A 54,463-nucleotide genomic window follows, 5' to 3' on the forward strand; every position below is an offset into this window, starting at 1 on the left:
CGGCGTGCTGCGGACGTGCGGAGAGCCCCATCCGACCATCCCCTCGGGGACTACGGGTACTGCACGCTGCCCCTCCACCACGCCCACCACGTCCATCAGACCGTCAGGGGCGCCCAATGGACCCGCAGCCGGTCCTGACTCCGGGTCCGGCCCGCTACGCGGTCGGCAGGTCGGTGAGGTCGAGGCGCCGGTCCGTGCGCAGCTGGATCTCGCCGTAGGACGCCTTATCTGGACACTTTGCTGAACCGTTATGGCTCTGCCCTGGGCGTCTGGTCACGCATTGACACCGTCGAAGGGTTCGTCGCTCCATCGGAACCACGCGTCGCCGTCCTTGATGTGAAGCAGGAACTCGGCAACCGGGGTGCCGTCAGCTTTGACGAGGGCGAGCGTGTCGGTGATCTGCTGGTAGATCGATTCCCACGTCTCGATGTCGAGCTCGCCCTCGCGGTCCATGAGGGTGAGCTCTTCCTCGAAGAGGTGCCGGACGTGTTGGAACCCGTCTCGGGCGACGAAGCGCCCAGTGAGCCAGGGGAAGTCAGCATCGGTGACATGGATCTCCCCGATGGGGATCTCGCCGCGAACCAGTTGCCACACTTGTCCAGGCCACATGCCCGTCTCAGTCATGACCAGGGTTCTACTCCTGGTCACCGACAGTCGCTGGGGTCGGGGCTGTCTTCGGCTGGCTCGCCGAGCTCGTTGAGGAGGTCCCAGATGCGACGGGAGATCGCGGTGTGTCGCTCGATCTCGCGAGGCCGGCCACGTTCGACGGCGTCCTCGATCAGCTCCTGCTCGCGGACCAACCGTGCCCGCAGCCGCGGCGCGTACTCACTGGTGGTGAAGAACTTCGAGCAGCGCAGGTAGAGGTCGCATTCGCAGGGGCCTTCTGCGGGTGTGCGCAGGCAGTGGCCGAGTTCAAGCTCGGTCTTGAAGAAGTTGGTCTTCAGCCAGTCGAGAGTGTCCTGGTCGAGTTGATTGGCCAGCATCGCCTCGGCGGCGGGTCCGCCGAGCTGACCGCCGGCGGCGATGACCTTCTCGTACTGCTCTTTGAGGACCGGGTCGCTGATGTGGGAGTACGTTGCCGACATCTGGGCGCTGCGACGTCCAAGGATCGCCATTGATGTCCGCTTCTCGGATGTCAGTGAACACCCTGTCGGGAAACCATCTAATCCCGACAGGCCGGACCCCGCGGGGGCGAGGCGGGCGATGACGCTGCAGGCGATGTTGTGGTCGGAATCGGCGGCCACCTCATATCCGGCGGCGGTGAGGACCTGGGTGAGGGCGTGCAGTTCGGCATCCAGGTCGACGCCGAGCATGTGGCGACCAGCGAGACGTAGAAGTCGCCGTCCGCGCAGCCGCCCACCGACCCCTCCGTCCGTAGTTGTCAACCCTCACGCGATTTGGTCCAGATCAAACGGGCTTAACTTAAGAAAATTAAGATCAAACTTGAAATAATTAAGGTTCGTCGGGTATATCTTCTGGTATGGATTGGCAGGAACTTACAAACCTGACCCAGGGCCAGCCCTTCGTCGTCGAGCGGGTGCGCCTGGCAGGCAGCAGCGTCGCGATCGAGGGCGACTTCGAGCTACCGCAACTGGCTCAGCTCAACGTTGAGGATCAGGTCTTCATTACGGCGTTCGTACGGTGCCACGGCTCCATCAAGGAGATGGAACGCATCTTCGGGGTGAGCTATCCGACGATCAAGGCGCGGCTGAACCGGATCACACAGATGCTTGACTTCGTCGAGACCGATCCGGCGCCGTCGCGGGCCGACATCATCGAGCGGTTGCGCCGCGGCGAGATCACCGCACAGCAGGCACTGTCCGAGTTGGAAGGGCCCGCGTGATGCCGCAGTTGGTGACCGTACGGGTCAAACGCCCAGACCATCGTGCCATCCGGATCTGGGTGCCGGTCCTGCCCGTGGTGCTCGTCCTTTCACCGGTCATGGTCCTAGCCGTTCTGGGTGCGGCCGTGGCCTGCCTCGTGTTCAGCATCAGCTTGGTGCGCGCGCTCGGCACCGGCTGGCGCATCGTCTCGGCGTTGCCCGGCACCCGGGTCGACGTCGAATACAGCCGTACGACGGTGCTCGTATCCATCCAGTAGGAGAGGTTTCGATGAACGAACAGCGCAAGGACGTCCTCGACATGCTGGCCGAGGGCAAGATCACTGCAGAGGAGGCGGAGCGGCTCCTCGTCGCGCTCGAACGAGACCAGTCGCCGGCGGCTTCGCGCCTCGAGCCCCGGCCGAAAGGCAGGGCGAAGTACCTGCGGCTGGTGATGGAGTTCCTCGAGGACGGTGAGTCAGGGCGGCTCAACGTGCGGGTGCCGCTGCAACTGCTGCGAGCCGGTGTACAGCTCGCCGCCCTGATCCCGCCGCGGGCGCTGGATCGGGCCAACGCCGAGCTGGTCAAGGCGGGCGTTCCGATCGACCTGACCCAGCTCAAGCCCGCACAGCTCGAGGCGCTCGTGGAGCACCTCGACGAGACGATCGTGGAAATGGAGGCGCCCGATGGCCACCTGCGTGTCTTCTGCGAGTAAGGGGAAACCATGACCAGCCAGCAATCCATCTGGACCGGCATGGTGCCGGTCGATGACACCGCGCTGTACGTGCGCGACACCGACGGGGCCCGGCCATCCGGTGGTCTACCTCAACGGCGCCTATGCCGACCAGTCGCACTGGCGGCGCGTCATCGCTGACCTCGGCAGCGACTACCGGCACATCACCTACCACGAGCGCGCCCGCGGCAAGTCGAAGCGCTCGGCGGACTATTCATTCGAGGGCGCCGTCCGGGACCTGGCCACCGGCACCAGCCACCGTTCCCGATTCACTTCTGAGAAAGGGAGACCATGACCATCAAGCGATCCCCCTGGACCGGCATGGTCCCAATAGACGATACGGCCTTAGCCGTCACCGACACCGACGGCGACGGTGTCCCCGTGATCTACCTCAACGGCCACGCCGCCGTTCAGCGGCAATGGCGGCGGGTCCTCGCCGAGTTGGGGACGGAGTGGCGGCATATCACCTACGACATGCGGGGGCGTGGCAAGTCGAAGCGTTCGGCGGATTATTCGTTCGAGACGAACATCCGAGATGTCGATGCTGTCCTCGCAGCCCGGGGTGTGGCCCGGGCGGTGGTGGTGGGCTGGTCCTATGGAGCGTTTGTCGCGGCGCACTGGGCCAGCCGGAATCCAGCTCGTACCGTGGGCGCGGTCTTGGTTGAGGGCGCGCAGCCCTACGACTGGTTCGACGAGTCCATGGAACCGGGGATGCGCAAGATATGGAAGCGGATCTGGTGGCCCATGCAGCTGCTGCGCCCGTTCGGTATGGCTCCACGGATGACCGGCGACCAGCTGGCCGACAGCAACATCGAGGTCGGCAAGATCGCCCGCGAGCGTGACCTGGGCCCCGTGTTGGACAACATCACCGTCCCGGCGCGCTACGTGGTCGCTTCTGGGGAGTCCTTCGGAAGCCAGGGCGGGCACGAACGGATACGCGCCAGCCTCCCTGCGGTGACTGCCCGCAATCCGAATATCCAAATCAGCGCGAAAGTCGCTAGCAACCACGGTTCGATCCTGCGTAAGGACTATCGCGCCATCGCCGAGGCCGTACGCGAGGTCGCCGCCCTCGACCACGAGGGGAACTGAAGACGCCGCCGTCACGGTGAATCCCGCACGGGAGCCAGGGGTCTACACGCCCTCTCCCTCCACCGTCTCCCCGCCGTCGGGCAGGTCGGGGATCTCGCCGAGCTGGCGCAGGCCTTCGGCCGGTGCGGAGGAGGAGATGGCTTAGCGGCCCAGGACGTTGAGGTGGGCGTGGCCGAGTGGGCTGAGCCGGGCGGCATCCTCATCCTTGACCGGCACGCCCTGCGCCCGCAACTGGTCGACGGCGGCCGACAGATACTTCGAATTCCACAGCGCGACCGCATTGACGACCAGCCCCAACGCGGCTGGCTGATCCTCCTGGCCCTCCCGATAAGCCTTCCGGATCTGCCCGCTTGCGCCGTGGCAGATCTTGCGGGCGAGTCGATGCCGGGACTCCGGACGGTGAGCTGCTTGTTGAGCCTGCGGCGGTAGGTGTCGTCGATCGGGTCCAGGATGGACAGCAGGTGCAGGGTCTTGTCGATGCGGCCGTACTCGGCGAACGCCTGCCCCAGCGGGGTTGGGCGCCCGCCTCGGGCGAACATGCGCAGCAGGTCGTAGGCGCGGACCTGGTTGGTCACCAGCGATCCGGCGACCCGGGTCATGCTCGACCACTGCGTGGTGATCTTCTGCCGGTTGATCTTGTTGCGGGCGATCGCCTCCAGCGGCCCGTATACCGGCGTCGTGCCGTCGGGCAGGTCGGCGCGCCAGAAGCGCTCGTAGCCCAGGTCGGCGAAGCGGGGCGCGAACCGGTAGCCGCGCATGGAGAAGATCCCGAACACCATGTCGCTATCGCTGGCCAGTCCGGCGTTGAATCCGTCCGGTCCGCCGCTCGCCTCCAGCAGGGCCGGGGCCAGGTGCTGACGGATCTCGCCGTCCGGCAGCGGACCCCGTAGTGACGCGTCCAGCAGCCAGTCCAGCTGATGTTCTGCGGGGTGGAGGAAGGGTTCGCGGCGGATTCGTCGATCGCTGCTGTGCCTTTCCTGCAAAACGGGTGTCGAGTCGGGGTGGTCAGCGTTTGAAGCTGGCGACGATCCGGGCGATCGCCGATTGGCGCGGTGCCAGCCAGTCGGCGATGTCGGTGACCACGGTCGCGTCCACGTGCTGGGGCTTGTCGTAGTCGGCGGGCGTGGACGGGCCTGAACCGGGGAAGAACAGGTGGTCGTCGGCGTCGTAGACGCGGATGGTGACGTCCGGACGGTGGGCGAGGCCTGCTTGCCAGCCCGCGAGGTCGTCGGCGACGGTCACCTGGTAGTCGCGGCCGCCCTGCAGGATGAGCATCGGCTTGTCCAGCGCGGCCGCGGTCGCGACCGGGTCGTAGCCGCGCAGGTCGAGCCAGTACGCCCCGGAGTAGCCGAACGGCAGCTCCGCGGCGGGTGTCTCGGCCGACAGTTGAGGGCTGTCGACGAGTGCGGCCTGCCGCGTGATCGTCTCGACTGCGGCCTGCGCACCGGGATCGAGCGAGGCGAGATGGCGGACGACGCGGACGGCGGCCTGGTGCATGGGTTGGGTGTCACCGGCCAAGATCACCAGCCCGGCCACCGACGGCTCGGCGGCGGCGACCCGCGGGGCCACCTTGCCGCCCATGCTGTGGCCTGCGACATACACACGCGCGGCGTCGACGGCAGGGTGGCGCTGGAGCAGGTGGATGGCCGCGACGGCGTGCGGGACGTACTCGTCGCTCATGGTGAAGTCCGGGATTGACGCCACCTGGCCGGCGTGGGCGTGAGTCACCTTGTCGAAGCGCAGCACTGCCACGCCGCGGCTGGCCAGCCCCCAGGCCAGATCTTTGAGGGGCTTGTTGGGGCCACTGGTGGCGTCCCGGTCGAACGGTCCGCCGCCGCTGAGCAGCACCGCTGCGGGACACGGGCCGTGCCCGCGCGGCAGGCTCAACGTGCCGGGTACGGCCAGCGCGCCGGAGCCCACGGTGACCTCGTGCTCGTCGAACCTCTTGCGGCGGGCGTACGACGGCGGCGTCCACGGCTCGGTGAGCGGGGGTGCTAGCTGCAGGTCCTGCAGCAGGCCGGTCTCGTCGACCGCCATCACCACCGTCAGTCCGCCGCGTTCGTGCGTCACGGGGATGCTCACCTTGACCAGCTCGGCCTTCCCCGTTGCGGTCACCCAGCTCTCGGGGGCCGGCTCGCTGATCGGTGCCCCAACCGCGGAGATCGCCCCGATCCTGGAGAGCTGACTCTCCCAGCCAACTTGCAGCGTCTCAGCGGAGGCCACCGCTCGCAGCGGCGGGGCGAACAATGTCTCAATGTCCGCAAAGCGTCCACTCCGTGCCATCTCGACGACCGCCGTGGCGATCGCCGCCGGATCCGTTCCCATGGCCATCCCGACACCATCCTTTCTACTGTTTTGCGAACGGTAGCACAGCATGAGACTGTTGCATCGTGGACACTTTGGAGCTACTGGCGCATCCGGTGCGGCTGCGGATCGTGCATGCGATGCGCGGAGAGCGGGAACTCACCACCGGCCAGCTATGCGCACGGATCCCCGACACCTCGAAGGCCATGGTCTATCGGCACGTCGACCTGCTCGCGGCCGGCGGAATCCTGGAAGTGGCGGGCGAGAGGCGGGTGCGGGGCGCGGTGGAGCGCCGCTACCGGCTACGCCAAGACCGAGCCGTCCTCGACGCCGATGCACTCGCGGCCATGACACCCGACGACCACCGGCGCGCCTTCGCCACTTCGATGGCCGTCCTGGTCACTGAATTCAACGCCTACCTCGACCGCGAGGATGTCGACCCGGTGGCGGACCTCATCGGCTACCGGCAGCACGCCGTCTGGCTCACCCGCGGCGAGCTGGAAGAGATGATCAGCGAATTCCGTCGCGTGATCCTGCCCCTGTTGACCAACCAGCCAACGCCGGACCGCACACAGCACCTGCTCAGCCCGATCTTTTTCCCGGTCGAACAGCCACCCACCGACTCCGAGCCGGGCCCAAATCATCCTGACCCATGGACGTGATAACAGCTTATTACCATGTACGTGGACGATCATGGTGGCCCGGCCGCCGACGCCTTCCTGGCCACCCCGCGCACGGCCAACCCCAACACTCACCGCGCCTACGCCTCGGCCATCGACCGCGTCATCGCCCTACTCGGCCGTGACCGGCCGCTCGCCGAGGTGGCCGACGCCGAGATCGGCACCGCGCTCGCCGAGCTGTGGAGGGCGAGCGCGCCGGCGACCTGGAACCGCAGCCGCGCCGCCGTCACCTCCTGGCTTGCCTGGCGCCTCGCCAAGAAGCACTGGGTCGCGCCCTCGGTCCCGGCTGACGCCGAACGCCGCAAGGAGATCGCCGACGAGACCCGCGCGGTCGCCAAGGCCACGATCCACCGTGCGACGGATCGGAAACGTACGCCAGCACCTCTCCATCAACGAAGATCACGCGCTAGCAGTGAGCTGGGCAAACAGGATTAGCGTACGTTTTCGTTCCTCCACACTCCGAGGGCCGCATCCATGATCAGGTTCGGCTGCTGGAGTTGAAGAGACCTTCTGAGGGTTGCCGAGGAGAACGGCTGGCTGCCGTTCCCTCCGCGTGAGCCTTGCGGGGCGCTTGGGCCTGTGAGCCACGGCCGCGGCCGCGGGTGTACGCGGTCAAGTGTGGGTGAGACGGGTCCGCTGCACGTCGCGTCGCAGAACGCTCAGTGCTTCGGCGTCCCTCTTTCCATGAGCCCTGACTTCCCCTCGGCGCTGACGTCGGCTGATCTTGCGGCCCAGAGGGCCACGGCGATGTAGACCAGTTGCTCGGGCACCCGGAGCCACAGCGGGGTGGCTTGTTCGCCGGCGAAGGGGATGTCGGCGACGGCGGCGTAGATATTGGCCGGAAGCACGAGCACGAAGAAGATCGCGAGCGCGATCCCCGCTAGGCGGCGTGTCGGCGTCATGACCAGGCCGAGGGCGCCGAGCAGTTCCAGTAGGCCGGTCGCATAGACCACCAGGCTGGGGAACGGGACGAAGGGCGGCATGATCGCGACGAGGTCTGCGTGGTTCGGCATCGCTGAGACGCTGGCCGGGACGAAGTGCGCGCTTGCCGTGATCACGAGCATGATCGCCATGGCGTGTGCTGCGCTGGTCGACAGGGTGGAGAATCGTCGCACGCCGGCCGCCCCGAGTAGCCGGAAGATCACTACACCGGTCGGAATGATGATGAACGGGAACACTGGCCCTCCCTGGGGTGGTCGCACAATCCATGTGTCAGCGGGTGCCGACTCGGCCTGCGGATGCGGCGGGCGGCGGGGGGTAGTCGTCGAGGGTCATGGAGTTGTAGAGGCGCGCGCTCTTGGTGGTCAGGCGCAGGAGGGCGCGGCTGGGGCCCGCGGGCAGGGCGGAGAGCAGGCGGGCGCCCTGGGCCAGTCCCGAGACGCCGAGCCGGGATGTGGGGATGAGGGTCTTGGCCGCGCTCAGCGCGACGGCGCGGCTGCCGCGTACGTGCTCGGTCATGGCGTGTTCGTAGGCGGGGAAGGCGCGCTCGTGCTCGCCGCCTGCCCGCGCCAGTTCTCCGGCGAGGACGTAGGCGCCGACGACGGCCAGGCTGGTGCTGCCGCCGACGGCCGGGCCGGGGGAGTAGCCCGCGTCGCCGACGAGCGTCACCCTCCCTCGTGACCAGGTGTCCATGCGGAGCTGGCTGATCGAGTCGAAGTAGAACGCCGGGGTGCGGTCGAGCTCGCTCAGCCAGCGGTCCACGTCGGGGTGCATGCCGTCGAACGCACCACGCAGCAGCGCCTTTTGCCGGCGCACGTCGCGGTTGTGGTAGTCGATCTCGCGCTCGCTCCGGAACAGGAACAACGCCCGCGCGTCGCCGAGGTGCCGCGCGCCGTACATGCCGGCAGTGCGGCCCACGCCGACGTGCATGAAGAGCTCGCCGTCGAGGCCGGCACCGTTGGGCAGGGTCAGCACCCCGAAGTAGGCCCCGATGAAGGCGCTGAAGCGGGACTCCTCACCGAAGACGAGGCGGCGCACGTTGGAGTGCAGCCCGTCCGCGCCGACGACGAGGTCGAAACGGCGCGGCGCGGCGTTCTCGAACCGTACCTCGCCGTTGGGCGAGATCTCGGTGATCGAGTCGCCGAAGACGTACTCGACGTCGTGGCACGTGGCGTCGTAGTAGATCTCGCTCAGGTCGTCGCGCATGATCTCCAGGTGCCGGTCGGAGGTGGCGCTGAAGATCTTGGTGAGGTCCGCCCGGACCGGGCGGCGCGCGCCCTCCTGGTGAATGGTCATCCGGTCCGTGCCGGTGGCCCGCTCCTGGATGCGCGCGAGCACGCCCATCTTCTCCGAGATGTTCATCGCGGGCCGGAACAGGTCGACCGCGTGGCCACCGGTCTTGCGCAGAGTCGGCGCGCGCTCGACGACGGTGACGGACCAGCCGTGCCTGGTGAGCCAGTACGCCAGGACCGGACCGGCGATGCTGGCGCCGGAGATGAGAATCCGCATGCCACCCCTCCTTGCCGTTCAGTCCACGCGTACGGTCTGGATCGCGGTGAAGGCCAGCAGAGGGGTGGCCCGCGGCACGTCCTGGAGCATGGGCGTATGTCCGAGACCGGTCACCGCCACCCGGCCCGGATCGCCTCCGCCTCGGTCAGCACGTTGTGGCCGAGGACGCGGGCGGTCCCGCCGTCCGGCCGGGGTCAGCGTGGTCAGGATGCGCATCGTGGTGGTCGTGCCCGCCCCGTCGGGGCCGACGAACCCGAAAACCTGACCGCGCCGGACTGTGCGGTCGATCCCGCCCAGCACCCGGTTGTCTCCACAGGCCTTGATCGGGCCGCGCGCCTCGATCGCCGGATGACCTCCACCTAAGCTCTTCTTTGACATGCCGTAAGACTTAGCTATCTCTTACGTCTTGTCAAGGTTATGGCTGAATGTCTACCATTCTTGGAATGGCCAACCCGCACGACACCGCCACGCCGCCACGCCGCCGCCGGTCCGACGCCCGGCGCAGCATCGACGCCATCCTCAACGCGGCCCGCATCGTGCTCGGCGAGCGGCCCGATGCGACCATGGAGGACATCGCCGCCACGGCCGGCGTCACGCGCCAGACCGTCTACGCGCACTTCCCTTCACGCGACGCCCTCATCGCCGCCCTCGTCGAGGCCGCGGCCGCCGAATACGCCGCCCTGCTCGACGACGCAGACCTCGACACCGCCCCGCCCGCCGACGCGCTGGCCCAGTTCCTCAGCGCCGGCTGGCGATTCCTCGGCCGCTATCCCCTCCTGCTGAACGCCAGCGCCGCCCAGATCCCGCGGCCCCACAACGACCCCCACGACACCGCGCCTCCGCGGCTCGAACGACTCATCCAGCGAGGCCAGCACACGGGCGACTTCGACCCCTCACTCCCCGCAGCCTGGCTCGCCGCCGCCATACTCGGGCTCCAGCACACCGCCGCAGCACAAGTCGCAACCGGGCACCTCACCACCCACGAGGCAGAGGCGCTGTGCTTGGAAAGCACGCTGCGCCTCTGCGGCGGGCAGGCACGTCGCCGAGGACTGCCCTGAAGATCTTGGCCGGTGGGTCGGCTGCGATGACCGACGGGGCCCACGCGGTGATGGTGGCGGAGAGTCGAGGTGTTGCTGATGTGGTGAGGCCGGGGTCCGCCATCCGGAGCCGTGGCGCTCCATCGTGCGCTTGTTCGGCCGGGTCCCGCTCACCCGGCAGCATCATCGGCTGGGTGGCGACACGCGCCTCCACCACGGTGAAGACGACGAGGGCCCCTGCGGCTGTTCAGAATGCACGGAGTGGCCGCCGGCAACGGCATGCTGCCACTGTTCGGCGCGATTCCCATCGTGATGTGGTACTTCACGTCGCTCTTTCTGCAGAACGCCCTCGGCCACAGCGCCCTGCAGGCCGGGCTCGGGCAGACGCCCGCGGCAGTGACATTCCTGGTGATCGCACGGTGGGCCGCCCCACTGCTGCCACGACGGCCTGGCACCGGAAAGCGAACTCGATCCGGACCTGCTCCTGGCGGGACACGCGCAGGAGATCGGCACGGACGAGCACATCATGTACAAACCCCGCTGGAGCGCCTTCTTCCGCACCCGGTTGCTGGAACATCTCGCCGAACGCGCGGTGAGCACGGTGGTCGTCGCCGGCTGCAACTAGCCGAACTGCCCACGTTCGACGCTCGTCGACGCGACCGAGCGCGACCTGCGCACTGTCGCCGTGCGCGACGCGCTCTCCGGCTGGACCACCGACGCGGACCGCGAGATGACCGGTATGGGCATCGCCTGCCTGGACACGCGAGAGGTCATCGCCGGCCACCCTGTCGCGCGTGTGTTCCTCGGTCTGACCATCAAGATCGCGCCTTGTCCCGCAGGGGTATCACTCCGGGTCCTTACGCATCCGAACGGAAAGTCATGGTAGGCCGATCGGCTCAGCTCTGCTAACGGGATCTTTCGTTCCGATGCTTGTCATGCCCCGATCCCTGACGACCGGCGTCCCGGAAATTCTTCAAAGAAGTCCGGGAGGAGGTGTCGGATCGGGGCGGTGGTGTTCGTAGCAGGGGTGAGGCCCCCGCAAGGAGGCGGCGCCGAGATAAAGGAACCGCGATCATGAAGCTGACGACGGTGACTCACGTCACCATCGATGGAGTGATGCAGGGAAACGGCGGTGCGTCGGATGAGGACCGCAGGAACGGATTCGAGCGCGGCGGATGGGCCCCAGGGGCGGGTGATGACGAAACCAGGACGTTCATCACGCCGCGCTGGGAGGACACGACCGTTCTCCGCGGTGACCTCGCGGCGGCCATCAGTGAGCTGAAGGCCAAGCCCGGGGCTGAGCTGCAGGTGCACGGCAGTGGCATCCTGACCCGGTGGCTGCTGGAGAACGACCTGGTCGACGAGATGATGCTGATCGTGATCCCGGTGATCCTCGGCCAGGGCGCGAGACTGTTCCCGGAGACCGGTCCGGATCTTGCGCTCGACCTGGTCGAGTCGCGGGTCGACTCGAAGGGCGTGACGATCCAGGTCTACCGGCCGGCCGGGCGCGCGGTATGCAAGGGCCTGAAGTCCCTGACCACCGAACCACGCTGTCATGACACCACAGGAGATGATCTTCAGATGCGCTACCTGGTTTCCGTGATCGATGACAAGAGCAATCCCGGCAGCACGGACAGGCGGCCTGCCATCAGCGCGTTCAACGAACGACTGATCACCGAGGGCTACTGGGTTTTCGCGGGCGGACTCGCGGACACCGACGCGGCCACGGTCATCGACAACCGGGGCGAGCAGGCGGTGTTCAGCGACGGGCCTTTCGTGGAGTCGAAGGAGTACCTCGCCGGCGTCTGGGTGTGGGAGGCCCCCGATCTGGATGTGGCGCTCAAGCTCGCCGCCGAGGCGTCGAAGGTCTGCGATCGGAAGATCGAGGTGCGGCCGTTCCTGTGAGCGACGTCGAGGAGGCGATCACTCGGGCCCACCACGACGAGTGGGCGCGGGTGGTGGCCGCTCTGACCAGGCGTTTCGGTGACCTCGACATCGCCGAGGAGGCGGCTGCCGAGGCGTTCGCCACCGCCGTGGAGCGATGGCCGGCCGACGGCGTACCGCCCAATCCCGGTGCGTGGCTGACCACCACCGCCAATCGCAAGGCCATCGACCGGATCCGGCGCGAGAACAAACGCGACGACAAGCACAAGGAGGCTCAGATGCTGCACGACAACACCCCACGCGAGCCGCTGGGCACCATCGATGACGACCGGCTCCGGCTGATCTTCACCTGCTGTCATCCGGCGCTGGCGATGGAGAACCGCGTGGCGCTGACGCTGCGCATGGTCGCCGGTCTGACCGTGCCCGAGATCGCCCGTGCCTTCCTGGTGCAGGGGACCACCATGGAGCAGCGCATCACCCGCGCGAAGGCCAAGATCAAGGCGGCTCGCATCCCCTATCGGATGCCGTCCGCCGACGATCTGCCGGCACGCGTCTCCGGCGTCCTGGCCGTCCTGTTCCTCATCTTCAACGAGGGCTACCTGGCCAGCGGCCCCGACACCGATCCCGTACGACACGACCTGACCACCGAGGCGATCCGGCTCACCCGCCTGATCCGTGCCCTCATGCCGGCCGACGGTGAGGTGGCCGGGGTGCTGGGGCTGATGCTGCTCATCGAGGCCCGCCGCACCGCGCGGGTCTCGGCCGGCGGCGAACTGATCCCCCTGGCCGAGCAGGACCGCGGCGCCTGGGACGCGGAACTGATCGCCGAGGGGCATCGGCTGGTGCGTGAACGCCTGGCCGCTGCCGCGGCCGGGGTGGCTCCGGGTCGCTATCAGATTCTCGCGGCGATCAACGCGGTGCACACCTCCGCCCGTGACATCCGCGACACCGACTGGTCGCAGGTCCTCGCCCTCTACGACCAGCTCGTCCGCCTCGACCCCTCGCCGATCATCGCCCTCAACCGGGCCATCGCCGTGGCCGAGCTCGACGGGCCGGAGGTGGCACTGGCCATCGTTGACCGCCTCGCCGAGGCGTTGGCCGGCTATCACGCCTACCATGCCACCCGCGCCGACCTGCTGCGCCGGCTGGGCCAAAGTCAGCAGTCACGCGCGGCCTACGACCGGGCCATCGAGCTGGCCGGCAACACCGGCGAGACCGCCTACCTCACCCGCCGCCGCGACCAACTGCAGTAGCGCCCGCGCTTGAAGGGCGCACTTGATACAGCGATGAAAGGCGACGCGGAACGCTGCACTATTGACATGTTCAGACGCCAACCCTTCTCGCCGAGCAACGGCGCAGGATTCGGGGGAGCCGGGTTGCGGCGGCTGTAGAGACGCGGCCTGTTGTCGACCGGCCGCGACTCGCGCGGTGCTGCTCGGCGGGCTGTTGGCCGGAGCCGTCGGTGCCGGCTTTCTCCTCTGCTACGAAGCCATCGTTACCGCGACCTACGGACCGTTCCATGTCGGAGATTCCGGAAAGTCGCACGCCAACGCCAATGCAGATGCCGTCCCGGCCGGACAATTCCGGTTCGGCGTCGTCCTGTGTACCGCTCTCGGATCCGTCCTTGCGGTGGGTGTCGTGCGGCGAGCCGCCCGGCCGCAACAGACCTTCGTCGGGGTCGCACTCGCGCTGACCACGGTCTGGTTCGCGCTCCCGCTTGCTCCGAGCCACACGACTACATCGGCCAGCTCCTGCTCGCAGGTGGTCATGTACTGGCAGCGGCGATCGTCATACCGAGCCTGACGTGGGCGATCCGGAGAGCGCCGCGACATCTCCAGCTGTCGCACGCGGCTGAGAAGCGTGTGTAGGTGCCTCCACATCACTGTGGTCGGTTCGTTAACGACACACGCGCCGGAAGATCTCGGCGAAATTGTTGTGGGCGGTGTCGGATCGGGTCGGGGGTGTTCGTAGTGGGGGTGAGAGGCCGCCCAGGAGGGGCGCCCGACGGAACCGAGAAGGACGTTCCTCATGACTACCTTGACGGAGCCGGGCACAGCCACCACACGCCGCTCCAGCCGCCGGATGTGGGCGATCCTGGGGCTGGTGCTGCTTGCCGACGCTATCGACGTGATCGATGGGACAGTCACGAACATCGCGGCCCCTACCATCGCCCGCGAGCTCAACGGCGGTGAGAGTCTGATCAAGTGGTTGGGACCGGCGTACATGCTTGCCATGGGTGTCCTGCTCCTGATCGGCGGACGGCTGGGTGACAAGTTCGGCCAACGCAGGCTTTTCCTGATCGGCATGGGTGGGTTCACCCTGGCCTCGGCAGTCATCGGGTTCTCACCTGACCCGGCGCTGCTCATCGTCGCCCGGGTTGCTCAGGGAGCGTTCGGGGCTCTACTCATCCCGCAAGGCATGGCGATCATGACGAAAGCGTTCAGCCGCGACATGCTCGCCAAGGCGTTCGGGCTGTTCGGCCCGGTTCTCGGTATCTCCAGTGTCGGCGGCCCGGTCTTGGCCGGATTCATCATCAACGCCGACCTGTTCGGCCTGTCCTGGCGCCCGATCTTCCTCGCAAACGTCATCCTTGGCGTTATCGGGATAGTCATAGCCGTCAAGATCCTGCCGCGTGACGACGATGGCGACCGGTCCACCGTCGTCGACGGTTGGGGCTCCGGCCTGCTTGCGGTAGCCATGCTCGGGCTGCTGTACGGCCTGATCGAGGGCTCGACCAACGGCTGGAGCGCCGTCCCTGTCGTCTCGATCGCCGTCGGCGTCCTGTTCTTCGCTGCCTTCGCCTACCGTCAGCGCACCGCAACCCACCCGCTCATCGTGCCCTCGCTCTTGAAGAACCGAGGTTTCACCTCCGGAATGATCGTGGGCCTGGCCGTCTTCCCCGCCGGCACCGGCCTGTTCTTCGTGCTGTCGCTGTTCCTGCAGGAGGGGCTGCAGGCCAGCCCGCGGGACGCCTCGCTCGGCCTGGTGCCGCTCACCCTGGGGCTCATCGCCGCCGCGTTCGCCGCCATGGGTGGCCTGGTTGCCAAGCTCGGTCGCAGGCTCGTCTTCATCGGCCTGGCCGTCTCCCTCGTCGGTTGTGGTTGGGTCCTGGCCCTCGTCGATCACTCCGGGACGAACATCAGCCTCTGGGCACTGGCCCCGGCGTTGACCGTCATCGGCATCGGTACCGGCCTCTGCTTCGCCACGATCCCCACCGTTGCTCTCGGCGACGCGAGCCCTGAGGAAGCCGGCAGCGCCAGCGGCTCGCTCAGCTCGATCCAGCAACTCGCTTCAGCGATCGGCTCGGCCGCGGTCACGTCGATCTTCTTCCAAGCCGCTACCTCCGGACTGGCCCATGCGATGAAAGTCACTCTTATCGTCGTTCTGGCCGTCACCGCCCTCAGCCTCCCGATCGTCGCCCTGATGCCCCGCAAGGCACCATCAGAACCCCACCAGTGAGCAACTGGCCAAACGTGGCGAGGATGGCCACCACCGTCAACCGCAAAGCGATCGACCGGATCCCCATCGAAACCCCGCGCGCAGCGGCAGGTGTTCGGGGAGCAGCGCGATGACCTGTGGCTGTGGGTCGAGACCGGCGAGCGCTGGCAGGCCCAGGTACCTGAACGCGGCCACGGCCGCGAGGTCGACCAGTACGTGGCCGCGGTGGAGGTGTTCTCGGCGAGCAACACGGTCATCCTGGCGCTGGCCGATGAGCTGGCCGCGGGATCGATCGAGAAGACGCTGGCCAAGTCGGACCTGGGGTCCTTACTGGTGGAGTCGCCTCTTCAACTATCGCCAGTTCTCGATGTCGAGGGGCGCGGTAGTGACTTTCCGTGATTCCTGCGGTTATCTTGGGAGACTCTTCGTAGTCAGGCATGTCAGGTGCTCTGCGCCCTTCCTGGCCCCGGGCGCGGGCGCGATCCGGTTCGGACAGATCGGACCTGGACCGGCAACCCCGAGGAATGCACCCGCATGACAACCAGTGCTCAGCAGCTAATCGAAACGGCACGTCTCGCACCGCTGGCCGGCCCGTTCGACTGGGAACAGGTCGAGCACCGGCTCGGGGCGCCCGTGCCGCAGGACTACCGCAAGCTTCTCGACGCAGGGGGTGGCGGACTCTGGCTGGACTACTTGAGGCTCTACGTTCCGGCGCCCGGCCCCAGTCTCAAGCACGTCGATCTCGAGCGGTCGGGGCTGGAGTTCGAACAGCTCCAGGACCTGTTCGAGGACGAGGTCGTGGGACCGCCCGACGATCTCGACCCTGATTCCAGGCTGCTGCCCTGGGCCTCGACCGGCACGGGGGTCACGCTCTATTGGCAGGTCTCACCCGAGGCGGCGGCCGATTCGTACCCGATCCGGGTCTCGGACCGGAACGGCGACGTGTGGGAGAGGTACGACCTGCTCACCACCGACCTTCTCCTGGGAATCGTCCAGGGCGAGGTGCACAGTGAGCTGCTCAACGAGTCGTGGATGGAACGCGACGTGCTCTTCAAGCCCTACGCCGACGAGTAGTGCGGTTCGGGCCCTGCTCTGAACACTGCGGCAGCTTGCAACCCCACGCCTTTCGACCATCCACCTGCGCGCCGAACGCGAGCAGCCTGCTTGCCTGACGTGCCTGAATGTCCTTCAAGCGGCTGACCAGCCAGAACGCTTGACCACCCCAGATAACCATCGCAGCAGGTCACTCTCGAACAGCAGGTGCGCGTGGAAGGGTGGAGTGGGAGATCTACTGCGTGACCTTGCTGCGCGGGCTCGACCCGGCCGACGTGCTGCGCCGGTTCGGCGCCCGCACGAGCACGGAGATGAGCTTCGCCGAGCTGGATCTGGCGGTCTCCGATTTCACGATGGTGACCGGTGGCGGTGAGGGAGGTGGCCACGTCGGAGTGGTCGCGACCGGCGATGGGTGCGCGGCGGTGGAGCCGTGCGGCTGGTCGGGGTCCGACGATCTGACGTTGGCGCGGCTGTCGGCCGGCACTGACGTGGTGTCCGTCTTACGGCATGACTACGCCTGCGACTACTTCCACTACGCCGCCGACGGCATCGTGGTCACGGCTTTCGACCCGACTTCTCCCGAGCATCGCTCCGGTGCCGACACGGACCGGCTCGCCGGCCTCATGCGCGAGTTCGGCCTGCCTCTGGAGGAGGGTTCGGACGAGGAGTGGGACCAGCGGTACGACGACCTGTCCGAGCACGGCCTCGCGCGGATGTTCGCGATGGCGGCCCGCCTCACCGGCGTGACGTTCGCCGCCGACCTGCTGAGCGGGCCACTGCTGGTGGGCGCGATCGCCGACCTGCCGCGGGAAGACCTTCAGCGCGAGACACCTTGATACGGCGACCGGCGCGCCTTCCGGGGTCAATTACTTACTGGTGAGCTCTCCTCTTCAACTGTCGTGAGTTGTAGGTGGGACGAGACCGAGAAGAGGAACCGCGCAGGATCGAACGGTAAACCAGGGGGCTCTGATGCCTCATGGTGCCCCCTCGGCGGGCGAACGTCAGGCCGTTGAGTTCTCCACGGTGACTGCGCCGCTGCTTGGCTTGGGCCAGCTCGATGATCTGCGTCATGGATAGGCTTTTGCGGAAATTGTGGCCCATGCGTTCCTCGTGGGACGAGACGACTGGCTGACTGACCTCGCGACGTCACCCGTGGTCGTCTTCAACGGGTCGAGGAGTGACGCCCTCTGAGCTCAGGATGGTGGCGAGGTGGTGGATGCCTTCCTCGATGTGATGGGGCGTGAGCCTGCTGTAGCCCATCACGAGGGCCGGGTGTTGGCCTGGCGCAGGACTGGACCGGTAGCGGTCCAGGGGCTGTATGAGGATGCCGTGCCGGGCGGCGGTGGCGGCGAGGTGGGTTGCGTCCATGCCGTCGGGCAGCCTGACCAGGACATGTAGACCCGCGGAGATGCCTGTCGCACGGTAGGCGGGCAGCTGTTGGCGCAGGGCCGCGATGAGCGCGTCGCGTCGCTGGCGGTAGCTGCGACGGGTGCGCCGCAGGTGTCGGTCGAGGTCGCCGCGCTGGATGAACTCGGCGACGGTGGCCTGGATGATCGAGGGGGTGAACCGGTCACTGCGCGCGCGGGCGGCGACCACCTCGTCGCGTAGTGCCGGGGGGACGACCAGCCAGCCGAGCCGCAGCCCGGGGGCCAGGCTCTTGGACAGGCTACCGGCGTGGACGACGTGATCGGGCGCGACCCCTTGGAGGGCGCCGACGGGTTGGCGGTCGTAGCGGTATTCGGCGTCGTAGTCGTCTTCGATGATGTACGCGCCGCTGGTGCGGGCCCAGTCGAGCAGGTCGATCCGTCGGCTGGCCGAGAGCACCACACCGGTGGGGTACTGGTGGGCGGGTGTGACGAGCACTGCGCCCGCCCTGGACGCGGTCAATCGGTCCACGCGCAGCCCCTCGTCGTCGACCTCGATGGGGTGGCAGCTGGAGCCGGACCATTCGATCTGCTCTCGCCAGTTGGGGTGGCCGGGGTTCTCAACGGCGATGCCCCGCTCGGCGAGCACCCGGGCCAGCAGGCTCAACCCGTGCGAGAAGCCGTTGCACACCACGATGTCGTCCGGTTCGCAGGACACGCCGCGGACCCTGCCCAGGTAGTCGGCCAGCGTCTCGCGTAGCGGCGGGAGACCGGCCGGGTCGCTGTAGCCGAGTGACTGGTCGGGTAGGGCCCGCATCGTCGTACGGGTCGCGCGGGCCCAGGCCGCGTGCGGGAACAGGCCGACGTCCGGGGCTCCGGGCCGGAAGTCATAACGGACGGCGGCGGGCGGCGGGCGGTGGCGCTGTGGCCCGTCGGGCGTGGTGATCGCGTTGACGACGGTGCCCCAGCCCTGTCGGGAGGTCAGGTAGCCCTCGGCCGTGAGCTGGTGATAGGCGGCGATGACGACACCGCGGGTGATCTGGAGGTCCGCGGCGAGCGCCCGGGACGACGGCAGCCGAACGCCGGGGCGCAACCGGCCCGCCCTGATGGCATCCCGCAGGCTCCGCTCCAGCTGGGCGCGCAGGCCACGGGGACGGGAGCGGTCGATCTCCACGAACAACTCAGGCGAACTGGTACTCATAACTCGTCCAGTATTGGATCTCTTATCAGCGCCACTCTATTCCTACCGTTGGAGTCACGGCACGGCAGTGATGCCGCACCGGCCGAAGTCGCGAAGGGACAGCCATGACGCTCGTGAATCAGCCACTGCCCACCGCGCCCCGACTGGACGAATTGGTGGCCGGAATCCGCATTGCGCTGAACCGCCGCGGCGACTGGCAGCGCACAGCCCAACGCGCCGCGAGCGCGCTGCGGCGCTACCTGCCCTCGCCCGAGGTGCTGACCGGGGTCCATCCTGGCGAGCAGGAGGACCTACGCAGCCAGCTGCTGCACGTCGAGCCGGACGGGGCCTTCTCGATCCAGGCCATCGTGTGGCCGGCGGGCCGCATCACGCGGATCCACGACCACGTGTCCTGGTGCGTATTCGGCATCATCCAGGGCGTGCTGGACGAAGAACTGTTCACGCTCGACAGCAGCGGTGAGTTGCTCGTTCCGGTGGGGCGCGCCACGAACGCGACCGGCGCGGTCAACGGCTTCGCCCCGCCCGGCGACATCCACCGGGTCGCGAACCCCGGCGATCACACCGCCGTCACGATCCACGTGTACGGCACCGACCTGTCCCGCATCGGCTCCAGCGCGCTGCGCTACTACGACCTTCCCGTCGGGCCATGAACGAACTCCACGCCCAGCAGCAGGGCGGCTGCACCACGGCGGCCAGCCAGAGGACTACCACTCGCAAGCAGATCACAGGAGGCGACGAATGAACGACACCGAGCCGCAGACCGCAGGCGGGAAGGTGCTTTTCCACTTCGCGATGTCACTGGACGGGTTCGTGGCGGGACCCGGCCATGCGATGGACTGGATGACCGGAACGCGAGGACGCCACGCCCGCCGACGACGTCACGTTCCTGAACTGCGACCCAGCCGACGCCGTGCGGATCGGACTGAAGGCGGCCGACGGCAAGAACCTCGAAGTGCTCTCGCCGACCATCGGGCGCCAGCTTCTCGACCTGGGGCTGATCGACGAGATCGACCTCCACATCATGCCGGTCATTCTCGGCCAGGGCATCCGGCTCTACGACAACCCCGGCAGCGAGCCGATCAACCTGCACCACATCGGCCAAAACGACCCCACCGCGACCATCAACGTGCGGTACCGACCCACCACAACGGCGAAGATCCCCACCCGGACCGGAGCCGGGCAACTGAGCGATAGCAGTTGACGTCGGGCCGTCTCGCACCGCAACGAAAACCAGCCCGCCGAGCACGCCGGCTGGCCAGGTCAAGGTCGTGGACGTTGAGGCGAGGACCATCTCGGCGAGTGAGCCTCACCCAAGCAGAGCGTCCTCCCCGATCGGCGTGCACCTCCCTCAAACGGTGGGTGACCCTTACTCGAGCGGCAGGGCGTGCCGTCCGGCAACCTGACGGATCTCCTCCAGCGGGTACGGCGTCTTCCTGCTCTCACTCTGCAGATCGTGGTAGAAGTCGTTCAGCACGGTGGCCAGCGGGCTGTGCCGCGACAGCAGGGCCGCGACCCCGCCGGGCACGACGGCTGGCCGCTCTCCCGTCGCCCATCCCCGCACCAGTTCGCGACGCCCCTGCCAGTCAGCGCCGTGGAAGGCGCCGGCCAGCCAGTTCACCAGGAACGTCAGCGTGTAGGTGCGGTCAAAGGTGAGGTGCCGGCGATAAAAGACCTGTTCCTCCTCTGACAGGTCGAACCGGGTCGACACGGCCTGCCCGAAATCGGTCAGGTAGAAGCGGCGCCCGTCGGTGAGGACATTCTCGAAATGCGCGTCGAAGTGCAGGAGGCCGCCCGCGTTCATGAAGGACACGACCTCACGCAGCCCCTTGTCCGCCAGGGCGCAGGCGCGGTCGGCGTCGCCCGCGCGCACCCGCTCGCCCAGCCACTGGTGCAGGTTGTATGGAAAGTACTCCAGGAAGAGCGTCAGGCTGGCCGGAGCCCCTGCCAGCGCCTCGAGGCGGCGGCGCACGCCGGGCGCGCCCTCCCAGAAAGTGACCGCCCGATCGATGTCGGCCAGCTCTCCGTACAGGGGGGCGGGCTCGGCGTTGGGCAGCACCCGCCAGTGATACAGCAGCGGGAAGCCGGGGAACCGGCCGGTCAGCACCCACTCGGTGGTCATCGTGTGCGCGGCCAGCTCGCGCCAGGCGCCGAAGCCGGGCGAGCCGATGCCGTACTGGCAGAAAGGCGGCAGCCCGAACAGGTTGGCCGTCGAGTGCGGGTGGCGCAGTTCGGGCTCGGTGAGGGGCACGCGTTTGACGAAGACCGAGGTGCCGCTGACCTCGAGCCGCGCGGACGTCCCGCCGATGCCGGTGCCGAGGTGCACGGCCTCGCGCTCCAGTAACTCGGCCAGTTGCCGGTCGTCGTAGCGGGCCATGGCCGTGGAAACGTCACGGTGGGTGGTCAGCCGCATGTCCATCATCGTGATCACTTTACTGACCGATAACGTCCACCCTTGCCTGGCGGCCACCCTGCCGCACTGCTTGCCGATGTGCTGCGGAAAGCGGTGGCGATGGTGATCACGCGGCGACTACAGTGCCTCGGTGCGAGCGGTGATGTTGGGCGGCGCTCCTGGCGTCGGCAAGACGACTGTGGCCAGGAGACTCCTGGACCTGGTACAGGCCGGGCAGCAACTGGTCCAGTGGCTCGACGTCGACAGCCTGTGGCAGCACCAGCCCTGGCGCGTCGATGAGCGGATGACGACCATGGTGCGGGCGAATCTGCGTGCCGTGGCCGAGCATGCTACAACGGCCGAAGTTGACATTCTCTTGATCACCTGAGTGTTCCAGTCCACAGAGATGCACCGACTGGTCGCCGGACTGCTTCCATCCGGTACGCCGGCCATTTCCGTTCAATTGCACGCCAGCCGTGAGACGTGGCACCAACGCTTCGAGTCGGACCCTGAGCGTCCGGGGTGGCTCGGCGCGTGGCCGAAGTGACCGGAGTCCTCCAACCCGGACCTTCTTAACTCAAGGTCGCGGCCGGATCGGCATGACGAGAGGATTCGACACTCCCGCGTGGACGAACACTCTCGACAGATCACGCGGACCCTACACCTCGGCCGCCGGCTCGGCGGTGGTGAAGGACCGCTTCAGCAGCCCGATGGCCACCAGCGCCTCCTCGTTGCCATAGACGGCGGCGGTGTCCAGGTGGGGGTAGCCGGCGGCCAGAGCATCGGTGACGACCTGCTCGGTCTGGTCGGCGGGGACCTGAAAAACGCCGAAGCCGAGGATCGGCATCTGCATGCCGTTGTTCAGAGTGACCGCCGACGGGAAATTCCGGTGCGGAGGGTCGGTGGGGTGGTGTGTGATCGGGGGATGGCGATCGAGATGGGCAGGCCGGGAGTCGACGGGCTCCGTGACGTGGTGCGGGTGTTGGGGGAGTGGCAGTACGACGGAGGGCCCGTGCAGTTGCATCCGGGGGATGTGGGGTGGTTCTGGCGATTCGGCGCGGAGCGGACGGCAGAGGCTTTGCGGATCTGGAGCCGGGCTGGGGAGGTTCTGGCGGTCGGGCTGCTGGATGGTGCGGAGTTGCTGCGACTGGCGTTCGCGCCGGAGGTGTTGCGGGACGAGGAGTTGGCGCAGCAGGTGGTCGAGGATGTCTCGGCGCTTGAGCGTGGTGTGCTGCCCGAGGGCGAGGTGTACGTCGAGGCGACGATGGGTGCGCTGGTCCAGGACCTGTTGTTCATGGACGGCTGGGAGAATGGCGAGCCGTGGACACCGCTTCGGCGCGACCTCGGCACGCCTGTGCCGGATCCCGGTGTACGCGTCGAGGCGATCGGGCCGGAACAGGCGCAGGAGTGGGCCGCGATCCTGCGGGCGTCGTTCGACGGGTCCACGTTCACCGACGAGCGCTGGCACGCGATGGCGGCAGGTGCGCCGTACGTCGACGCGCGGTGCCTGCTCGCTCGCAACGAGCAGGGCGAGGCGGTGGCGGTCGTGACGGTGTGGTCGGCGGGTGAAGGCAAGCCCGGGCTGATCGAGCCGATGGGCGTGCACCAGGCACACCGCCGTCACGGTTACGGCAAAGCGATCACCGTCGCCGCAGCGCGCGCACTCCAGGAATTGGGTTCGTCCAGCGTGGACGTGTGCACGCCGAGCTCCAACGTCAGCGCCGTCGCCACCTACCAGTCGGCCGGCCTCGAGCAGTTGCCCAAGAGACGGGACCTGTACCGCATCGCTTCTTGAGCTTTCCTGGAGGACCCCGCCCAGTCCGGCGCCCGCACGCCACGGTGTACGACGCCATCCGGCTTCTGGCCCCAGCCGACAAGCTCAGGTCCTGCAGCCAGAGAAGCCGAAGAGGCGTAGAGGAACTCACGGGATCTCTCCTTAAGCCGGGCAGGCGGGGGCCGTCTCGGCCGGTGTGCTGTCGCGGAGCGCGCGAATGTGGGTGAGGAGGTCCTTGGTCTGGCGGGCCTCCTCCAGCCAGGTGTAAACCGGGGCGAACGCGGCGCGCAGCTTCCGCACCCGCTCGGGGCCGGCAGTCACCAGTTCGATTGCACCGCGCCGGCACAGGGCGCCGATCGCCTCCTGCTCGAAGGACCTGATGAACTCGATGCTCTCCGGCACCGCCGCCAGCGCGGCCCGGCGCAGCAGGTCGCGCTGGTCCGGGGTGAGGGCGTGGCGGCTTGCGACGATCGTGAGCGGTCGCGGCCACAGGCTCACGTCCGCTGTCAGCGACCGCAGCGTCCCGTCATACCCGTTGCCCCGCACGGCGGCGATCTGCAGCTCCACCCCGTCGAAGCCGTCCACCGGCGCGCCCTCGAACGCGTAGGGCACCGCCGTGGCCCCCAAAGCCGCCAGGCTGCGCGCCGCCACTTCCCCGGCGGAGATTGCGATCCCCGCGCCCTTGTAATCGGCCGGGCCGAGGAAGCGCCGTTCCACGCCGGCGGGCCTGCGCAAAGGGCCAGGCAGGATGCCGATCCCCTCCAGCCCCAGCGCCGCGGGTCCCTGGAGCATCTGCGAGGTCAGCCCGGCCTCGCCCAGGACGGCCTGCTCCATCGTGAGATCGGCGATCTCCAACGGCGCCAGCAGCGCATCGAACGAACGCACCCCCAGCCCGTGCCAGACCCGGGCTCCGACGACGCCCAGCGTGTACGTGCCGGCGCGCACCTCCCGTACCAGGCCGGCCTCGGCCTCCGGATCGTTCGCCTGCCAGCGGCGCGTGGCCTCGATCCGCACCGCACCGCCCGACAGCCGCTCCACCTGGGCGACGAAGTCCTCCACCTCCGCGGCGTCCCGGATGCCCACCATGGTGAGCACCATCGGCTCGGCCGTACCCGCGCCTCCCGCATTGTCACCCGTGCCTGCCGGTCCGCACCCCGTCAGCACGAGCAGCACACAGGCCAGCGCACCGACCGTCTTCCTCCACAGCATGAGACATCTCCTTCCCGGCCTTCGAGTGCTTGTCCAGGCCTGGCGTCGGCGGTCGTCGACGCCGCGGTGGATGCATGGGTGGCAGCCGTCAATATCATGATCAGCAGGGGTGCTGCCAGTGACGTCGTGGCCGGTGTACCGATCGTGGCCGGGCAACCGGGTGCAGGACATCCGAGCTAGCACTGGATCTGTCCATCGGGAGTGACACCGTGGAGGCCAAGCGGGTCGCGCTGCCGGTGTGCTGGTGCACACCGCCCAGGCGCGGGCGCGTGATGATCTGGCCGGTGGTCATGGTTGCAGGAGCGCGGCCCGTTCCGGAGACCGCGCCGCCGACGGCAGGCGGTCAGGCGACGGGGATCCAGGTGAACCGGCCGTCAGGACCAGGTTCGGCCCGCCCGAAGACCACGTCGGCGAAGTGGCCGCCGTAGCCGATCGTGTCGGGGCGGCTCAGTTCTTCGACCAGGCGGCGGCGATGCTCGGCGGATTTTGCGGGGTCGTGGTCGATCCCACAGGACCATTCGGGGTGGGTGACCTGGACCGGCGCGTGCAGGGCGTCGCCGAACGCGATGAGCCGCCGGTCGCCGCCGGTGATGGTGTAGGTGGTGTGGCCGATGGTGTGTCCGGGCGCGAAGGAGGTCCGGACGCCGGGGAAGATCTCTTCGCCGTCCCCGATCGTGCGGACCTGGGGTTCCATGACGGCGAGCCGCTGCTCGGCGGCGAGGTCGCGCCGCTCCCACTCGGGCGCCGCGACCAGATGAGCGGCGTGTGCGAAGGGTGGTGCGTCGTCGCCGGGGGCGGTGCTCCAGGTCCAACCTAGGTGGTCGCTGTGCAGGTGGGTGATGGCGATGGCCTCGATCTGCTCCGGCGTACGGCCCAGCCGCCGCAGGCTGTCCAGCAGTTCACCGCCGTACAACCGCCCCAGCAGCGGGTTGGCCGGGTCGTCGGGGTGGGACTCGGGTCCGAACCCGGTGTCGATGAGCAGCGCCCGGTCGCCTCGCTCGACCAGCAGCCCGCCGATCCCGGCGACCAGAAAGCCGTCGTCGTCGAGGTGGTCGCGGTGGGTGGCCCAGTCGGCGGCGGTGGCGGCGGGCAACCAGCCGCGCGGCTTGAGCCGGACCACCCCGTCGGGGACGTACGTGATCGTTAGGTCGCCCAACTGGAGCGAGCGGACGCGGGGCGCGCGGCTCAGTCGCGCGCGGTCGAAAACGGTCGTCGTGGCCATGTTCCTGCCTCGTGCTCAGAGAGACACCACCGGACGGCGGCACAGGAGCTTGGCCTGACCGCCTCGCAGGGCGTCGCGTTGCGCGAGCTGACCGGTCCCATGACGTTGCGTGAGCTCGCCGAACGGATGAGCTGCGAGCCCTCCAACGCCACCTTCGTCGCCGACCGCCTCGAGGAACAGGGCTACCTCGAACGCCATCCACACCCCGGCAACCGCCGCGCCAAGCAACTCGTCCTGACGTCCGCGGGCGCCGAACTCCGCGAGCGCCTCCTGGATCTGCTCTCTAAGGACTCCCCGCTGGCCCCGCTGTCCCCCGAAGAGCAAGACGCCCTGCAACACCTCCTCGCCCGCGCCGTCGTCCACTGATCCCTCGGGACCATCTTCAGGGACTCCTTATCCGAAGCCTCCCCGGCCGTCCCGGGATCGGCCGCATCACGTGGTCGCCGATCTCCACGGGATGCCGGTAAGAATCGAGCCAGGCGACCGTGCGTGACCGGGAGTTCCCGGGCGGCCATGTAGCAAGCGATGCGACCTGTGCAAACGCTCGATTCAGCGTTATCGTGCCGCAGAGCGCCGGACTCATCCCCGAGCGCCCGGACCGAAAACTGCCCTCGGCGGGTTGCGCGGTTGCGCACCGTGACCTGCGGCGACCCCACTCGTTTGGGCGGGTGCGAAATCGATGAGCAGATCCTCGAGCGGCCCTTGAATTGGTCCTCAATTGGCCTACAGGATCGGACCTTATCGAGTGTACCGATTCCTGTCAGGCTGAGTGGCATGACAACGACAGCGACCCGCTTCGACGGCCGGCTCCTCGCTCCTGGCGACGCCGGCTACGACACCGCCCGTACCATCTGGAACGCCATGGTCGACCGGCGTCCACGCATGATCGTCCGCGCGGCGGGCGTCGCCGACGTGGTCGCCGCCGTGCGGATGGCCAGGGAACTGGACCTGGAGATCGGCGTGCGCTGCGGCGGCCACAACGTCGCCGGCTTCGCCGTGCCTGACGGTGGTCTCATGATCGACCTGACGCTCATGGGGGGCGTGCGGATCGACCCGGCCCGTCGCCGGGCCCGGGTGCAGGGCGGCGCGCTGCTCGGCGCGCTGGACCGGGCGTCCCAGGCGTACGGCCTGGCGACCACCGCGGGCAACGTCTCGCACACCGGCGTCGGCGGGCTCACGCTCGGCGGCGGCATGGGCTGGCTGGCCCGCCAGTACGGCCTGGCCTGTGACAACGTCGTCTCCTACACGATGGTCACCGCCGAGGGGGACGTGGTGACCGCGAGCCGCACCGAGAACCCCGACCTGTTCTGGGGCCTGCGCGGCGGTGGCGGCAACTTCGGCATCGTCACCGAGTTCGAGTTCCAGTTGCATCGCATCGGCACGCGGACGCTGGTCGCCGAGTTCGACTTCCGCGCTGAGGACGCCGTCCCGGTCATCGAGGGCTGGCGCGACCTGAACGCCGTCGCGCCCCGGCAGGCGACGTTCACCGCCAGCGTCGGCAGCGGTCCCGCCGGCCCGATCGCCACGCTGGGGTTCGTGTGGGTCGGCGACCCGGACGAGGGCCGCCGGCTGCTGCCCGCGATGCGGTCGCTCGGGCGTCCCGTCGCGTCGCGCGTCACCACACCGTCGTACCTCGAACTTCAGCAACGCGACGACTCCACCGGCGGTCACGCCTACCGCCGCTATTCCAAGGGGCACTACCTGCGGAGCTTTCCCACCGCGGCGATCGAGGCGTTCCTGCTGCGCGGCGGCGCCGACCTGAGCGCGAGCCCGGACCTGCCGGGCGTCGGCCTGCAGGCGCACGGCGGCGCGATCGCCGATGTCCCGGATGCAGACGCGGCATTCAGTCACCGCGGCACGATGTTCGAGTTCGGTGCCGGCTCCCGCTGGAGCGACCCGGCCGAGGACGACGTCAGGATGGGTGCCGCCCGCGCCGCCGGTGCGTCGCTCGAGCCGTACGCGAGTGGGGTGTATGTCAACTCGTTGACGGCCGACGAGCTGGCCGATGGGCAGCGCGGCGTACGGCGGGCGTATTCGGCCGCGAAGCTGGCCCGGCTGACCGCGGTGAAGACCGCGTACGACCCGGCCAACGTGTTCCACCTGAACCAGAACATCCGTCCGGCACTGTGACGGGCCGCGTCAGGATCCTCGTACCTCCCGGATGGCCGTCGCCAGCAGCGCGACCCCCTCGGCGATGGCCCTCTCGCTGAGGATGGCGTAGCCGAAGATCAGGCCACCGGGCCCGGCGCCGGCGATCCGGAACGGCCCGACGCCCTGGATGCCGAGCCCGTGCCGGGCGGCTGCCGCCACCACCGCCGCCTCGTCGAGGTCGGGCGGGAGCCAGGCGACCACATGCTGCCCGGCGGCGATTCCGGCCGGTTCCAGCTCGGGCAGATGGGTGCGCAGGGCGTCCAGCAGCGCGTCGCGGCGGCGCCGGTACACCGGACGCATCCGGCGCAGGTGACGGTCGAACTCGCCGCGTGCGAGGAAGTCGGCGAACGTCAGCTGGTCGATGACCGACGAACCGCGGTCGGCGAGCAGCTTGGCCGTGGAGACGTCGGTCACCAGGTGGGCAGGCAGCACCAGCCAGCCGAGCCGCAACCCCGGCGCGAGCGTCTTGCTGGCCGTACCGCAGTAGACGACGTGATCGGGCGCGAGGCCCTGCATAGCGCCCACCGGCGAGCGGTCGTAGCGGTATTCCGCGTCGTAGTCGTCCTCGATCACGATCGCGCCGCGGCGTTTCGCCCAGCGGATCACCTCGGCCCTGGCCGCCGCCGACAGCACCCCGCCGGTTGGCCACTGGTGCGACGGCGTGAGCACGACCGCGTCGGCGTCGGCCCGATGGAGCGCGTCGACCTGAATGCCGTCCGGACCCACCGGGATGCCGACCACGTCCAGTCCCGCGGCCCCGGCCAGCACCCGGGCGTCGTCGTCGGACGACGGGTCTTCCAGGGCGATCCGCCTGGCGCCGCGCCGCGCGAGCACCTGGATCAGCAGCGCGATGCCCTGCCCGTAGCCGTTGCAGATCACCATGTTGCCGGGGACGGCCAGCGTGCCGCGCACCCGGTTGAGGTAGTCGCACAGGGCCCCGTGCAGTTCCGGCACGCCACGCCCGTCGAGGTAGGCGAACCGGTCGTTGGGCGTGGTGGTGAGCACGGTACGAACCGAGCGCAGCCAGGCTGTCCGCGGGAACTGCGACACGTCGGTGCGCCCGTACCCGAAGTCGACCCTGAAGCCGACGCTGCGCGCGGCCGGCTGCGCCGTCGAAGCCGCGGAGCCCGCGCCGGCGTCGGCCGGCGGCATCGACGCGGCGACCTGGGTGTAACCGCCCGATCGGCTGGCGAGGTAGCCCTCGGCGACGAGCTGCTGGTAGGCCTCCACGATCACCCCGCGGGAAACCCCGAGCCCGGTCGCGAGGGTGCGGGTGGGTGGCAGCGACGCGCCCGCTCGCAGCCGGCCGGCCCGGATGCCTGCGCGGATGGACGCCTCGATCTGCCGGTGCAGTGGCACCCCCGCATCGCGGTCCAGCTCGATGAGCAGGTCCTCGGCCGGCCCGGAATTGGTCCTCAATCGCCCCACAGGATCGGACCTTACCCGCGTGTACCAATTCCTGCCAGGCTGAGTGGTCGTTGGCGAACTATCCAGATGAGCTGCTGACCGGGGGCACGGGGACTGGGGCTATCTCTCATCTCTCTTCGACAAGTCACAAACCGCGAGCAGATTCGCAGGAGGCGACGAATGATCGACATTGAGCCGCAGACCTCAGGCGGGAAGGTGCTCTGGCACTTCACGATGTCCCTGGACGGCTTCGTGGCAGTGCCGAACCACACCACGGACGGGATGACCCGGATGTCATCTCGTCCAGGCCTGATCGACGCATACATCGAGACCACCGGCGCCGTGCTGGGGGGTCGAGACGGCCGGGACATCGACAATGACGCCCGACCGTACGGGGGCGACTGGAAAGGACCGATCCTCGTACTCACCCACCACCCCGAGGATGCCACGCCCGCCGACGACGTCACGTTCCTGAACTGCGAGGCGTGCCCGTGCTGAGGCAGGTAGCGGAGGGTGTGCTGGTCCACGAGAGCGAGTTCGTGCAGAGCAACGCCGTTGTGGTGCAGGGCCGGGCCGGTGTGCTGCTCATCGACCCCGGGGTGACCGGCTCCGAGATCGACTGCCTCGCGAACGACCTTCGCGAGTTGGGTCAGTCCGTTGTGGCAGGGTTCTCGACGCATCCGGATTGGGATCACGTGCTCTGGCACGCCCGGCTCGGCGAGGTGCCCCGTTACGGCACGGCGCGCTGCGCGGCTTATATGCGAGATCTGCTGTCGGACGCAGGTGCGAAGGCCCGCATCGCCGACCACCTGCTCGAGACGGAAATCGCCGGTCAGGTACCGCTGGACCTACTCGGCCTCATCACCGGCCTGCCCGCCGAAACTGCGCAGATTCCTTGGGACGGCCCTCAAGTCCGGATCATCGAGCATCAAGCGCATGCCCCGGGCCACGCGGCGCTGTTGATCGAAGAACTCGGGGTTCTCGTCGCCGGCGACATGCTCTCTGATGTCCTGATTCCGATGCTCGACGACGTGAACAGCACCAATGACCCGATCGAGGACTACCTCGCAGCGCTGCGGCTGCTCGAGGAGGTGGCGGACGATGTCGATGTCGTCGTCCCTGGCCACGGGTCCGTCGGCGGAGCTGATCAGGTACGCGCACGGATCAATCGAGATCGGGCGTACGTGCACGCCTTGCGTGACGGCCGGGATTCCGGCGACCCGCGGATCGGCCCATCGGCCAAGCCCGGCTGGGAATGGGTGAGCGACGTGCACACAGGGCAACTCCAGAGCCTCGCCCAAAGAAGCGAGCGCGACGGGACGTCCCGCGGCGGACCTTGAGCGTCGGCCACGTCCGATCCTCCCCGAAGGCCGAAGCGGGGGACCAGTCGAGTGATCTTTCCTCGGGACGGGACGCACGGCGGGCCCTGCGGATGCTCCCGTCGCGCGGGAGCGGTGAGGTGATGCGGTCAGGCGGCGGCTCGTTCACCGACGGGGCGGCGGCGGAGGGCCGGGCGTTGGAGAGACGGGGGACGGTAGGCGGACTGGTCGGGCGCGCCGACATCGGTGCCGGGCGGAACGATCTCGTCGATCTGGTCGAGGATCTCGTCGGAAAGCGTGACGTCGACGCCGGCGAGCAGGTCGTCGAGCTGCTCCATCGTGCGCGGCCCGATGATCGCGCTGGTCACGCCGGGATGAGCGATCGCGAACGCCATCGCGAGGTGCGTCATCGGCAAGCCCGCCTTTTCGGCGAGCGGAATGATCTGTTCGACGGCATCGAGCCGACGCTCGTCACTGAAGCTCGTCAAGAGCGTGGCGCGGCGGAGGTCCGTCTGCTGACCCTTGCGGATGCGTCCGGTGAGCATTCCCTTCGCGAGCGGGCTCCACACCAGCGTGCCCATCCCGTAGCGTTGGGCGACGGGCAGCACTTCGGTTTCGATGCCGCGGCTGAGGATCGAGTAGGTCGGTTGCTCGGTGCGGAACCGTTCCAGGCCGCGCCGCTCGGCCACCCACTGGGCTTCGACGATGTCGGAGGCGGGCATCGTGGACGACCCGATCACCCGGACCTTACCGCTGTGGATCAGGTCCGAGAGCGCGGACAGCGTCTCCTCGATATCGGTGTCGGGGTCGGGCCGGTGGATCTGGTAGAGGTCGATGTGGTCGGTCTGCAGGCGACGCAGCGAGTTCTCGATCGCGGTCATGATCCAGCGTCTTGAGTTGCCTCGCTGATTGGGGTCGTCTCCCATCGGGAGATGCAGCTTGGTGGCGAGGACGACGTTGTCGCGACGTCCCTTGAGCGCCTTTCCCACGATCTCTTCGGACTCGCCGCGCGAGTACGCGTCGGCGGTGTCGACGAAGTTGATCCCCGCGTCCAGCGCTTTGTGGATGATGCGGATCGCGTCGTCGTGGTCGGAGTTGCCGGGAGCGGCCCCGAACATCATCGCGCCGAGCGCGTAGGGGCTGACCTTGATGCCGGTCCGGCCGAGGGTGCGGTACTGCATGGTTCTCCTTGTGTGTGGGCATGCTGGTCCCGCTAGACTGAAAGCGGAACGCCGTTCAGTCAGAGAATACGGAACTCCGTTCCGTATTGCAAGGGGAACCCACACCATGACCCATCAGCCGCCCGGAAACCCGCCCGCCCGCCGCGTGCGACCCGACGTGCAGCGCAACCTGGACGCCCTGCTGACCGCGGCCGCCGAGGTCTTCGAGTCAGAGGGCGTGGACGCCCCCGTGCGACGGATCACTGCCAAGGCCGGGGTGGGGGCGGGCACCTTCTATCGCCATTTCCCGCACCGTTCGGACCTCATCACCGCCGTTTTCCGCCGCGACGTCGACGCTTGCGCCGAGGCCGCGCCCGCCTTCTCGCAGCAGTACGAGCCGGTCGAAGCCCTCACCCAGTGGCTGCAGTGCTTCGCGGCGTTCGTCGCGGCCAAGCGTGGCCTCAAGACCGCCCTGCACTCCGGCGACCCCGCCTACGAAAGCCTGCCCGAATACTTCCACCAGCGCTTCGTCCCTGTCCTGGCAAAGCTGCTGGACGCAGCCGCCGCATCCGGCGACATCCGCTCTGATCTCGCCCCGCATGATCTGCTGCGGGCCATGAACGACATCGTCGCACCAGACGATGACGGCTACACCCAGCGCATGATCGCCCTGCTCGTCGACGGCCTCCGATACCGGCCAGCCGGGGCCGGCCCCCTCGCGGCAGACGACGCGAAGACAGTCAGACCCCGCACATGATCATCCAGCCCGGCCATTGGTGAGGTGCCCGCCGATCCGGTTGTCTCGCGACGCCGCTGAGCTGAGCCCTCACGCCCGCGGCGCGGCGGGCGATGGCCGGTTCTGGCCAGGCAGGTCAGGGTGAGGTGGGCATCAAGTCGTTCACATGTTCTACCCGCCAGGGCCATTTATGGGTAGCCTTGCAGTCACTGACAGTGACGGCAGGGACCAGGGGTGCGGGTGCCAGGTATGCGGGCGTGCCGGTCGTCGAGCATGGCCAGATGCCAGCCAATGCCGGTGCTACTCGTCAGTTTCGGCCTGAGCGAGGCGGGGCCGGTGAGTGCATGAGCAGGCTCACCGCGACGGCGACCTGCACCGCACATCGCGCGATCGTGGAGCAGACCGGTCAGATCGTCCCGCACCCGCTGCTGGCCCAGCGGGTGGCCTGGCTGACCGGCCTGGCTGCACGTGTGGACAGAAGGCCACTCATCGGGCGACCGGCGCGTGCGCCGTACGCGATCAGCCCTGGCACGCGCGCTGATTCAGCTGGTCGAGGAGCGGGATCTGTCCCGGATCAGCGTCTCCGATGTCGCCGAAGGTGCCGGAGTGAGCCGGTCGGCCTTCTACGACCACTACCGGGACGTCCACGAACTGGCTGAGGACGCCTGCACCGCGATGATCGACGGCTTGATCGAGTCCTTGCCGGCCCCCGACCTCCCATCGGCGGACCTGGCGCAGGAGGCGATCCCGTCGCTTGCGGCGTTCTTCGCCACCGCATCGCCGTGGCCATCCATGACCACCTGGCCGCGGCCGACACCGGTGAGTGGACGGAGCGCGTCCCGCATGACGTCGCGGCCGCGTTCACGGCCGGCGCGCTGATCGGTGTGGCCGTCGACTGGCTTCAGGGCGGGTGTTCCCGGACCCCTGCCGAGATGGCCGAGGTGACCTGACCGCTCTTGAACGCGCATTACCGCATCTATGAGGAGGGCCGGCGTACGCCGGCGTTAGCCTCTGCTCAGGTCGACGCGCGGTGGACGACGTGCGGAGACAACGAGGTGGGAGACAGGCGCCGGAAAATCAGTTGCGCTTGGCGCATCGACCAGCCAAGGATCGGCCCAACGGTACGGCGAGCGGAACCGCCGGCCGCCTTTCTTGACCGTGTCGCGCGTACGGGAGGAGAACCGGCATGTTGACCGACTCTGATCAATGCAGCAGAGAAATCTCTGGTCAGCGCGAACATGCCCACCCGGCCCCGCGGCCTTGACACGTCCGGGACGGCTGACCCTCGCCGCGCGCTGGAACAGATGTGACAGGGAAGTGACCATTCCCTGTCACATAAAAGATCCTTCCTTGATCTCCACCAGCGGTTCCGCCGGACACCTCTAGGGTCGATGGCAACACGTTCCCTGTCACATAGGAGCCCGCCGGTGATCCCCGAACCCGCACGGTGATGAGCTTCCTGTCCGCGGCCGCTGTGGCCGAGACGGTGACCGTCGATCCGACGGACATCGCGCTGCTGACCTGTGTGCTGGCCGACCACCATCACACCACCTGGCTGCTGGCTCCTGACCTGGTGGCGGCCCTCGATCACGACGGGCCGGTCATCGTGCAGGCCCACCAATTCTGGCTCCTGCTCGGCGAGGCCGACCCCGAGCTCGTCTACGACCTGAACGGCGCCGAGGACGCTACACACGAGCGGATGGACGTCCAAGCCCACCACCGCCTGGAGCCCGCGCTGCATGTGCAGGCGCCGCTGACCGCGGCGATGAATGCCCTCATGGACGCGGAGTTCCTCTTCTGCAACGCCCAGGACTTCGGATCTCCGTGACGATGGCCAAGGTCCTGCCTCTCACCGGCGGCCCGGCGCTGGCCGACGCCGCCACCACGTTCCTGAACCGCCGGGACCTCGACGCCGACACCCTGCGCTCATACCGTCAGACTCTGACCTGCCTGCGCACGGAGCTCGGGGACGGCGCTCTGCTGACCGACCTGACGGCCGAGCAGACGACAGCTGTATTCACCGCGGCGTGGGGGAACGCAGCCGCCCGCACCTGGAACCGCCACCGCTCCGCCTTGCGTTCCTTCACCACCTGGGCCACCGCCCGGTGGAGCATGACCGACCTGACCGCCCTGGTCGAGCGGCGCCGGGAGAACTCCGACGGCACCAAAGTCATCGACCGGCACCTGATCGAGGCCCTGTGGCAGCGCCGCGACCTGCCGCTGCGTGACAAGACCCTCTTCCGGCTGCTGTACGAGAGCGCGGCCCGCTCCGTCGAGGTTCTCGGGCTCGATGTCGGCGATCTCTTGCTGGAGGCCAAGCGCGGCCGCGTACGCCGCAAGGGCGGCACCACCGACTGGATCCTGTGGCAGTCCGGCACCGCCCGGCTGCTGCCCCGCCTGCTCGCCGGCCGCACCCGCGGCCCGGTCTTCCTCACCGACCGGCGGCCCGGCCCGGCCCGAACCCCCGCCGGAGCCGACTTGTGTCCCGTCACCGGCCGCGCCCGCCTGTCCTATGAGCGTGCCGAGTACCTGTTCAAGCAGGCCACCAAGACCATCGACCCGACCGGGGCCGGCTACACCCTCCACCAGCTGCGCCACTCCCGCCTGACCCACCTGGGCGAGGACGGCTGGTCGTCCTCCACGCTCATGACCCTGTCCGGCCACCGGAACCTGCGCACCCTCGGCATCTACGTCCAATCCAGCGCAGAAGCCGTCGCCGCCGCGCTCGCCGAGCACGACCCCGGCCGCCGACGCCACTGACTCGACCCCTATCCCCGAAGGCAGAGTGTCCGATGACCCGGCTGACAACGTCCATCCCCTGGGATCGCTTCTTCGGCCTCGCCGACAAGCCGCATGGGCCGCGACCGGCCGCCGCGGCCTCAGCGCTGGACAGCCGCACTGACCAGGACGACCTGGATCGGGTCGTCGCCGCGGTGCTCAGCAAACGGCGCATCGCTCAGCTCACAGAACGCCGCCTCACGGTCGAGTCCAGCCAATGTCCCTGCTTTCTCCGCGACTCTCGCGGCAACCTCCACCGCCGCCGGCATTGTGAGGAGGATCCGGGTTTTGTGCTATGTGCTCGACGGGCCGCACCGGGGTCCGGGCATGGTGGACCGCCTCCGAGGCTGGTACCGCGGCAAGAAGCTCCCCCCACATCGTGGGATGCCATATCTCCGCACCGGCCTATCCTCGGCCCCAGGGGTGACCAGAAGTGCGGATGACCGGTCTGCGCTCGCGCATGGCGCTGTCCTATGTCCTGGTGTCGGCCGCGGCCGTGCTCGTCGTCGAGGCGGTGTTGTTCGGCATGCTGGTGCCGTCCCTGCTGTCCGGCAGCGACCAGGCCGCGCGGGCCCGGCACCAGGCGGCGGCCGACGCCAAGACCTTCAGCCTCATCGCCACCAAGATCCGCTCCCGTCAGCCGGACCTCGGCCGGGACGAGCTTCTGGCCCAGGTCGCGGTGAGCGGCTTCCGCGCCACCGCGATCAGCGGCGGCCCCGAAGGGGCCACCATCCCGTACGTCGACGACGTCATGGCTGAGCCACCCACGGCAATGGAGGTCCTCCTCGGCCGGGACGGCAGGGTCGTGGCCGGATCCGCGCCGGTCGCCGTGCCCCCCGGCTCCAGGCTGCCGACGGCGCTGCCGGTCACGCTGGACGGCCACGGGGTGGCCGATGCTCGGGTGGCCTGGGCGGTGAGTCCGGTCCAGGTGGCCGTGGGTGAGTCGTTCGAGCTGGTGGGCGGCGTTTACGTGCAGGTGCCCGCGGCGGGCTCCACTTGGGAGATCCTCGCCGGGCAGCAGCCTCTCCTGGGACTCGGCGTCGTCGTGCTCCTGCTGGCCGTGCCGGCCGGGCTGGCGTTCGGCATGCTGAGCACCCGCGGACTGATTGCCAGGGTGCACCGCCTGTCGAGCGTGACGGCGGCGGTGGCGGGCGGCGACTTCGGTGCCAGGGCCCAGGTCACGCCGGGAGACGAACTGGGCGAGCTGGAGGAGGCGCTCAACGTCATGGCCGGGCGGCTTGGCGTCGCGGTACAGGAGGAGAAGCGGCGGGTGGAGCGGGACACCCGGCGGGGAGAGCGCGCCCGCATCGCCCGCGAGCTGCATGACTCGGTGTCGCAGGATCTGTTCTCCATCGGTTTGCTGGCCGACGGGCTCACCGCCGCCATGCCGGCCGACGAACGGCTCCGACCGCAGGCGGAGGCGATCTCGCGGACCGCGGCGCACTCGATGCGGGAGATGCGCGCGTTGCTGCTGGAACTGCGGCCGGTGGCGCTGGAGGATGCCGGGTTGGTGCCGGCGCTGCATGAGCTGGGGCGGGTGTACGAAGAGCGGCTGGGACTGAAGGTGAAGGCCGCCCTGGAAGAGGTACAGCTCGGCTACTCGGCTGAGCACGCGTTGCTGCGGGTGGCGCAGGAGGCGCTGGGCAACGTCGCCAGGCATGCCGCGGCCACAGCCGTCGACCTGCGACTGTCCGGGGAGGACGGGGCTGTCGTGCTGGAGCTGTGCGACGACGGGCGCGGGCTGGACGATGCCCGGCAGGCGGGGCGGCACGGGATGGGGATCACGCTCATGCGCGAGCGGGTGGAAGAGTTGGGCGGGCGGATCGAGTTAGGCACCGCGACCGGCGGGGGCACGCGGGTGCGGGTGACCATCCCGGCGGACGAGGGAGGACAGCCATGATCAGAGTGCTGGTCGCCGACGATCACGAGGTGGTGCGGCAGGGGCTGCGGTTCATCCTGGAGTTGCAGGAGGACATGGAGCTGGCCGGGGAGTGCGGGGACGGGGCCGCGGCGCTGGAGATGATCGTGCGGCTGCGGCCGGACGTGGTCCTGCTCGACCTGGCGATGCCCGGTGTGGACGGCCTCGCCGTCCTCAAAGAGCTGCGGAGGAGGGGCCCCGCGGTGATCGTGTTGTCGTCGTTCGACAACGATGTCAAGATCGTCGAGGCGATCCGGGAAGGGGCGGTGAGCTTCCTGACCAAGACCGTGCCCATGGCGAAAGTGGTGGCCGCCGTGCGGGCCGCGGCCAAAGGCGAGCCAGTGCTGGAGCCGAACGTGGCGGGGCTGCTCATGGCCGAGGTCAGGAACACCCGGCCGCGCGACCCGCTGGAGACCCTGTCGCCGCGCGAGCGGGACGTGCTCATCGGCATCGCCAAGGGCAGGTCCAACAGGGAACTGGCCAGGACGCTCACGGTGAGCGAGGAGACGATCAAGAGCCATGTCTCCAACATCCTGGCCAAACTGCACCTGGCCGACCGTACCCAGGCCGCGATCTTCGCCCTCCAGTGCGGCCTGGTCCCGCTCGACCGCGCGCTGGAGGAGTAGGCGTCACATCGAACGCAGTGCCTCCGTCGGCGACATGCGCGTGGCCCGCATCGCCGGATACAGCCCGGCCAGCGCGCCGACGCCGATCGCGACGGCCAGGCCGCCCCAGACCACGTAGCCGGGCACCAGCACGCTCCACCCGCGGGTGGCCGCCATCGCGACCGTGGCGCCGACGCCGAGCGCGACCCCGGCCAGACCGCCCAGCAGCGACAACACCAGCGACTCCGCCAGGAACTGCACGCCGATGTGCGCCCGTGTCGCCCCCAGTGCCATCCTGAGCCCGATCTCCGCCCTGCGCTCCAGCACGGAGATCACCATGATGTTGGCGATGCCGATCCCCGCCACGAGCAGCGCGATCGCGCTCAGCCCCAGAAAGAGCCTGGCCGAGGCGTCGGCCACGGCGATGCGCGCGGTCAGTGCGTCGGAGGGGCGGCTGACCTCCGCCTCGTCGGGGTTGATCGGGTTCGCGGCCAGGCCCAGTGCTCCGGCCACCTCCTGCACCATGGCCTGCTGGGCCGTCACGTACAGCCGACTCGGGTGCCTGTCGTAGTCGAGCAGGGCAGCGGCAATGCCGAAGCCGACCATCGCGGAGCGGTCGATCTCCGCGGCCATCGGGAACGGCTGCAGGATGCCGATCACGGAGAACCAGTGCCCACCCAGCCACACCCGGGTGTCGGCGTCCAGACGGGAGATTCCGAGCGTGGCAGCCGCCTCTGAACCGAGCACGGTGACCGGCAGCCGGTCACCGGCCGCGTCGAGGAAGCGTCCCGTCCGCACCGAGCCGGACAGGGTGGCCAGCAGCGAGCCGTCCACGGCCCGTACGGCGAGGCCGCCCGTGCGCCCGGGCGGGATGAGGTCGCTGCGGTAGACGTGCTTGTCCGGCAATTGCGCGGTCGGCGCCACTCCGGTGACCCCGCGCACCCGGCGGGCCATCTCGGCCGCCGTGACCGGCAGCGCCGCCTCCTGGCCGCTGACCCGGCTCCGGGTGCTGCTGACGGTGAGCAGGTTCGTGCCAAGTTGGTCGATCTGCGCCAGCAGTGAGGACTGGCTGGACTGGGTGATGCCCAGCACGCCCACGATGGCGGCGATTCCGATCGCGATGCCCAGCGCCGACAGCAGCGCCCGCATGCGGCGCGAGCGCAGCCCGAGCGTGGCCGTGAGCAGCAGGTCGGCGGGACGTAGCCGGGCGGAGGAGAGCTCAAGCGGCATGGCCGACCACCTGCCCGTCGCGCAGTTCCACTCGGCGGTGGCAGGAGGCGGCCACGTCGTGGTCGTGCGTGATGATCACGATGGTCGTCCCCTCGGCGTTGAGCTGTTGCAGGAGTTCGACGATCTGGCGGCCGTTGGCGGAGTCGAGGTTGCCGGTCGGCTCGTCGGCGAGCAGGATCACCGGCTCGCCGGCCAGCGCGCGGGCGATGGCCACGCGCTGTCGTTCGCCGCCGGACAACTTGCTAGCCTGGTGCGACAGGCGGTGCCCCAGCCCCACCTTCTCCAGCGCCGCCGCTGCGGCCTGCCGTCTGCGCCGGGCCGGGATGCCGCGATAGAGCAGGCCTGTGGCCACGTTGTCCACCACGTTCAGCGCGTCGAGCAGGAAGAACTGCTGGAACACCATGCCGATGGAGTGCGCGCGCAACGCCGCGAGCCGGGCGGCCGACATGCGCTCAACGGCGTGCCCGGCGATGAGGACGGAGCCGGAGGTGGGCTTGTCCAGGGCGGCCATCAGGTGCAGGAGCGTCGACTTGCCGGAACCCGACGGCCCGACGATGGCCACCATCTCGCCTTCGCTGATGGTCAAGCTCACCCCGCGCACGGCCTCCACCGGCGGCTGGGAGGGGTAGACCTTCCGCACGTCGCGTAGTTCCATGACGTTCATTGCGGCGGCACCTCCACGGCCATGCCCTCGGCCAGGCCGGGGCCGCTCACCTCCACGAGTCCCGTGATCTCGTCGAACAGCCCGGTCGTGACCTGGATGTTCCTGCGGGAGCCGCCTTCGGCGACCACGACCTCGTACGTGCCGCCCGCCCGGGCCACAAGCGACGGGATCGGTACGGCCAGCACCTTCCTGTGCACCTGCGAGGTGATCGCGACCTGCACCTGAGCCTGGTCGAGTCCCTGGGGCGGCTTCTTGGTGGTGAGCTTGACCGTCACCGGGATCACCGAGGTCGCCGAGCCCTGGGCGGTCGAGGTCACCGCGACCCTGCTCACCCGGGTGACGCGTCCGTTCTCCCGCTTGCCGTCGGGCAGTGTGACCGAGACCCGGTCACCGACCTTGATCCGCGGGGCCACGGTCGGCTGGAGGTCCACGTTGATCACCCGGGCGGTGCCGGTGAAGCGCACGACCTTGACCCCGTTGCCGACCGGCGCGCCCGCGTCGGCCAGGTGGGCGGCCACCCGCATCGGGCCGGGCAGGAAGGCGACCTGACCGAGTTCGACCCGGCCGGTGACGGGCAGGTTCGCCGCGTCCTGCCAGCGGCGCACGGCCCAGTAGGTCGCCTCGGAGAATCGCCGGTCCACGGTCAGGTCGTCGCCGTGGCCCATGGCCTTGAGGTTGCGTTCGAGCTGGAGCACGTCAAGGCCACCTGTGACGCCCCAGCTCAGGGTGCGCCAGGCGGGGCGCTTGCCGTACATGAGCTTGACCCTGCGGCCGGACAGCTCGTACACCGTGTCGCCGCGCGTCAGCGTGGCGCCGACCGCGGGTAGCGAGGTGACCACCCCGCCTTCTCCCACGACGGAGGCGGTATGGGTGCCCTCGAAGCCGAGCGTGCCGGTGACCCGTTCGCGCTGGGCCACGTCGGTGCGCGTGACCGGCGTGGTTTCGACCGCGGCCGGAGTGGGGGTGGGCTGCGCCGGAACCGGGCTCTGCCGTCCGGCCCAGGCCACCCCTGCGATGACCACCCCCGACACGCCCACGACCGCGACCACGCCGCGCGTGAGCGCCCTACCCATTGCCGTTCCTGTCCTCCGGGCTGAGCACCTTCAGCCCCTTGTTGGGGTCGGGGTTGTACTGGTTGCACGCGCCCAGCTGGCTCATGAAGGCCCGCTTGTCCAGCAACTCCGTGGGCAGGGAGAACGTGCCGTCCGGGTTGGGGTCGGGCCAGTTGCGCAGCCCGTTGTCGCGCATGCACTGGGCGAACTTGCGCCAGGACGCCATCTCCTCCTGGCTGGGCACCCGGACGCGTTGCCCCTGGGCGGGCAGCCGGTCGGTGATGGACTTGCACACGTTGAGCGCGCTCTGCGGCGGCGTGGGCGCGCCGCTGGGGAAGCCCGGCTCGCCCGACTGGTCGAGCACGGGGTCTGGGAACTGGGGCAGGCCATTGGCGCGCAGGCACGTGGAGAGCTCGCGCATGACCGCCATGGCCTCCTCCGGCGTGTCGGCCCTGCCCGCCGACGCGCCGCCGTCCCCGCAGGCGACGAGTACGGCTAGCGCCGCCACCGCCGTGAAGGCGTTCCCGATGGGGAGTCTCAGCATGTCACGAGTGTCCGGCGGGCGCTGCCGGAGGGGATCCCACGAAGGTGGCGAAAAGGGCTAGCCAATTCGGGGGACCGCACTTGCAAGCCAAGATCCGTCTCAACGCCAACGGCTGTCCGCAGGTTCCTCCCCAGGACACCTTGCACCCAGAGGAAGCACAAGACCGCCTGCGGCAGGGTTGCGACACCCAAGCAATGCGGCTCCACGCAGCAACCCGCCAGCCTCGGTCTCCCAGCCGCTCCACATCGAAGTCGGCCTGCATCAGCCGCGCTCGGCGGACTTCGCCCCCTCATCCCCGGTGTCACCAGGAGCGGGCGCACCGTCGTGGTCAACGCCGAGACCATGACGGCCGCCTGCGGCATGCTCCAACTCATCGTCGTGCTTACACAGATCGGGACGTAAGCACGGCACCTTCAGGTGCCGATGGTAGCCAGGCAGGTCCCCTGATGCACAACGGCTGGCCAGCGACCCGCTGTGCCGAACTCCAGCATCCCACCCGGTGCGATGGAACGGGAACGTACGCCAGTGCCCCTTCAGCAACAAAGATCACGCACTAGCAGTGAGCTGGGCAAACGGGCTTAGCGTACGTTTCCGTTCCTCCACACTCCGAGGGCCGGTACCGGCCCCTGCGCGTGCGCGACACTCTGTTCTGACGCCTGGCCGTGACAGGGAGTTCCTGGCCTGACGGCACCACCCAGATCGGCACAGCGCCCGTAGCAGCTCGCTGATCGTGGTGTACGCCTGACAAGGCCCAGTTCTCCCAAAAGCTACGGCGAGGCACAAAGTAGCCCCATTGGCAGCGAGCATCCGAATAGCCAGGAGCGAGGAGAAAGATCCATGTTCACGGTTCTGTCGCTAATGTGATCGCACCGTCAGAAGCCAGGGGGGACCTGATCGTGGTCGAGGCCAGCGCTTTCGGAAGACCGGGATACGCCGTCACGCGTGATGGCCGCAGGCTGCACTACGTCACCGCGGGCAGCGGCCATCCTCTGGTCGTGTTCGAGGCCGGCGGCAGCGGTTCCCGGACGATCTGGGGCCTGGTGCAGCAACAGGTGGCCCAAAGCACCGGCACACTCGCCTACGACCGTGCGGGATTCGGCCGCAGCCAGCCGGATGCCGCCCCTCGCATCCTGGACCGGATCGTCGACGACCTGGAAGACCTGCTCGACTCCGTCGGCCGCGGCCGGTGCGTCCTTGTCGGGCACAGCCTCGGAGGACCGATCTGCCGCCTGCTCACCTATCGCCGCCCCGACCTGGTAGCGGGGCTGGTCCTGGTGGACCAGGCCGCCGAGGACTGCGACTTCTACTCCAGCACGGCCTTCGCCGCGGCCGGCGCCGTGAGCAATCTCCTCACCGTTCCCCTGGCCCGGCTCGGGATCATGGGAGCCCTGGCAAGGCGTCGCCTGTACGGGCGGTTCCCGCCCGAGATGCTCGCAGAGATGCGCGGTGAGGAGTTCACCGCGGCCGCCTTGCGCGCCCACCGGGCCGAGGCGCGATACCTGGCGGAAAGCTTCCGCGCGCTGCGGCAGGTGACCGAGAACAAGCCGTTGCCCGATGTGCCCGTCACGCTCATCTCCGCAGCCACCAGGAAGAAGCGCTCCGGCGGCATGCAGGCACAGATCGCCGCCAGTCACCAGCGGCTGGTCCGGTCGCTTCCCCAGGGCAGGCATGTGTGGGCCGAGGGCAGCGGGCACATGGTGCCGGTGGAGGCACCCGAGGTCATCGTGGAGGAGGTGCGCGCTGTCCTGGCCCGGGTCTCGAAGTGAGAAGGACCCGTCCCCCGGTGGAGTGAGGAGTCGGTGACAGCTCGAAGCCTCAGCAGCGGTGTCAAAAAAACCGACCTGATCGAATTCGCCGTACAGCTCGCTGATCAGCTCGACGCCGGTCACGATCGACACGAACCCCGGCAAGGTCGCCAGATGGCCCGTCCGATCGTCGGAGGTGATGAACGGGCTCTGGAAGCGGAACGGCTCTCCCAGGTGCGCCGCCGCCGCGGACACCTCGCCGCGGAAGCGGGCCTCGTGATAGCCACGCACGGTGCGACGGGTCTGTTCCTGCGCTGTCGTGGTCATGACTGCTGTCCGATCTGGCGCAGATGGCAGCCGCAGGAACGGGCTGCTCGCCGTTATTTCGGGGCTGGGCCCACAGGGAGGAGGAGGCCCTCTTCGGGCGTGGGAACGGAGTCAGGGAGCGGACGCCTTCGTCGGCGTCGAGCCCTGCCGCGGCGGTCGCTGAACGCGGCCGACACCCGGTCGAGGTAGATCGCGAGGATCACGACGGACAGGCCGCCCTCGAAGCCGCGCCCGATGTCGAGCTGGGTGACCGCCTCTACGACCACCGCGCCCAGGCCGCCGCCCCCGACCATGCCGGCGATCACGACCATGGACAGCGCCATCATGATGACCTGGTTGACCCCGGCCATGATCGTGGGCATCGCGAGCGGCAGCTGGACCTCACGCAGGATCTGCCGGGACCGCGATCCGAAGGCGTGCGCGGCCTCGATGATCTCGGCATCCACCTGGCGGATGCCGAGCTCGGTGAGCCGTACGGCGGGCGGGATCGCGAACACGGTGGTCGCGACGACGCCGGGCATGACACCTATGCCGAAGAAGAAGACGGCCGGGAGCAGGTAGACGAAGACGGGAAGCGTCTGCATGAAATCGAGCAGAGGGCGGACAGCGGCGCTCACCCGTGTGCTGCGCGCCGCGGCGATGCCGAGCGGGAGGCCGACGCCGACGGCCGCCACGGCGGCGACGATGACGACCGCGAGGGTCTGCATCGTCGCGGTCCACATCGCCATCGACTGGATGAGCAAGAAGGCGAGGCAGGCGATGAGCGGGGGTTGCCACCGGCGCGTCGCCAGCCACGCGAGCGCGGTGAAGAAGGCCAGCAGCACGAGCGGATGGGGGCGGATCAGCAGGAAGTACGTCGCGTCGACCAGCTGCAGAATCAGTGCCGAGGCGACGTCGAACACGCCGGAGAAGTGCTCCTGGAGGAAACGGACGGCGCTCTCGACCCACGTGTCCACCGGCAGGTCAGGCATGAGCCGTCACCTTCTTCGGGCTCGCCAGGGACGACAGGATGGCGGCGCGCGGCACCACCCCGAGCAGCCGGCCGTCTTCGTCGACCGTGGCGATCGGGACCGTGTGCCGCCCGGCCAGATGACAGAACTCGACCAGCGGCCGATCCACCGGCACGGTGTCGTAGTCCTGCACCAGGCAGTTCCGCAGATCTTCCTCGCCGTTCCGCAGGGCGTTCGCCAGCAGGTCGTCCCGGGCGACGCCGAGGATGCGGCCCACCTCGTCGAGGACGAAGACGCCGTTCATCTCGGCCGCTTCCAGACACCGCAACACCTCGCCGGGACTGTCCGACAGTTGTGTGGTGGACCACGGCGGGCGCAGCACCGAGGCGGCGGTGAGCACACGTGACCGGTCGACGTCGGCGACGAAGTCGCTGACGTAGTCGTCGGCCGGCGAGGACAGCAGATCCGGCCCGGTGTCGCACTGCACGACGCGGCCGTCCTTCATCACCATGATGCGGTGCCCGATCCGCATCGCCTCGTTGAGGTCGTGTGTGACGAAGACGATCGTCCGCTGGTCTTCGGCCTGGAGCGTCAGCAGCAGTTCCTGCATTTCCCGCTTGATCAGCGGGTCGAGGGCGCTGAACGGTTCGTCCATGAGGAGGATGTCGGCGTCGGTCGCGAGTGCGCGGGCGAGGCCGACGCGCTGTTTCATCCCGCCGGACAACGCCTCCGGGTGGGCATCGCCGCGATCCCCGAGGCCCACGCGCCGCAGCGCCCAGTCGGCCCGCTCGAGCCGTTCCCTGACGGGGACGCCGCGCACCTTCAGGCCGTATGCGGTGTTCTCGCGGATCGTCCGGTGCGGGAACAGCGCGAAATGCTGGAACACCATGCTGATCCGGTGATTGCGCAGCTCCCGCAGGTCGTCGGCGGCCATGGCCGGCACGTCCTGGCCGTCAATGGCCAACCGTCCGTCCGTGGGCTCGACCAGCCGGTTGATCATACGGAGCACGGTCGACTTCCCCGAGCCGGACAGGCCCATGATGACGAACAGCTCTCCCCGCTGGACGGTGAAGCTCACGTCGTCGGCGCCGAGGAAGCCGCCGGCGTGCCGTACGGCCTCGTGTCGCCGATCACCCGTCAGCAGCGGCAGCGCGCGGTTTCGCGGCAGCCCGTACACCTTGCTGAGGTGACTGGCCTCGATCATCTGGTCACCCCTTTCCGATGACCACGTCGGCCGCGGGCTTGCCGTCGACGCTGGTGACCCCGTTGAGCCACGTCCGCAGCACGTCGGGGTTGGCGCGGATCCAGTCCGAAGCCACGGTTTCGGCCGGCTTCTTCTCCTTGTCCACACTCGAGATCCACTGCGACGCGGTGTCGGCTTCGACTCGGATCTGAGAGAGGAACCGGTACAGGTTCTTATCGTCGGTGGCGAGGCCGTGGCGCGTGAGCACCCGGATCTCACCGGCGCCCGGCCATACGCGCTTCGGGTCGTCGAGGAAGTTGAGCTTGAACTCCGGCACCATCCAGTGCGGACTCCACCCGAGGAACACGGCCGGTTGCTGCTTCGCCGCGCGGCGCGTCACCTCGGCGAGCATCGCCTCGGTGCTGCTCTGCACCAGCTTCCAGTCGCCGAGTCCGTAGGCGTCCTTCGCGATCGCATCACTGATGATCTTGTTGCCGGGTGTGCCCGGCTCGATCCCCAGAATCTGCCGGCCGAACGCGTCCGCGTGCTTGTCCAGATCGGCGAGCGAACGCACCCCGAGTTTCTCGGTGACGTACCCGGGCACCGCCGGCGCGTACTCCGTGCCGGTGAGCAGAGTCCCGGCGACCTCTACCTTCTTGTCGTCCAGCAGCTTGCCGAACACCGACTGCTGACTCGGCCACCAGTTGCCGAGATAGGCGTCCGCCTGCCCGGTCGACAGGGCCTGCCCTGCCAGCGGCACCGACACCTCCTGGGCGCTGGTCTGATAGCCGAGCCGATCCAGCACCTGGGTCGCGATCTTCGTCTCCACGACGAGGTCGCTCCACGGCTGTTGCACGAACCGCGCGACCTGCTTGCCGCCGGAGCTGGAGCTATTGGCGAACCCGTCGGTGTCCGCACCGCTGCACCCGGCGAGCAACGCGGCAAGCAGCGCGAGCGCGATCGGGCCGAATGATTTCCTCGGCATCACTGAGACCTCTCTTCCACAGGAGCGCCGATCCAGATCGGCGAGGACCATGCCATCTCGCCGTCGGTCTGGTAGACGCGCACGTAGTACCAGGCCGGCGCGTCTGGTACGTGCTGGTGTGTGCCCGAGCCCGGCACGTGCTGGTGTGTGCCCGAGCCCGGCACGTGCTGGTGTGTGCCCGAGCCCGGCACGTGCTGGTGTGTGCCCGAGCCCGGCACGTGCTGGTGTGTGCCCGAGCCCGGCACGTGCTGGTGTGTGCCCGAGCCCGGCACGTGCTGGTGTGTGCCCGAGCCCGGCACGTGCTGGTGTGTGCCCGAGCGCGGCATGTCGGTCCAGCGCACGCGCTGCTCACGGTCGCCGAGGCCGGTCAGCCCGCCGACGCCCGGCTGCAGCCGCAGCCGCCCCGGCCCCTTGAGCGGCACATCGACGACACGGCCATCGAGCGCGCCCAGGGTCGTGGTGACCTCGCCCCGCGGCGTCTTCACAACCACCGTGGCGCCGGGCGGTCCGACCAGGGTGAACTCGACGCCGCCGCGCTGTGCGCCGTACGGCTCACCGAAGCTCTTGGTCGTGTTCGCCCAGCAGACGCGCTGGCGGTCAACCTCGGTGATCTCCGGACTCCAGTACGGTGTCTGCAGCACTTCGCCGCCGAGAATGCTGACGGACCCGCTCCAGTCCGTGGTCACCGGGCTCAAGCCCCACTCGACCCGTACCGGGACGGCGATCCAGCGCGGCGGCAGGCCGAGGTCGGGAAGCACGGTGTGGACGACTTCGCCGTTGCGGACGACCTCGATGCGGGCCAGGTCACCGTACCCGCGGGCGTACACGTCCAGTTCCACCGGATCGCCCCGTTCGGCCTCGCCGCCCATGAAGACGTCGCCGATGCGCGCATCGACGACGATGCCGCGCTGGGTGGCAGCGAACACGCGCCGGTGGTAGAGCGCGTCGAACACCGCCGCACGGTCGAGCCGTTCGGCGTAGGCGCCGACGTAGCTGGCACCGTGCCCGTGGTCGGAGGACGCGATGAGCCCAAACCGCTGCCCGCGGCGTAGGCCGTCCAGCACGAACGTGCCCGGAAGCGTGCCGTCGGCGTACTGCCGGAAACAGCCATCGTCCTCGTAGTTGCCGCGGCAGGCCTGGAAGACCTCCACGACGCGCTGGAACTGCGGGTCGTGATAGTCCCAGTCGAACGGCACCATGGCCGAGCCAGGGTGGTGCGGAATAGTGATCGCCGGAAACTCCGGATGCCGGCGAAGGCCGTCCCACAACCCTGTGGGCGTTTCCGATCCCTGCGCGTAGGCCGAGAAGATCGGTGCGCCGCGTCGCACGTCCCCGTAAATGACGTTCTGGTGGCCCATGAGCCCGGTCCACTCGAAGCCGTACAACGGCACAAAACGCCCGTCGACCCGGAAAAGGTCGGCCATCTTCTGGATCGACCACCACTGATACTCCGTGCTGTTCTCGGAGTGGTCGGTGACCGCCCAGAAGTCGTACTCGCACACGTCCCACGAGTAGCGGTAGAAGTCCTCGAGGGACGGCTCGTCGCCGGAGGTGCAGCGGCTGATGAGGGAGTGGCGGTGCAGGTCGCCCCAGTACAGCGCATAATCCTTGCCGTCCACGGTCGTCCGGTAACGGGTCCGGTCGGCATCGGCCCATCCGCGTGCCTCTCGTCGCTCGTCGCTGTGGACGATCTCGAGCCTGCGCGTCGCGATCGCCCGTCCCGCCGCGGTCAGCGTCGCCGCTCTGATGGCGCCGGTCCCGTGCATCCCGTGCCAGATGACCTCGCCGTGGTGCTCCAGCAGGAACGGGCACTCCCGGCCGCCGAAACCCTCGGTCCAGGCCAGCGCGCGCTCCAACCGGTTGTCGGTCTGCCACGCCACGAGGGCGCCGCTCGGCAGCGGGGCGAGCGCCGGTTCCTCGAGCGTCCCGTCGCTGGCGGCGAGTGTGGCCGGCGGTGACCAGCCGTCCGGGCCGAGCGTCTGGGCGGCGACCTCCCAGTAGTAGGTCATCAGGGGAAGCCTCCGGTGGACCCGGTACGCCACGGTCAAGCCGCCCGCGGGGTCGGCGACCAGGCGGGGCAGCCCACCCGGCACGACGTCGAGACCGGGCGCGAGCCGGCCTTCCGGTTCGTACAAGCCGTCGTTGTCGAGGCGTACGACGCGAATCGAGGCGGAGATCTCCGGCAGCAACTCCGGGGGGATGAACTCCCCGCTCTCCCGCATTCCCAAGACGCGCGGCGCATCCGCGAGCCGGTCGGCCGGCCGTAACCGGGTAGGACCGGAGCCGCCGTGACCGGCGACGGTGATGACGTCGAAGCCGCACCAGACGGCGCCGTCCGCAGTGACGGCGAGGCTGGGATGCAACGCGTAGTCGCTCCCGCTGGTCACCGGACGCGGGTCCGCGAGTGCGCCGGCGGGGTCGGAGCGGCGGACCACGATGCGGTAGGCGCCTTGGCGGTACTCGCACCAGGCGTAGATGCTGCCGCCCCCCGGCGCAGCGGCCACCGCGGGATCCCAGACATTCCCGTCGGCCCCGTCGCTTCCCTCGCTTACCAGGCGTGTCTCCGACCACGCGCCGTCGCGCCACCGGCGGGCATAGATGCCGAACCGTTTGTCCAGCGGACCCTGCCAGCAGACCTCGACGCCACCGTCGACGTGCGCGATCGCCTCCTGGTTGAACGACGGGTGACCGGTCGTGCTGACCCGTTCTTCACGGGTCCAGCCACCCTGTTCTCGGCGGCGGCAGAAGACCGACACCTCGCCCTCGTGCCCGCGAGCGTAGAAGACCCACGGGCGGCCGTCGGCGTCGAACAACGCGGTGGGGCGAAAGCAGTCGGCGGGCTCGCCGGAGAGCACGATGGGGTCCCCTTCGGCCTGCGCGCCCTCGTGGAGCCCGTCGAGGAGCAGCGCCATCACGCGATCGCCGACGTCCTTCTCCCACTCGATCCAGGCGTGGAGAACACGACCGTCCGGTGTGGTCGCGACGCTGGGACGGGTGGCGGTCCCGGACGCCCACACGCTTGCCCCGGCCGATCGGCGATGCCCGTCGAGACGTGGCGCCGAGGAGAGCGCCACCTCGGCGCGCTCGAGGAACTCGGTAAGCCGGCCGCCGCCCTCGTCGACCCACATGTAGCGCAAGGGGTCCGGATCGAGCAGAGCCTCCACGCCGGACACGTCGAGGCAGTCCTCGATCGCCGTCGCCATCCGCCGGTTGAACGCGAGCACACGCTCCAGATCCATCCGCTGTTCCGCGGTGTACTCCCCGGTGTGGTGGTCGATCCCGCAGCAGCCGTGGCCGCCATGTCCGCCGTGCTGTCCGCCCACGCCATGCCCTTTCCGAAACTCGGGTCGTCTGCTCTCGCGCACCGCGGGCAGGCATAATGGAAATGCCGATGAAATGCCGAAGAAACAATCGACGCCGGTCCACACGCAATTTCGTGACCGCTGATTGCTAAATCGTTCTGCGCCACGACCGCGGGAGTCAATAAAAACCGGGCGGGCAAGCCAGACCGGCTTTTAACCGCTGCTATAGAGGCTCTCTATGGCCGAACGGGGGACTGATCGATGCGGCCGGACATGGTCTCTCTCCGCACCATCTCGACGAACGCCTGTCCCGCGTGCGACAGCGGCTCGGGACGCCACAGCAACCGGACACGGCGTACGACGGGCGGATCGATCGCCCCGATGCGGGCGCCTTGACGTGCTGCGTCCTCCGCCATCGGACGTGGAAGCAGCGCCACACCCGCACCGGCGAGGACCAAGGGGACGATCGCCGCGCGATGCGGCGTCTCCACGGCGATGCGCAGGGGGATGCCCGCCCCCGCCAGTGACTGTTCGAGCAGTGTCCGCGTTGTCGTGCCCGGCTGAGTGGTGATCAGATCCATTGCGGCGACCTCGGTCATCTTCACCGCCCGGCCTGTCGATATTTCGGCATCGGGCGGGAGAACCACAAGCATCTCCTGCTCCCGGAGCTCCAAAGCTCGCAATCCCGCCGATGGCACGGAGAAATCCGCGAGACCGAGCTCGCATTCGCCGACCCGAACCATTTCCGTGACCGCCGCCGCATGCTCGGGGTCCTCGATGCGGATATCGACTCCCGGATGGGCGCGCCGGAACATGCCGACGAGTCCGGCCAGCGGGTCAACGGCCAACGTGGTCAAGGCGACGATGTCGAGCCGTCCCGCCTCGAGCCGGGTGACCTGCTGAACCGACGACAGTGCGGAGGCGAAGGCACGCAGGACCTGCTGCGCGGAGCCCACGAGCGCCTGCCCCTCAGGGGTGAGCCTGACTCCGCGGCCAAGCCGGTGGAACAGCGGTGTGCCGAGCTCACGCTCCAGCGTCCGGATCGTGTACGACAACGATGGCTGCGCAATGCGCAGGGCGGACGCGGCACTCGTGAAGCTGCCGTGCGATGCCACCGCGAGAAAGCACTCGAGTTGCCGCCGATCCACCCGAGCCTCCCGCCATCATCGCCGCCCACCTCGCCGTACGGTCAGGGCATTCCCGCAGGGTTTCGGGGGTGCGATCGGTCAATCGTAGCTGAGATGATACGGGTCGCACGCTGGCCTTACGGGTCCGTCCAAGGGGTCACCGACGCGGGCCGCCACGTGCTGCACGGACGGCAAGACCACGTCACGCTCAACGGCGTCGACCGCTGGATCGGCGGCGTCCCCCTGGCCGGCCCGGCCGTGCCGTGGCGCTGGAACGAGGGAACCGAGTCCATCAAGCCAGTTTGATACATCAAATGGGTTTGATGTATTGTCGTGCGTATGGCACTCTCGGGCCAGGGCCTCACCCCGCCGGCGTTCGTCCGGCTGGCCGCCCACCCGCTACGCTGGCGGCTGCTGACCGCACTCGCCGACAGCGACTACCGGGTCCGCGAGCTGGCGACACGGGTCGACCAGCCGCAAAACCTGGTCTCCTACCACCTGAGGCTGCTGCGCGACGGTGGACTGGTCACCGCCACCCGCAGCAGCTTCGACGGCCGCGACAGCTACTACCACCTGGATCTGGAGCGCTGCACGGACGCGCTGATCGACAGCGGCGCCGCGCTGCACCCGGCGCTGCGCACGAAGGCCGCGCCGTCGTTTCCTTCGGCCGACCGGCAGCAGGCCCGACGTATCGCGGTGCTGTTCGTATGCACGGGCAACAGCGCACGCTCACCGATCGCCGAAGCGCTGCTGCGTCACCACACGGCCGGCCGCGTGAGCGTGACCAGCGCCGGCAGCCGGCCCCGGGCCCGGCTGCACCCCAACACCGTGCGAGTGCTGCGCGAGGCCTTCGACATCGACATCTCCGGCCAGCGTCCCCGGCACCTGGACGCGCTCGCCGGCCACACGTTCGACCACGTGATCACGTTGTGCGACAAGGCCCGCGAAGTCTGCCCGGAGTTTGCCCACCATCCCCGGCAGGCCCACTGGAGCATCCCCGAGCCTGCCACGGCCGGCGACACCGACCAGGCCGGATATCCCACCTTCCAGCGCACCGCGGCAGATATCGACACCCGTATCCGGCACCTGCTGCCCGTGCTCGCCGCCACCAACCGTGAGGAGGGTCCGCCGTGACCACACCCGACCACTACGCCAGCGTCCGCTACCTCGTTGACGACGTGCAGGCCGCCATCGACTTCTACACCACCCACCTCGGCTTCAAACTCAACACCAGCGCCGCACCCGCCTTCGCCGACGTGGTCCGTGGCCCGTTGCGCCTGCTGCTGTCGGGGCCCGCCAGTTCCGGTGCCCGTGCCACCCCCGACGAGGCCAACACCGCCGGACGCAACCGTATCCACCTCGTCGTCGACGACCTGGATAAGGAGATCACCCGGCTCCGCGGCGCCGGCCTGTCCTTCCGCGGCGACGTGGTCGCCGGGCCCGGCGGGCGCCAGATCCTGCTCGCCGACCCCGCCGGCAACCTGATCGAACTCTTCCAGCCCGCCCACCGGCCGGACCCGCTCAGGTAGGCCTGCCTAACCCGCGCTTGAGGAAGCGGGGGGCCGCCTCCACCTTCGCGCCGTCGCGCTCCGGATTCACCAGTAGCGCGAAAAGCGCGCTCCCCACAATGGCGATGGCACCCATCAGCACCGAGCGTTTCGAATGTCCTGGTCATCAGATCGTCGGTGGCGACGCTAGGGCTTCGAGCGCGCGCGAACGCAAACCGGCGTCGAGGGGAACCTGGCGGGCGCGGGCGGTGTAGGGAGAGCGTGTCCTCCATCACGAGACGTCAGGCATTTGCGCTTGGCGCTGCCGCCGCCGTGTCGGCCTGCATGGCCGAGCGGCCCGCCATCAAGGCCGCGCCCGCGGCTCCCGCCCCCAAACCGGGCCGGCTGTTCGCCAGCACCGCCGCCGGGCTGGCCCTGGTCGACCTGGCCACGGGCACGGTCAAGGCCGCCTATCCCGCCGCGGTGGCCGACGGCGCCTGGACCACGGTCCACCAGCTGACGGACGGCCGCCTACGCAGCTACCGGGCCGGGACCGGCGCCCTGCTGGCCGACGAACCGGTCACCGGCCGGCAGATCAAGGCCGTCTCCACCCGGATGATCGCGGTGGGGCCGCCGCCCGGGCCGCGTCGCCGTACCAGGATCACGCTGGTCGGAGAGAACGAGACGCGGACGCTCGAGCTGGACGGCAACATCGAGCCCGAGGCGTTCTCCGGCGACGGCCGGGCCATGTACCTGCTGGACCACCTGCCGCCCGAGCGCCCCGACCGCTACCGGGTGCGGATGTACGACCTGGAGACCGGCGAGATGGGGCCGCTCCAGACGCGTGACAAGACGCAGATCCCGCCCGGCGCGGAGGAGGAGATGCGCGGGCGGGGCCGCCAGGCCGTGCTGGACTCCACCGCGGGTGTGCTCTACACCCTCTACACCCACCAGGACGACCACCTGCACACCCGCGACCTGGTGGCGGGGCGGGACCAGAGCCCCGGCGTGCACGCGTTCGTGCACGTGCTCAACCTGGACCAACGGTGGGCCTACTGCCTGGACCTGCCCGCGCCGTTCGGGCTGGGCCCGCCCGAGGCGCACACGATCGCGCTGGACGCGGCGGGCAAGCGGCTGTACGCCTTCGACGCCTCCACCGGCAGCGTCGTGGTGGCCTCCACCGACGACCAGGCGATCCGGCGCAGCGGCCGGCTCGGTGAGCAGCCCGCGGGGGAGGCGTACGCGGCGGCCGGCGGTCAGCGCCTCTACCTGGCGGCGGGTTCGCGGGTGCTGGTGGCCGACGGTCAGACGCTCGCACCGCTGGCCGACTGGGCCCTGCCCGGTCCCGCCCGCGGCGTGCTCTGGACAGCGGACGAACTGCTGGCCGGGGCGGGCGATCAAGTGATCCGGCTGGACCCTGGCACGGGGGCCAGGCTCGGCGCCTTCCCACTGCCCGGCCTGCAGGCAGTACGGTATGCAGCCCCAACGGGTTAGAAGGCGTTGACGAGGACGACGTAGACGGCGGTGCCGATGCCCACACTCAGGATCGTGCGGCGGCCGAAGGCGAGGTGGACGCCCGCGGTGACGGCGACCGCGAGCAGCGCGTACGGCGTCGCGTGCGGCTCGGCGGTGATGGTGCCGAGCAGGGCGGTCACGGCCAGGATCGCGAGAATGCCGACCGGCATCCACACCGACAGCTGCCGCACGATCGCCGAGCTGCGCAACGTGCGCAGCGCCGCGAACGGCACGGCGCGCAGGGCGAAGGTGATAGTGAAAACGATCGCGAGGACGGCGATGAGATAGGCGGTGCTAGGCATCGGCGGTCTCCGAGGCGGGCCGAAGAGCAGGCCGAGGGGCAGGTCGAGGGGCAAGGCGGCGAGCAGTCCGGCGGGCGGTGAGGGCGTGGCGGGCCAGCAGCAGGGCGACGAACAGCAGCAGTGCGGTGAACATGGCGACGCCGACCAGGCCGCCGCCGACCCAGTACGTCTCGCAGGCCACCTGCATGGCCAGCAGCCGGGGTGCCGAGCGTTGCGCTTCGGGCAGGGAAGCGTTGACGGCGTACGCCTCGTCGATCATGGCGTAGACCGCGTACGCCTTGGCCAGCGGGCTCTTGACCACGTGGAGGGGGAAGGAGAAGGCGTAGAAGACG

Annotated in this window: 60 protein-coding genes and 2 pseudogenes (1 of these 62 only partly in view); 36 read left to right on the forward strand and 26 right to left on the reverse strand. The window is 69.0% G+C overall.

Features of this window, described 5'->3' with window-relative positions; translation table 11 throughout:
• Positions 1-273: 273 nt before the first annotated feature.
• Together OHA25_RS37540 and OHA25_RS37545 are read right to left on the reverse strand one after the other, a co-directional pair.
• A complete protein-coding gene (locus OHA25_RS37540; RefSeq protein ID WP_327581661.1) occupies positions 274-624 on the reverse strand; it encodes a hypothetical protein in 351 nt (116 codons plus the stop codon).
• Positions 625-644: 20 nt separating this feature from the next.
• A complete protein-coding gene (locus OHA25_RS37545) occupies positions 645-1,313 on the reverse strand; it encodes a hypothetical protein (RefSeq protein ID WP_327581662.1) in 669 nt (222 codons plus the stop codon).
• A gap of 167 nt (positions 1,314-1,480) precedes the next feature.
• On the opposite strand from OHA25_RS37545, the gene OHA25_RS37550 reads away from it, so the two are divergent.
• Genes OHA25_RS37550 through OHA25_RS37570 form a run of 5 tightly spaced genes read left to right on the forward strand, consistent with a single transcriptional unit; the run spans position 1,481 to position 3,641 of the window.
• Positions 1,481-1,843, forward strand: coding sequence for a DUF2089 domain-containing protein (locus OHA25_RS37550; RefSeq protein WP_138720157.1), 363 nt, complete (start codon positions 1,481-1,483; stop codon positions 1,841-1,843).
• Entirely contained in the window at positions 1,843-2,100 is a 258-nt protein-coding gene (locus OHA25_RS37555; RefSeq protein ID WP_327581663.1) for a hypothetical protein, read from the forward strand. The genes OHA25_RS37550 and OHA25_RS37555 overlap by 1 nt, the downstream gene beginning before the upstream one ends.
• Positions 2,101-2,111: 11 nt before the next feature.
• Positions 2,112-2,534, forward strand: coding sequence for an SHOCT-like domain-containing protein (locus tag OHA25_RS37560; protein ID WP_327581664.1), 423 nt, complete (start codon positions 2,112-2,114; stop codon positions 2,532-2,534).
• 52 nt (positions 2,535-2,586) lie between these two features.
• Positions 2,587-2,847, forward strand: coding sequence for an alpha/beta fold hydrolase (locus tag OHA25_RS37565; protein WP_327581665.1), 261 nt, complete (start codon positions 2,587-2,589; stop codon positions 2,845-2,847).
• Positions 2,844-3,641: an alpha/beta fold hydrolase gene (locus OHA25_RS37570; RefSeq protein WP_327581666.1), complete on the forward strand. Its 798-nt coding sequence runs from the start codon at positions 2,844-2,846 to the stop codon at positions 3,639-3,641. The genes OHA25_RS37565 and OHA25_RS37570 overlap by 4 nt, the downstream gene beginning before the upstream one ends.
• Before the next feature lie 141 nt (positions 3,642-3,782).
• Here OHA25_RS37570 and OHA25_RS37575 read toward each other — a convergent pair.
• Both OHA25_RS37575 and OHA25_RS37580 read right to left on the reverse strand, forming a co-directional pair.
• A pseudogene (locus OHA25_RS37575) lies at positions 3,783-4,420 on the reverse strand (Tn3 family transposase).
• Positions 4,421-4,646: 226 nt separating this feature from the next.
• A complete protein-coding gene (locus tag OHA25_RS37580; protein ID WP_327581667.1) occupies positions 4,647-5,972 on the reverse strand; it encodes an alpha/beta hydrolase in 1,326 nt (441 codons plus the stop codon).
• Between the two features lie 89 nt (positions 5,973-6,061).
• On the opposite strand from OHA25_RS37580, the gene OHA25_RS37585 reads away from it, so the two are divergent.
• Both OHA25_RS37585 and OHA25_RS37590 read left to right on the forward strand, forming a co-directional pair.
• Positions 6,062-6,607: a helix-turn-helix domain-containing protein gene (locus OHA25_RS37585; RefSeq protein ID WP_327581668.1), complete on the forward strand. Its 546-nt coding sequence runs from the start codon at positions 6,062-6,064 to the stop codon at positions 6,605-6,607.
• A 15-nt stretch (positions 6,608-6,622) separates the two neighbouring features.
• Positions 6,623-7,060: a hypothetical protein gene (locus tag OHA25_RS37590; RefSeq protein WP_327581669.1), complete on the forward strand. Its 438-nt coding sequence runs from the start codon at positions 6,623-6,625 to the stop codon at positions 7,058-7,060.
• Positions 7,061-7,284: 224 nt separating this feature from the next.
• Here OHA25_RS37590 and OHA25_RS37595 read toward each other — a convergent pair whose 3' ends face one another.
• From OHA25_RS37595 to OHA25_RS37605, 3 genes are read right to left on the reverse strand one after another with little or no spacing between them, the layout of a single operon-like run.
• Positions 7,285-7,803, reverse strand: a complete 519-nt coding sequence (locus tag OHA25_RS37595; protein ID WP_327581670.1) for a DoxX family protein — start codon at positions 7,801-7,803, stop codon at positions 7,285-7,287.
• Positions 7,804-7,837: 34 nt separating this feature from the next.
• A complete protein-coding gene (locus tag OHA25_RS37600; protein WP_327581671.1) occupies positions 7,838-9,073 on the reverse strand; it encodes an FAD-dependent monooxygenase in 1,236 nt (411 codons plus the stop codon).
• An 18-nt stretch (positions 9,074-9,091) separates the two neighbouring features.
• Positions 9,092-9,451, reverse strand: coding sequence for a hypothetical protein (locus OHA25_RS37605; RefSeq protein WP_327581672.1), 360 nt, complete (start codon positions 9,449-9,451; stop codon positions 9,092-9,094).
• Positions 9,452-9,498: 47 nt separating this feature from the next.
• On the opposite strand from OHA25_RS37605, the gene OHA25_RS37610 reads away from it, so the two are divergent.
• The 9 genes from OHA25_RS37610 (at position 9,499) to OHA25_RS37650 (ending at position 17,321) form a co-directional block, all read left to right on the forward strand.
• On the forward strand, positions 9,499-10,131 hold the full coding sequence (locus tag OHA25_RS37610) for a TetR/AcrR family transcriptional regulator (RefSeq protein ID WP_327581673.1): 633 nt from the start codon (positions 9,499-9,501) through the stop codon (positions 10,129-10,131).
• Between the two features lie 484 nt (positions 10,132-10,615).
• On the forward strand, positions 10,616-10,735 hold the full coding sequence (locus tag OHA25_RS37615) for an isochorismatase family protein (protein ID WP_327591094.1): 120 nt from the start codon (positions 10,616-10,618) through the stop codon (positions 10,733-10,735).
• Positions 10,736-10,795: 60 nt separating this feature from the next.
• Positions 10,796-10,996, forward strand: coding sequence for a hypothetical protein (locus tag OHA25_RS37620; protein ID WP_327581674.1), 201 nt, complete (start codon positions 10,796-10,798; stop codon positions 10,994-10,996).
• A gap of 188 nt (positions 10,997-11,184) precedes the next feature.
• The gene (locus OHA25_RS37625; RefSeq protein ID WP_327581675.1) at positions 11,185-12,015 is read left to right on the forward strand and encodes a dihydrofolate reductase family protein; all 831 of its coding nucleotides are present in this window, start codon (positions 11,185-11,187) and stop codon (positions 12,013-12,015) included.
• Positions 12,012-13,247 (forward strand): RNA polymerase sigma factor, encoded by a 1,236-nt coding sequence (locus OHA25_RS37630; RefSeq protein ID WP_327581676.1) that lies wholly within the window; start codon positions 12,012-12,014, stop codon positions 13,245-13,247. Before OHA25_RS37625 ends, OHA25_RS37630 begins: the two co-directional genes overlap by 4 nt.
• 829 nt (positions 13,248-14,076) lie before the next feature.
• Positions 14,077-15,453 (forward strand): MFS transporter, encoded by a 1,377-nt coding sequence (locus OHA25_RS37635; RefSeq protein WP_327581677.1) that lies wholly within the window; start codon positions 14,077-14,079, stop codon positions 15,451-15,453.
• A 90-nt stretch (positions 15,454-15,543) separates the two neighbouring features.
• Positions 15,544-15,831 (forward strand): hypothetical protein, encoded by a 288-nt coding sequence (locus OHA25_RS37640; protein ID WP_327581678.1) that lies wholly within the window; start codon positions 15,544-15,546, stop codon positions 15,829-15,831.
• A 135-nt stretch (positions 15,832-15,966) separates the two neighbouring features.
• Positions 15,967-16,506 carry a hypothetical protein gene (locus OHA25_RS37645; RefSeq protein WP_327581679.1) on the forward strand — a complete coding sequence of 180 codons (540 nt, stop codon included), beginning with the start codon at positions 15,967-15,969 and terminating at the stop codon, positions 16,504-16,506.
• Between the two features lie 200 nt (positions 16,507-16,706).
• On the forward strand, positions 16,707-17,321 hold the full coding sequence (locus tag OHA25_RS37650; RefSeq protein ID WP_327581680.1) for a DUF6461 domain-containing protein: 615 nt from the start codon (positions 16,707-16,709) through the stop codon (positions 17,319-17,321).
• Positions 17,322-17,631: 310 nt separating this feature from the next.
• Here the strand turns inward: OHA25_RS37650 and pdxR (OHA25_RS37655) are convergent, their stop codons facing one another.
• Positions 17,632-19,050, reverse strand: a complete 1,419-nt coding sequence (pdxR, locus tag OHA25_RS37655; RefSeq protein ID WP_327581681.1) for a MocR-like pyridoxine biosynthesis transcription factor PdxR — start codon at positions 19,048-19,050, stop codon at positions 17,632-17,634.
• A gap of 104 nt (positions 19,051-19,154) precedes the next feature.
• Between pdxR (OHA25_RS37655) and OHA25_RS37660 the strand changes: the two genes are divergently transcribed.
• Positions 19,155-19,700, forward strand: coding sequence for a cysteine dioxygenase family protein (locus OHA25_RS37660; protein WP_327581682.1), 546 nt, complete (start codon positions 19,155-19,157; stop codon positions 19,698-19,700).
• A 236-nt stretch (positions 19,701-19,936) separates the two neighbouring features.
• Positions 19,937-20,251, forward strand: coding sequence for a dihydrofolate reductase family protein (locus OHA25_RS37665; RefSeq protein ID WP_442942222.1), 315 nt, complete (start codon positions 19,937-19,939; stop codon positions 20,249-20,251).
• Between the two features lie 165 nt (positions 20,252-20,416).
• On the opposite strand, the gene OHA25_RS37670 is transcribed toward OHA25_RS37665, so the two are convergent.
• Positions 20,417-21,469 (reverse strand): protein kinase family protein, encoded by a 1,053-nt coding sequence (locus OHA25_RS37670; RefSeq protein WP_327581684.1) that lies wholly within the window; start codon positions 21,467-21,469, stop codon positions 20,417-20,419.
• A 121-nt stretch (positions 21,470-21,590) separates the two neighbouring features.
• On the opposite strand from OHA25_RS37670, the gene OHA25_RS37675 reads away from it, so the two are divergent.
• Positions 21,591-21,827: an AAA family ATPase gene (locus OHA25_RS37675; protein WP_327581685.1), complete on the forward strand. Its 237-nt coding sequence runs from the start codon at positions 21,591-21,593 to the stop codon at positions 21,825-21,827.
• A 270-nt stretch (positions 21,828-22,097) separates the two neighbouring features.
• Here OHA25_RS37675 and OHA25_RS37680 read toward each other — a convergent pair whose 3' ends face one another.
• Positions 22,098-22,292 (reverse strand): hypothetical protein, encoded by a 195-nt coding sequence (locus OHA25_RS37680; RefSeq protein WP_327581686.1) that lies wholly within the window; start codon positions 22,290-22,292, stop codon positions 22,098-22,100.
• Between the two features lie 72 nt (positions 22,293-22,364).
• On the opposite strand from OHA25_RS37680, the gene OHA25_RS37685 reads away from it, so the two are divergent.
• On the forward strand, positions 22,365-23,234 hold the full coding sequence (locus tag OHA25_RS37685) for a GNAT family N-acetyltransferase (protein WP_327581687.1): 870 nt from the start codon (positions 22,365-22,367) through the stop codon (positions 23,232-23,234).
• 141 nt (positions 23,235-23,375) lie between these two features.
• On the opposite strand, the gene OHA25_RS37690 is transcribed toward OHA25_RS37685, so the two are convergent.
• Together OHA25_RS37690 and OHA25_RS37695 are read right to left on the reverse strand one after the other, a co-directional pair.
• Entirely contained in the window at positions 23,376-24,422 is a 1,047-nt protein-coding gene (locus OHA25_RS37690; RefSeq protein WP_327581688.1) for a hypothetical protein, read from the reverse strand.
• Between the two features lie 343 nt (positions 24,423-24,765).
• Complete coding sequence (locus tag OHA25_RS37695; protein WP_327581689.1) at positions 24,766-25,644, reverse strand: MBL fold metallo-hydrolase; 879 nt, start codon at positions 25,642-25,644, stop codon at positions 24,766-24,768.
• 54 nt (positions 25,645-25,698) lie between these two features.
• On the opposite strand from OHA25_RS37695, the gene OHA25_RS37700 reads away from it, so the two are divergent.
• Together OHA25_RS37700 and OHA25_RS37705 are read left to right on the forward strand one after the other, a co-directional pair.
• Entirely contained in the window at positions 25,699-26,010 is a 312-nt protein-coding gene (locus OHA25_RS37700) for a MarR family winged helix-turn-helix transcriptional regulator (RefSeq protein WP_327591095.1), read from the forward strand.
• A 408-nt stretch (positions 26,011-26,418) separates the two neighbouring features.
• Entirely contained in the window at positions 26,419-27,774 is a 1,356-nt protein-coding gene (locus OHA25_RS37705; RefSeq protein WP_327581690.1) for an FAD-binding oxidoreductase, read from the forward strand.
• A gap of 9 nt (positions 27,775-27,783) precedes the next feature.
• Here OHA25_RS37705 and pdxR (OHA25_RS37710) read toward each other — a convergent pair whose 3' ends face one another.
• Positions 27,784-29,214 (reverse strand): MocR-like pyridoxine biosynthesis transcription factor PdxR, encoded by a 1,431-nt coding sequence (gene pdxR / locus OHA25_RS37710; RefSeq protein ID WP_327581691.1) that lies wholly within the window; start codon positions 29,212-29,214, stop codon positions 27,784-27,786.
• A 168-nt stretch (positions 29,215-29,382) separates the two neighbouring features.
• On the opposite strand from pdxR (OHA25_RS37710), the gene OHA25_RS37715 reads away from it, so the two are divergent.
• Positions 29,383-29,700: a hypothetical protein gene (locus tag OHA25_RS37715; RefSeq protein WP_327581692.1), complete on the forward strand. Its 318-nt coding sequence runs from the start codon at positions 29,383-29,385 to the stop codon at positions 29,698-29,700.
• 17 nt (positions 29,701-29,717) lie between these two features.
• The gene (locus OHA25_RS37720) at positions 29,718-30,542 is read left to right on the forward strand and encodes an MBL fold metallo-hydrolase (RefSeq protein WP_327581693.1); all 825 of its coding nucleotides are present in this window, start codon (positions 29,718-29,720) and stop codon (positions 30,540-30,542) included.
• A 128-nt stretch (positions 30,543-30,670) separates the two neighbouring features.
• On the opposite strand, the gene OHA25_RS37725 is transcribed toward OHA25_RS37720, so the two are convergent.
• The gene (locus OHA25_RS37725; protein WP_327581694.1) at positions 30,671-31,702 is read right to left on the reverse strand and encodes an aldo/keto reductase; all 1,032 of its coding nucleotides are present in this window, start codon (positions 31,700-31,702) and stop codon (positions 30,671-30,673) included.
• 106 nt (positions 31,703-31,808) lie between these two features.
• On the opposite strand from OHA25_RS37725, the gene OHA25_RS37730 reads away from it, so the two are divergent.
• The 5 genes and pseudogenes from OHA25_RS37730 (at position 31,809) to OHA25_RS37750 (ending at position 35,177) form a co-directional block, all read left to right on the forward strand.
• Positions 31,809-32,438: a TetR/AcrR family transcriptional regulator gene (locus OHA25_RS37730; protein WP_327581695.1), complete on the forward strand. Its 630-nt coding sequence runs from the start codon at positions 31,809-31,811 to the stop codon at positions 32,436-32,438.
• 483 nt (positions 32,439-32,921) lie between these two features.
• Positions 32,922-33,017 (forward strand): annotated as a pseudogene (locus tag OHA25_RS37735) (TetR/AcrR family transcriptional regulator); the annotation flags it as partial.
• Between the two features lie 182 nt (positions 33,018-33,199).
• Complete coding sequence (locus OHA25_RS37740) at positions 33,200-33,367, forward strand: TetR-like C-terminal domain-containing protein (RefSeq protein ID WP_327581696.1); 168 nt, start codon at positions 33,200-33,202, stop codon at positions 33,365-33,367.
• A 500-nt stretch (positions 33,368-33,867) separates the two neighbouring features.
• On the forward strand, positions 33,868-34,245 hold the full coding sequence (locus OHA25_RS37745; protein WP_327581697.1) for a hypothetical protein: 378 nt from the start codon (positions 33,868-33,870) through the stop codon (positions 34,243-34,245).
• Between the two features lie 2 nt (positions 34,246-34,247).
• The gene (locus OHA25_RS37750; RefSeq protein WP_327591096.1) at positions 34,248-35,177 is read left to right on the forward strand and encodes a tyrosine-type recombinase/integrase; all 930 of its coding nucleotides are present in this window, start codon (positions 34,248-34,250) and stop codon (positions 35,175-35,177) included.
• A 119-nt stretch (positions 35,178-35,296) separates the two neighbouring features.
• On the opposite strand, the gene OHA25_RS37755 is transcribed toward OHA25_RS37750, so the two are convergent.
• On the reverse strand, positions 35,297-35,464 hold the full coding sequence (locus OHA25_RS37755; protein ID WP_327581698.1) for a hypothetical protein: 168 nt from the start codon (positions 35,462-35,464) through the stop codon (positions 35,297-35,299).
• 170 nt (positions 35,465-35,634) lie between these two features.
• Here OHA25_RS37755 and OHA25_RS37760 point away from each other — a divergent pair, with 170 nt between their 5' ends.
• The gene (locus tag OHA25_RS37760; RefSeq protein WP_327581699.1) at positions 35,635-37,095 is read left to right on the forward strand and encodes a HAMP domain-containing sensor histidine kinase; all 1,461 of its coding nucleotides are present in this window, start codon (positions 35,635-35,637) and stop codon (positions 37,093-37,095) included.
• Positions 37,092-37,739 carry a response regulator transcription factor gene (locus OHA25_RS37765; RefSeq protein WP_327581700.1) on the forward strand — a complete coding sequence of 216 codons (648 nt, stop codon included), beginning with the start codon at positions 37,092-37,094 and terminating at the stop codon, positions 37,737-37,739. The genes OHA25_RS37760 and OHA25_RS37765 overlap by 4 nt, the downstream gene beginning before the upstream one ends.
• Positions 37,740-37,742: 3 nt before the next feature.
• On the opposite strand, the gene OHA25_RS37770 is transcribed toward OHA25_RS37765, so the two are convergent.
• From OHA25_RS37770 to OHA25_RS37785, 4 genes are read right to left on the reverse strand one after another with little or no spacing between them, the layout of a single operon-like run.
• Positions 37,743-38,948 carry an ABC transporter permease gene (locus tag OHA25_RS37770; RefSeq protein WP_327581701.1) on the reverse strand — a complete coding sequence of 402 codons (1,206 nt, stop codon included), beginning with the start codon at positions 38,946-38,948 and terminating at the stop codon, positions 37,743-37,745.
• Positions 38,938-39,612, reverse strand: a complete 675-nt coding sequence (locus OHA25_RS37775; protein ID WP_327581702.1) for an ABC transporter ATP-binding protein — start codon at positions 39,610-39,612, stop codon at positions 38,938-38,940. The genes OHA25_RS37770 and OHA25_RS37775 overlap by 11 nt, the downstream gene beginning before the upstream one ends.
• On the reverse strand, positions 39,609-40,685 hold the full coding sequence (locus tag OHA25_RS37780) for a peptidoglycan-binding domain-containing protein (protein ID WP_327581703.1): 1,077 nt from the start codon (positions 40,683-40,685) through the stop codon (positions 39,609-39,611). Before OHA25_RS37780 ends, OHA25_RS37775 begins: the two co-directional genes overlap by 4 nt.
• The gene (locus OHA25_RS37785; RefSeq protein WP_327581704.1) at positions 40,678-41,208 is read right to left on the reverse strand and encodes a hypothetical protein; all 531 of its coding nucleotides are present in this window, start codon (positions 41,206-41,208) and stop codon (positions 40,678-40,680) included. The genes OHA25_RS37780 and OHA25_RS37785 overlap by 8 nt, the downstream gene beginning before the upstream one ends.
• 860 nt (positions 41,209-42,068) lie before the next feature.
• On the opposite strand from OHA25_RS37785, the gene OHA25_RS37790 reads away from it, so the two are divergent.
• Complete coding sequence (locus OHA25_RS37790) at positions 42,069-42,974, forward strand: alpha/beta fold hydrolase (RefSeq protein ID WP_327581705.1); 906 nt, start codon at positions 42,069-42,071, stop codon at positions 42,972-42,974.
• A 359-nt stretch (positions 42,975-43,333) separates the two neighbouring features.
• Here OHA25_RS37790 and OHA25_RS37795 read toward each other — a convergent pair whose 3' ends face one another.
• The 5 genes from OHA25_RS37795 to OHA25_RS37815 all read right to left on the reverse strand — a co-directional run bounded on the left by OHA25_RS37795 (position 43,334) and on the right by OHA25_RS37815 (position 50,848).
• Positions 43,334-44,251 carry an ABC transporter permease gene (locus tag OHA25_RS37795; protein WP_327581706.1) on the reverse strand — a complete coding sequence of 306 codons (918 nt, stop codon included), beginning with the start codon at positions 44,249-44,251 and terminating at the stop codon, positions 43,334-43,336.
• On the reverse strand, positions 44,244-45,434 hold the full coding sequence (locus OHA25_RS37800) for a quaternary amine ABC transporter ATP-binding protein (RefSeq protein ID WP_327581707.1): 1,191 nt from the start codon (positions 45,432-45,434) through the stop codon (positions 44,244-44,246). Before OHA25_RS37800 ends, OHA25_RS37795 begins: the two co-directional genes overlap by 8 nt.
• A gap of 4 nt (positions 45,435-45,438) precedes the next feature.
• Positions 45,439-46,398 carry an ABC transporter substrate-binding protein gene (locus OHA25_RS37805; protein ID WP_327581708.1) on the reverse strand — a complete coding sequence of 320 codons (960 nt, stop codon included), beginning with the start codon at positions 46,396-46,398 and terminating at the stop codon, positions 45,439-45,441.
• On the reverse strand, positions 46,398-49,721 hold the full coding sequence (locus OHA25_RS37810; protein WP_327581709.1) for a DUF3604 domain-containing protein: 3,324 nt from the start codon (positions 49,719-49,721) through the stop codon (positions 46,398-46,400). The genes OHA25_RS37805 and OHA25_RS37810 overlap by 1 nt, the downstream gene beginning before the upstream one ends.
• Positions 49,722-49,936: 215 nt before the next feature.
• Entirely contained in the window at positions 49,937-50,848 is a 912-nt protein-coding gene (locus tag OHA25_RS37815) for a LysR family transcriptional regulator (RefSeq protein ID WP_327581710.1), read from the reverse strand.
• 93 nt (positions 50,849-50,941) lie between these two features.
• Here OHA25_RS37815 and OHA25_RS37820 point away from each other — a divergent pair, with 93 nt between their 5' ends.
• From OHA25_RS37820 to OHA25_RS37835, 4 genes are all read left to right on the forward strand, one after another.
• Positions 50,942-51,133 (forward strand): hypothetical protein, encoded by a 192-nt coding sequence (locus OHA25_RS37820; protein ID WP_327581711.1) that lies wholly within the window; start codon positions 50,942-50,944, stop codon positions 51,131-51,133.
• Positions 51,134-51,166: 33 nt separating this feature from the next.
• On the forward strand, positions 51,167-51,961 hold the full coding sequence (locus OHA25_RS37825) for an arsenate reductase/protein-tyrosine-phosphatase family protein (RefSeq protein WP_327581712.1): 795 nt from the start codon (positions 51,167-51,169) through the stop codon (positions 51,959-51,961).
• The gene (locus tag OHA25_RS37830) at positions 51,958-52,356 is read left to right on the forward strand and encodes a VOC family protein (RefSeq protein ID WP_327581713.1); all 399 of its coding nucleotides are present in this window, start codon (positions 51,958-51,960) and stop codon (positions 52,354-52,356) included. Before OHA25_RS37825 ends, OHA25_RS37830 begins: the two co-directional genes overlap by 4 nt.
• 303 nt (positions 52,357-52,659) lie before the next feature.
• Positions 52,660-53,808, forward strand: coding sequence for a hypothetical protein (locus tag OHA25_RS37835; RefSeq protein WP_327581714.1), 1,149 nt, complete (start codon positions 52,660-52,662; stop codon positions 53,806-53,808).
• On the opposite strand, the gene OHA25_RS37840 is transcribed toward OHA25_RS37835, so the two are convergent.
• Both OHA25_RS37840 and OHA25_RS37845 read right to left on the reverse strand, forming a co-directional pair.
• Positions 53,805-54,131, reverse strand: a complete 327-nt coding sequence (locus OHA25_RS37840) for a branched-chain amino acid transporter permease (RefSeq protein WP_327581715.1) — start codon at positions 54,129-54,131, stop codon at positions 53,805-53,807. The two genes, OHA25_RS37835 and OHA25_RS37840, sit on opposite strands and share 4 nt — an antisense overlap.
• Positions 54,124-54,463, reverse strand: the 3' portion of a protein-coding gene (locus OHA25_RS37845) for an AzlC family ABC transporter permease (RefSeq protein ID WP_327581716.1). Its footprint extends 158 nt past the window's final position; only the last 340 of its 498 coding nucleotides appear in the window; its start codon lies beyond the right edge, outside the window — the gene reads right to left on this strand; it ends in the stop codon at positions 54,124-54,126. The genes OHA25_RS37840 and OHA25_RS37845 overlap by 8 nt, the downstream gene beginning before the upstream one ends.

It is taken from the genome of Nonomuraea sp. NBC_00507 (assembly GCF_036013525.1).
In the GTDB taxonomy this organism is placed as follows: Bacteria; Actinomycetota; Actinomycetes; order Streptosporangiales; family Streptosporangiaceae; genus Nonomuraea.

Coding starts and splice junctions, on each gene's coding strand:
- OHA25_RS37745 (WP_327581697.1), top strand. CDS start 33,868: ATGAGCTTCCTGTCCGCGGCCGCTGTGGCCGAGACGGTGACCGTCGAT.
- OHA25_RS37730 (WP_327581695.1), top strand. CDS start 31,809: ATGACCCATCAGCCGCCCGGAAACCCGCCCGCCCGCCGCGTGCGACCC.
- OHA25_RS37725 (WP_327581694.1), bottom strand. CDS start 31,702: ATGCAGTACCGCACCCTCGGCCGGACCGGCATCAAGGTCAGCCCCTAC.
- OHA25_RS37605 (WP_327581672.1), bottom strand. CDS start 9,451: ATGTCAAAGAAGAGCTTAGGTGGAGGTCATCCGGCGATCGAGGCGCGC.
- OHA25_RS37690 (WP_327581688.1), bottom strand. CDS start 24,422: ATGCTGTGGAGGAAGACGGTCGGTGCGCTGGCCTGTGTGCTGCTCGTG.
- OHA25_RS37820 (WP_327581711.1), top strand. CDS start 50,942: ATGATACGGGTCGCACGCTGGCCTTACGGGTCCGTCCAAGGGGTCACC.
- OHA25_RS37580 (WP_327581667.1), bottom strand. CDS start 5,972: ATGGCCATGGGAACGGATCCGGCGGCGATCGCCACGGCGGTCGTCGAG.
- OHA25_RS37565 (WP_327581665.1), top strand. CDS start 2,587: ATGACACCGCGCTGTACGTGCGCGACACCGACGGGGCCCGGCCATCCG.
- OHA25_RS37715 (WP_327581692.1), top strand. CDS start 29,383: ATGATCGACATTGAGCCGCAGACCTCAGGCGGGAAGGTGCTCTGGCAC.
- OHA25_RS37795 (WP_327581706.1), bottom strand. CDS start 44,251: ATGCCTGACCTGCCGGTGGACACGTGGGTCGAGAGCGCCGTCCGTTTC.
- OHA25_RS37840 (WP_327581715.1), bottom strand. CDS start 54,131: ATGCCTAGCACCGCCTATCTCATCGCCGTCCTCGCGATCGTTTTCACT.
- OHA25_RS37550 (WP_138720157.1), top strand. CDS start 1,481: ATGGATTGGCAGGAACTTACAAACCTGACCCAGGGCCAGCCCTTCGTC.
- OHA25_RS37645 (WP_327581679.1), top strand. CDS start 15,967: ATGACAACCAGTGCTCAGCAGCTAATCGAAACGGCACGTCTCGCACCG.
- OHA25_RS37610 (WP_327581673.1), top strand. CDS start 9,499: ATGTCTACCATTCTTGGAATGGCCAACCCGCACGACACCGCCACGCCG.
- OHA25_RS37545 (WP_327581662.1), bottom strand. CDS start 1,313: ATGCTCGGCGTCGACCTGGATGCCGAACTGCACGCCCTCACCCAGGTC.
- OHA25_RS37590 (WP_327581669.1), top strand. CDS start 6,623: ATGTACGTGGACGATCATGGTGGCCCGGCCGCCGACGCCTTCCTGGCC.
- OHA25_RS37555 (WP_327581663.1), top strand. CDS start 1,843: ATGCCGCAGTTGGTGACCGTACGGGTCAAACGCCCAGACCATCGTGCC.
- OHA25_RS37560 (WP_327581664.1), top strand. CDS start 2,112: ATGAACGAACAGCGCAAGGACGTCCTCGACATGCTGGCCGAGGGCAAG.
- pdxR (WP_327581681.1), bottom strand. CDS start 19,050: ATGAGTACCAGTTCGCCTGAGTTGTTCGTGGAGATCGACCGCTCCCGT.
- OHA25_RS37805 (WP_327581708.1), bottom strand. CDS start 46,398: ATGCCGAGGAAATCATTCGGCCCGATCGCGCTCGCGCTGCTTGCCGCG.
- OHA25_RS37625 (WP_327581675.1), top strand. CDS start 11,185: ATGAAGCTGACGACGGTGACTCACGTCACCATCGATGGAGTGATGCAG.
- OHA25_RS37635 (WP_327581677.1), top strand. CDS start 14,077: ATGTGGGCGATCCTGGGGCTGGTGCTGCTTGCCGACGCTATCGACGTG.
- OHA25_RS37660 (WP_327581682.1), top strand. CDS start 19,155: ATGACGCTCGTGAATCAGCCACTGCCCACCGCGCCCCGACTGGACGAA.
- OHA25_RS37540 (WP_327581661.1), bottom strand. CDS start 624: ATGACTGAGACGGGCATGTGGCCTGGACAAGTGTGGCAACTGGTTCGC.
- OHA25_RS37695 (WP_327581689.1), bottom strand. CDS start 25,644: ATGGCCACGACGACCGTTTTCGACCGCGCGCGACTGAGCCGCGCGCCC.
- OHA25_RS37570 (WP_327581666.1), top strand. CDS start 2,844: ATGACCATCAAGCGATCCCCCTGGACCGGCATGGTCCCAATAGACGAT.
- OHA25_RS37785 (WP_327581704.1), bottom strand. CDS start 41,208: ATGCTGAGACTCCCCATCGGGAACGCCTTCACGGCGGTGGCGGCGCTA.
- OHA25_RS37600 (WP_327581671.1), bottom strand. CDS start 9,073: ATGCGGATTCTCATCTCCGGCGCCAGCATCGCCGGTCCGGTCCTGGCG.
- OHA25_RS37685 (WP_327581687.1), top strand. CDS start 22,365: ATGGCGATCGAGATGGGCAGGCCGGGAGTCGACGGGCTCCGTGACGTG.
- OHA25_RS37750 (WP_327591096.1), top strand. CDS start 34,248: ATGGCCAAGGTCCTGCCTCTCACCGGCGGCCCGGCGCTGGCCGACGCC.
- OHA25_RS37825 (WP_327581712.1), top strand. CDS start 51,167: ATGGCACTCTCGGGCCAGGGCCTCACCCCGCCGGCGTTCGTCCGGCTG.
- OHA25_RS37755 (WP_327581698.1), bottom strand. CDS start 35,464: ATGCCGGCGGCGGTGGAGGTTGCCGCGAGAGTCGCGGAGAAAGCAGGG.
- OHA25_RS37800 (WP_327581707.1), bottom strand. CDS start 45,434: ATGATCGAGGCCAGTCACCTCAGCAAGGTGTACGGGCTGCCGCGAAAC.
- OHA25_RS37680 (WP_327581686.1), bottom strand. CDS start 22,292: ATGCAGATGCCGATCCTCGGCTTCGGCGTTTTTCAGGTCCCCGCCGAC.
- OHA25_RS37760 (WP_327581699.1), top strand. CDS start 35,635: ATGACCGGTCTGCGCTCGCGCATGGCGCTGTCCTATGTCCTGGTGTCG.
- OHA25_RS37770 (WP_327581701.1), bottom strand. CDS start 38,948: ATGCCGCTTGAGCTCTCCTCCGCCCGGCTACGTCCCGCCGACCTGCTG.
- OHA25_RS37705 (WP_327581690.1), top strand. CDS start 26,419: ATGACAACGACAGCGACCCGCTTCGACGGCCGGCTCCTCGCTCCTGGC.
- OHA25_RS37670 (WP_327581684.1), bottom strand. CDS start 21,469: ATGATGGACATGCGGCTGACCACCCACCGTGACGTTTCCACGGCCATG.
- OHA25_RS37835 (WP_327581714.1), top strand. CDS start 52,660: ATGGCCGAGCGGCCCGCCATCAAGGCCGCGCCCGCGGCTCCCGCCCCC.
- OHA25_RS37775 (WP_327581702.1), bottom strand. CDS start 39,612: ATGAACGTCATGGAACTACGCGACGTGCGGAAGGTCTACCCCTCCCAG.
- OHA25_RS37780 (WP_327581703.1), bottom strand. CDS start 40,685: ATGGGTAGGGCGCTCACGCGCGGCGTGGTCGCGGTCGTGGGCGTGTCG.
- OHA25_RS37765 (WP_327581700.1), top strand. CDS start 37,092: ATGATCAGAGTGCTGGTCGCCGACGATCACGAGGTGGTGCGGCAGGGG.